The sequence below is a fragment of the Paraburkholderia sp. SIMBA_027 genome (assembly GCF_046535315.1).
Lineage (GTDB): Bacteria > Pseudomonadota > Gammaproteobacteria > Burkholderiales > Burkholderiaceae > Paraburkholderia > Paraburkholderia tropica.
On record NZ_JAWRWY010000019.1, the window covers coordinates 111,187 to 168,857 of the forward strand.

Annotated in this window: 51 protein-coding genes and 1 other RNA gene (2 of these 52 only partly in view); 27 read left to right on the top strand and 25 right to left on the bottom strand. The window is 65.5% G+C overall.

Translation table 11 applies throughout. The features are described from left to right. The 5 genes from rpsR to SB764_RS30735 all read left to right on the top strand — a co-directional run. Window positions 1-208, top strand: the 3' portion of a protein-coding gene (gene rpsR / locus SB764_RS30715) for a 30S ribosomal protein S18 (RefSeq protein WP_028216787.1). Its footprint begins 68 nt before the window's first position; the window shows 208 of its 276 coding nt (coding positions 69-276); its start codon lies beyond the left edge, outside the window; the stop codon is at window positions 206-208. A gap of 27 nt (window positions 209-235) precedes the next feature. Continuing rightward, window positions 236-688: a 50S ribosomal protein L9 gene (rplI, locus tag SB764_RS30720; protein WP_410865901.1), complete on the top strand. Its 453-nt coding sequence runs from the start codon at window positions 236-238 to the stop codon at window positions 686-688. Window positions 689-871: 183 nt separating this feature from the next. Next, the gene (locus SB764_RS30725) at window positions 872-2,257 is read left to right on the top strand and encodes a replicative DNA helicase (protein ID WP_065060082.1); all 1,386 of its coding nucleotides are present in this window, start codon (window positions 872-874) and stop codon (window positions 2,255-2,257) included. 179 nt (window positions 2,258-2,436) lie between these two features. Continuing rightward, window positions 2,437-3,063, top strand: a complete 627-nt coding sequence (locus tag SB764_RS30730) for a DUF47 domain-containing protein (RefSeq protein ID WP_065060081.1) — start codon at window positions 2,437-2,439, stop codon at window positions 3,061-3,063. Between the two features lie 10 nt (window positions 3,064-3,073). Then, window positions 3,074-4,084 carry an inorganic phosphate transporter gene (locus SB764_RS30735; RefSeq protein WP_065060080.1) on the top strand — a complete coding sequence of 337 codons (1,011 nt, stop codon included), beginning with the start codon at window positions 3,074-3,076 and terminating at the stop codon, window positions 4,082-4,084. A 77-nt stretch (window positions 4,085-4,161) separates the two neighbouring features. Here the strand turns inward: SB764_RS30735 and SB764_RS30740 are convergent, their stop codons facing one another. The 12 genes from SB764_RS30740 to SB764_RS30795 form a co-directional block, all read right to left on the bottom strand. Further along, window positions 4,162-4,968, bottom strand: coding sequence for an SDR family oxidoreductase (locus SB764_RS30740; RefSeq protein ID WP_410865902.1), 807 nt, complete (start codon window positions 4,966-4,968; stop codon window positions 4,162-4,164). Between the two features lie 166 nt (window positions 4,969-5,134). Beyond that, a complete protein-coding gene (locus SB764_RS30745) occupies window positions 5,135-6,214 on the bottom strand; it encodes a C40 family peptidase (protein ID WP_410865903.1) in 1,080 nt (359 codons plus the stop codon). Window positions 6,215-6,493: 279 nt separating this feature from the next. Beyond that, on the bottom strand, window positions 6,494-8,338 hold the full coding sequence (locus SB764_RS30750) for a PhoH family protein (RefSeq protein WP_074984247.1): 1,845 nt from the start codon (window positions 8,336-8,338) through the stop codon (window positions 6,494-6,496). Between the two features lie 396 nt (window positions 8,339-8,734). Further along, entirely contained in the window at window positions 8,735-9,196 is a 462-nt protein-coding gene (locus tag SB764_RS30755; protein WP_065060077.1) for a peroxiredoxin, read from the bottom strand. Between the two features lie 149 nt (window positions 9,197-9,345). Then, the gene (locus SB764_RS30760) at window positions 9,346-10,242 is read right to left on the bottom strand and encodes a polysaccharide deacetylase family protein (RefSeq protein ID WP_336752738.1); all 897 of its coding nucleotides are present in this window, start codon (window positions 10,240-10,242) and stop codon (window positions 9,346-9,348) included. Window positions 10,243-10,260: 18 nt separating this feature from the next. Continuing rightward, window positions 10,261-11,313 carry a bifunctional UDP-4-keto-pentose/UDP-xylose synthase gene (locus SB764_RS30765; RefSeq protein WP_074984245.1) on the bottom strand — a complete coding sequence of 351 codons (1,053 nt, stop codon included), beginning with the start codon at window positions 11,311-11,313 and terminating at the stop codon, window positions 10,261-10,263. Further along, window positions 11,310-12,278 carry a formyltransferase gene (locus SB764_RS30770; protein WP_321905769.1) on the bottom strand — a complete coding sequence of 323 codons (969 nt, stop codon included), beginning with the start codon at window positions 12,276-12,278 and terminating at the stop codon, window positions 11,310-11,312. The genes SB764_RS30765 and SB764_RS30770 overlap by 4 nt, the downstream gene beginning before the upstream one ends. Beyond that, window positions 12,275-13,399, bottom strand: coding sequence for a glycosyltransferase (locus tag SB764_RS30775; protein WP_124261027.1), 1,125 nt, complete (start codon window positions 13,397-13,399; stop codon window positions 12,275-12,277). Before SB764_RS30775 ends, SB764_RS30770 begins: the two co-directional genes overlap by 4 nt. 112 nt (window positions 13,400-13,511) lie before the next feature. Then, window positions 13,512-14,675 (bottom strand): DegT/DnrJ/EryC1/StrS family aminotransferase, encoded by a 1,164-nt coding sequence (locus tag SB764_RS30780; protein WP_074984241.1) that lies wholly within the window; start codon window positions 14,673-14,675, stop codon window positions 13,512-13,514. A gap of 156 nt (window positions 14,676-14,831) precedes the next feature. Next, window positions 14,832-15,203, bottom strand: coding sequence for an SMR family transporter (locus SB764_RS30785; RefSeq protein ID WP_065060114.1), 372 nt, complete (start codon window positions 15,201-15,203; stop codon window positions 14,832-14,834). A gap of 180 nt (window positions 15,204-15,383) precedes the next feature. Further along, on the bottom strand, window positions 15,384-17,075 hold the full coding sequence (locus SB764_RS30790; RefSeq protein ID WP_110328105.1) for a glycosyltransferase family 39 protein: 1,692 nt from the start codon (window positions 17,073-17,075) through the stop codon (window positions 15,384-15,386). Window positions 17,076-17,286: 211 nt separating this feature from the next. After that, window positions 17,287-17,661, bottom strand: a complete 375-nt coding sequence (locus tag SB764_RS30795) for an Mth938-like domain-containing protein (protein ID WP_065060070.1) — start codon at window positions 17,659-17,661, stop codon at window positions 17,287-17,289. 536 nt (window positions 17,662-18,197) lie between these two features. Between SB764_RS30795 and SB764_RS30800 the strand changes: the two genes are divergently transcribed. The 8 genes from SB764_RS30800 (at window position 18,198) to SB764_RS30835 (ending at window position 26,513) form a co-directional block, all read left to right on the top strand. Next, window positions 18,198-19,436 carry a pyridoxal phosphate-dependent aminotransferase gene (locus SB764_RS30800; RefSeq protein WP_065060069.1) on the top strand — a complete coding sequence of 413 codons (1,239 nt, stop codon included), beginning with the start codon at window positions 18,198-18,200 and terminating at the stop codon, window positions 19,434-19,436. A gap of 84 nt (window positions 19,437-19,520) precedes the next feature. Continuing rightward, window positions 19,521-20,852, top strand: coding sequence for a homoserine dehydrogenase (locus tag SB764_RS30805; protein ID WP_110328106.1), 1,332 nt, complete (start codon window positions 19,521-19,523; stop codon window positions 20,850-20,852). Between the two features lie 19 nt (window positions 20,853-20,871). Continuing rightward, on the top strand, window positions 20,872-22,323 hold the full coding sequence (thrC, locus tag SB764_RS30810; RefSeq protein WP_065060067.1) for a threonine synthase: 1,452 nt from the start codon (window positions 20,872-20,874) through the stop codon (window positions 22,321-22,323). Between the two features lie 286 nt (window positions 22,324-22,609). Next, window positions 22,610-23,824 (top strand): gephyrin-like molybdotransferase Glp, encoded by a 1,215-nt coding sequence (gene glp, locus SB764_RS30815; RefSeq protein WP_410865904.1) that lies wholly within the window; start codon window positions 22,610-22,612, stop codon window positions 23,822-23,824. A gap of 10 nt (window positions 23,825-23,834) precedes the next feature. Next, entirely contained in the window at window positions 23,835-24,092 is a 258-nt protein-coding gene (gene moaD / locus SB764_RS30820) for a molybdopterin converting factor subunit 1 (protein ID WP_074984234.1), read from the top strand. Window positions 24,093-24,121: 29 nt separating this feature from the next. Then, complete coding sequence (locus tag SB764_RS30825) at window positions 24,122-24,604, top strand: molybdenum cofactor biosynthesis protein MoaE (RefSeq protein WP_065060064.1); 483 nt, start codon at window positions 24,122-24,124, stop codon at window positions 24,602-24,604. A 251-nt stretch (window positions 24,605-24,855) separates the two neighbouring features. Further along, window positions 24,856-25,158 carry a helix-turn-helix domain-containing protein gene (locus SB764_RS30830; protein WP_065060063.1) on the top strand — a complete coding sequence of 101 codons (303 nt, stop codon included), beginning with the start codon at window positions 24,856-24,858 and terminating at the stop codon, window positions 25,156-25,158. Further along, complete coding sequence (locus tag SB764_RS30835) at window positions 25,158-26,513, top strand: HipA domain-containing protein (protein ID WP_322007855.1); 1,356 nt, start codon at window positions 25,158-25,160, stop codon at window positions 26,511-26,513. The genes SB764_RS30830 and SB764_RS30835 overlap by 1 nt, the downstream gene beginning before the upstream one ends. Window positions 26,514-26,633: 120 nt before the next feature. Here the strand turns inward: SB764_RS30835 and SB764_RS30840 are convergent, their stop codons facing one another. Then, on the bottom strand, window positions 26,634-27,188 hold the full coding sequence (locus SB764_RS30840; protein WP_410865905.1) for a group III truncated hemoglobin: 555 nt from the start codon (window positions 27,186-27,188) through the stop codon (window positions 26,634-26,636). Window positions 27,189-27,370: 182 nt separating this feature from the next. On the opposite strand from SB764_RS30840, the gene SB764_RS30845 reads away from it, so the two are divergent. Both SB764_RS30845 and clpB read left to right on the top strand, forming a co-directional pair. After that, window positions 27,371-27,859: an Rrf2 family transcriptional regulator gene (locus SB764_RS30845; RefSeq protein WP_124261025.1), complete on the top strand. Its 489-nt coding sequence runs from the start codon at window positions 27,371-27,373 to the stop codon at window positions 27,857-27,859. A 208-nt stretch (window positions 27,860-28,067) separates the two neighbouring features. Further along, window positions 28,068-30,665, top strand: coding sequence for an ATP-dependent chaperone ClpB (gene clpB, locus SB764_RS30850; RefSeq protein WP_065060060.1), 2,598 nt, complete (start codon window positions 28,068-28,070; stop codon window positions 30,663-30,665). 148 nt (window positions 30,666-30,813) lie between these two features. Here clpB and SB764_RS30855 read toward each other — a convergent pair whose 3' ends face one another. From SB764_RS30855 to SB764_RS30865, 3 genes are all read right to left on the bottom strand, one after another. Continuing rightward, window positions 30,814-31,338, bottom strand: a complete 525-nt coding sequence (locus SB764_RS30855) for a YidB family protein (protein ID WP_373681641.1) — start codon at window positions 31,336-31,338, stop codon at window positions 30,814-30,816. Window positions 31,339-31,365: 27 nt separating this feature from the next. Further along, window positions 31,366-31,986, bottom strand: coding sequence for a ComEA family DNA-binding protein (locus SB764_RS30860; protein ID WP_065060058.1), 621 nt, complete (start codon window positions 31,984-31,986; stop codon window positions 31,366-31,368). A 294-nt stretch (window positions 31,987-32,280) separates the two neighbouring features. Then, window positions 32,281-34,287 (bottom strand): sigma-54-dependent Fis family transcriptional regulator, encoded by a 2,007-nt coding sequence (locus tag SB764_RS30865; RefSeq protein WP_074984229.1) that lies wholly within the window; start codon window positions 34,285-34,287, stop codon window positions 32,281-32,283. A gap of 467 nt (window positions 34,288-34,754) precedes the next feature. On the opposite strand from SB764_RS30865, the gene SB764_RS30870 reads away from it, so the two are divergent. From SB764_RS30870 to lipA, 6 genes are all read left to right on the top strand, one after another. Then, window positions 34,755-35,813: an ATP-NAD kinase family protein gene (locus SB764_RS30870; RefSeq protein WP_183038137.1), complete on the top strand. Its 1,059-nt coding sequence runs from the start codon at window positions 34,755-34,757 to the stop codon at window positions 35,811-35,813. 93 nt (window positions 35,814-35,906) lie between these two features. After that, window positions 35,907-36,683 carry an SDR family NAD(P)-dependent oxidoreductase gene (locus SB764_RS30875; RefSeq protein WP_065060054.1) on the top strand — a complete coding sequence of 259 codons (777 nt, stop codon included), beginning with the start codon at window positions 35,907-35,909 and terminating at the stop codon, window positions 36,681-36,683. A 55-nt stretch (window positions 36,684-36,738) separates the two neighbouring features. After that, entirely contained in the window at window positions 36,739-37,716 is a 978-nt protein-coding gene (locus SB764_RS30880; RefSeq protein ID WP_065060053.1) for a thiamine pyrophosphate-dependent dehydrogenase E1 component subunit alpha, read from the top strand. 56 nt (window positions 37,717-37,772) lie between these two features. Continuing rightward, on the top strand, window positions 37,773-38,777 hold the full coding sequence (locus SB764_RS30885; protein ID WP_065060052.1) for an alpha-ketoacid dehydrogenase subunit beta: 1,005 nt from the start codon (window positions 37,773-37,775) through the stop codon (window positions 38,775-38,777). Between the two features lie 4 nt (window positions 38,778-38,781). After that, the gene (locus SB764_RS30890) at window positions 38,782-39,903 is read left to right on the top strand and encodes an acetoin dehydrogenase dihydrolipoyllysine-residue acetyltransferase subunit (protein ID WP_110328112.1); all 1,122 of its coding nucleotides are present in this window, start codon (window positions 38,782-38,784) and stop codon (window positions 39,901-39,903) included. Window position 39,904: 1 nt separating this feature from the next. Next, on the top strand, window positions 39,905-40,903 hold the full coding sequence (gene lipA / locus SB764_RS30895) for a lipoyl synthase (protein WP_410865906.1): 999 nt from the start codon (window positions 39,905-39,907) through the stop codon (window positions 40,901-40,903). Between the two features lie 141 nt (window positions 40,904-41,044). Here the strand turns inward: lipA and SB764_RS30900 are convergent, their stop codons facing one another. The 8 genes from SB764_RS30900 to trxA form a co-directional block, all read right to left on the bottom strand. After that, complete coding sequence (locus SB764_RS30900) at window positions 41,045-42,409, bottom strand: MATE family efflux transporter (protein ID WP_410865907.1); 1,365 nt, start codon at window positions 42,407-42,409, stop codon at window positions 41,045-41,047. Between the two features lie 7 nt (window positions 42,410-42,416). Next, window positions 42,417-44,171 carry an ArnT family glycosyltransferase gene (locus tag SB764_RS30905; RefSeq protein ID WP_110328114.1) on the bottom strand — a complete coding sequence of 585 codons (1,755 nt, stop codon included), beginning with the start codon at window positions 44,169-44,171 and terminating at the stop codon, window positions 42,417-42,419. Between the two features lie 325 nt (window positions 44,172-44,496). Beyond that, window positions 44,497-44,760 (bottom strand): type B 50S ribosomal protein L31, encoded by a 264-nt coding sequence (locus SB764_RS30910; protein WP_065060047.1) that lies wholly within the window; start codon window positions 44,758-44,760, stop codon window positions 44,497-44,499. Window positions 44,761-44,916: 156 nt separating this feature from the next. Next, window positions 44,917-45,753 (bottom strand): zinc-dependent peptidase, encoded by an 837-nt coding sequence (locus SB764_RS30915; RefSeq protein ID WP_065060046.1) that lies wholly within the window; start codon window positions 45,751-45,753, stop codon window positions 44,917-44,919. 14 nt (window positions 45,754-45,767) lie between these two features. Continuing rightward, window positions 45,768-47,324: an MFS transporter gene (locus tag SB764_RS30920; RefSeq protein WP_074984219.1), complete on the bottom strand. Its 1,557-nt coding sequence runs from the start codon at window positions 47,322-47,324 to the stop codon at window positions 45,768-45,770. Then, window positions 47,321-47,986, bottom strand: a complete 666-nt coding sequence (locus SB764_RS30925; protein WP_110328116.1) for a MerR family transcriptional regulator — start codon at window positions 47,984-47,986, stop codon at window positions 47,321-47,323. The genes SB764_RS30920 and SB764_RS30925 overlap by 4 nt, the downstream gene beginning before the upstream one ends. A gap of 204 nt (window positions 47,987-48,190) precedes the next feature. Then, the gene (rho, locus tag SB764_RS30930; RefSeq protein ID WP_027818379.1) at window positions 48,191-49,453 is read right to left on the bottom strand and encodes a transcription termination factor Rho; all 1,263 of its coding nucleotides are present in this window, start codon (window positions 49,451-49,453) and stop codon (window positions 48,191-48,193) included. 275 nt (window positions 49,454-49,728) lie between these two features. Next, window positions 49,729-50,055, bottom strand: coding sequence for a thioredoxin TrxA (trxA, locus tag SB764_RS30935; protein WP_065060043.1), 327 nt, complete (start codon window positions 50,053-50,055; stop codon window positions 49,729-49,731). A gap of 541 nt (window positions 50,056-50,596) precedes the next feature. Between trxA and ffs the strand changes: the two genes are divergently transcribed. From ffs to SB764_RS30960, 5 genes are all read left to right on the top strand, one after another. Continuing rightward, window positions 50,597-50,695, top strand: an RNA gene (ffs, locus tag SB764_RS30940) — signal recognition particle sRNA small type. A gap of 288 nt (window positions 50,696-50,983) precedes the next feature. Then, window positions 50,984-53,530, top strand: coding sequence for a DNA polymerase III subunit gamma/tau (locus SB764_RS30945; RefSeq protein WP_410865908.1), 2,547 nt, complete (start codon window positions 50,984-50,986; stop codon window positions 53,528-53,530). A 76-nt stretch (window positions 53,531-53,606) separates the two neighbouring features. After that, window positions 53,607-53,933 carry a YbaB/EbfC family nucleoid-associated protein gene (locus tag SB764_RS30950; RefSeq protein WP_027818382.1) on the top strand — a complete coding sequence of 109 codons (327 nt, stop codon included), beginning with the start codon at window positions 53,607-53,609 and terminating at the stop codon, window positions 53,931-53,933. A gap of 235 nt (window positions 53,934-54,168) precedes the next feature. Next, the gene (recR, locus tag SB764_RS30955; protein ID WP_065060041.1) at window positions 54,169-54,765 is read left to right on the top strand and encodes a recombination mediator RecR; all 597 of its coding nucleotides are present in this window, start codon (window positions 54,169-54,171) and stop codon (window positions 54,763-54,765) included. Between the two features lie 52 nt (window positions 54,766-54,817). Continuing rightward, window positions 54,818-56,122, top strand: a complete 1,305-nt coding sequence (locus tag SB764_RS30960) for a CaiB/BaiF CoA transferase family protein (protein ID WP_065060040.1) — start codon at window positions 54,818-54,820, stop codon at window positions 56,120-56,122. A gap of 107 nt (window positions 56,123-56,229) precedes the next feature. Here SB764_RS30960 and SB764_RS30965 read toward each other — a convergent pair whose 3' ends face one another. Continuing rightward, window positions 56,230-57,201 carry an NADPH:quinone oxidoreductase family protein gene (locus tag SB764_RS30965; protein WP_074984216.1) on the bottom strand — a complete coding sequence of 324 codons (972 nt, stop codon included), beginning with the start codon at window positions 57,199-57,201 and terminating at the stop codon, window positions 56,230-56,232. Between the two features lie 246 nt (window positions 57,202-57,447). Between SB764_RS30965 and surE the strand changes: the two genes are divergently transcribed. After that, window positions 57,448-57,671: the start of a 5'/3'-nucleotidase SurE gene (gene surE, locus SB764_RS30970; protein ID WP_065060038.1), read on the top strand. It continues 538 nt past the right edge of the window; only the first 224 of its 762 coding nucleotides appear in the window; it begins with the start codon at window positions 57,448-57,450; the stop codon falls past the right edge of the window.

Here is a 57,671-nt window from a genome sequence, read left to right on the forward strand (position 1 = left end):
GAAGTTCTGCCGCTTCACGGCTGCAGGCGTCGATCAGATCGACTACAAGGACATCGAAACGCTGAAGGACTTCATCGGCGAAAACGGCAAGATCACGCCGGCTCGTCTGACGGGTACGAAGGCCCACTATCAGCGTCAGCTGGACACGGCTATCAAGCGCGCGCGTTTCCTCGCGCTGATGCCGTACACCGACCAGCACAAGGCCTAATAAGACGACGCTACAAGGAGCAATAGAATGCAGATCATTCTTCTGGAAAAAGTCGTCAACCTGGGCAACCTCGGCGACATCGTCAAGGTGAAGGACGGTTACGCACGTAACTTCCTGATCCCGAACAAGAAGGCTCGCCGCGCAACGAAGGACGCAATCGCTGAATTCGAAGTTCGCCGCGCTGAACTCGAAAAGGCCGCCGCTGAAAAGCTGGCAGTTGCCCAAGGCGAAGGCGAAAAGCTGAGCGGCCTGTCCGTTCAGATCGGTCAGAAGGCCGGCGTCGACGGCCGTCTGTTCGGTTCGGTCACGAACGCGGACATCGCCGAAGCGCTCACGAAGCAAGGCTTCGCAGTGGAAAAGGCGCAAGTGCGTCTGCCGGAAGGCCCGCTGAAGATCGTTGGCGATCACCCGGTGCAAGTTTCGCTGCACACGGACGTGCTCGTCGACATCACGGTGTCGGTGCTGGGCGAACACGCCTAAGCACGCATGCGGTCCTCACGGACCGCGTGTTCGCGCCGTTCTACGTCGCAAAGAACAAGAAAGGCAGGAGCCGCAGGGCTTCTGCCTTTTTTGTTGCGCGCTCATCGCACTCGCTTGCTTGCACGCGCTGTTGCACTTTTTGAAGCTTGTGAGCGCCCGTCCGCTGTCCGATAATTGCCCTCCATGAACGCTCCGAAAGATCCCCAACTCGAGTCGCTGAAAGTCCCGCCGCATTCGATCGAAGCCGAACAATCGGTGCTCGGCGGCCTGCTGCTGGATAACGGCGCCTGGGACCGGATTGCCGACTTCCTCTCGCAAAGCGACTTCTACCGCTACGATCACCGCCTGATCTTCGAGCATATTGGCCGCCTGATCTCGTCTGCGCGTCCCGCCGACGTGGTGACCGTGTTCGAATCGCTCGGCACCTCGGGCAAGGCCGAGGACGTGGGCGGTCTCGCGTACCTCAACGCGCTGGCGCAGAACACGCCGAGCGCCGCGAACATCCGCCGCTACGCGGAAATCGTGCGCGATCGCGCGGTGCTGCGCCGCCTCGTGTCGGTCGCCGACGAAATTTCCTCCGACGCCTTCAATCCGCAAGGCAAGGAAGTGCGTCAGCTGCTCGACGAGGCCGAGGCCAAGGTGTTCTCGATCGCCGAAGACGGCGCGCGCGGTACTCAGGGCTTCCTCGAAATCGGGCCGCTGCTCACACAGGTCGTGGAGCGCATCGACACGCTCTACCACACGGCCAATCCGAGCGACGTGACGGGCACGCCCACGGGCTTCATCGACCTCGACCGCATGACCTCGGGCATGCACGGCGGCGAACTGATTATCGTGGCGGGCCGTCCGTCGATGGGTAAGACCGCGTTTTCGATGAACGTCGGCGAATATGTGGCTGTGGAATACGGCCTGCCGGTCGCGGTGTTCTCGATGGAAATGCCGGGCACGCAGCTCATCATGCGTATGCTCGGTTCGGTGGGGCGCCTTGACCAGCACCGCATGCGCACGGGCCGCCTGACCGACGAGGATTGGCCGAAGCTCACGCACGCCGTGCAGAAAATGAGCGAGGCGCAGATCTTCATCGACGAAACCGGCGGTCTGAACCCGATGGAACTGCGCTCGCGCGCGCGGCGCCTGTCGCGCCAGTGCGGCAAGCTCGGCCTCATCATCATCGACTACCTGCAGCTGATGAGCGGTTCGGGCAGCGGCGAAAACCGCGCGACCGAAATTTCGGAAATCTCGCGTTCGCTCAAGAGTCTGGCCAAGGAACTCGATGTGCCCGTGATCGCGCTCTCGCAGCTGAACCGCGGCCTCGAACAGCGTCCGAACAAGCGTCCGGTGATGTCGGACCTGCGTGAATCGGGCGCAATCGAACAGGACGCGGACGTGATCCTGTTCATTTACCGCGACGAAGTGTACAACCCGGACAGCCCCGACAAGGGCACCGCCGAGATCATCATCGGCAAGCAGCGTAACGGTCCGATCGGTCCCGTTCGACTCACGTTCCATGGTCAATACACGAAGTTCGACAATTTTGCCGGCGCGCAAACCTTCTATGGGAGCGAGTAAGGGCGCCGTCTGAACTGTCAAGACGCGGCAGGCGGCTTATGCGCAATAGTGGCGCAAATGCCGCTGCCGTGTCCGTCGACAAGTGCGGCCCTTTCCTCCTGACGTTACAATATTGCCGTTTTATGACGGCTATCTTGCCGTTTTGTGACGGCAATCCGAGACCAATTACCGGGATCCCAATGTTCGGTCGATTCATGCCCACCGAGGGCAAGTTCTTCGAAATCTTCAACGCGCACGCGAAGTGCATCGTTTCCGCTGGCCGTGAGCTCGAGCTCCTGATCGACAATCTGGCTGACGCAGAAGTCCACAAACAGAACGTGCAGAGCGCCGAAAAGGCCGCCGACAAGCTGACGCACGAGTGCATCGACTTGCTGCACAAGACCTTCATCACGCCGCTCGACCGCGACGAGATCCACAAGCTCATCACGACGATGGACGACTGTCTCGACCTCATGGAAGACGTCGCCACCGCCATTTCGCTGTACGACGTGCAGGCCGTGACGGCCGAGGCGAGCGAACTCGCGCACGTGGTCACGGCGTCGGCCGAGCGTGTGCAGGCAGCAGTGGCGCTGCTCTCCGACATGAAGCAGGCGCGCGACATCCTGAAAGCGTGCGAAGACATCGACCGCCTCGAGTCCGACGCCGACCGCCTGCTGCGCGGCGCGATCTCGAAGCTTTTCCGCGAGGAAGACGACGTCAAGAATCTGATCAAGCTGAAGGCGATCTACGAATTGCTCGAAGCGATCACCGACAAGTGCGAGGATGTCGCGAACATCATCGAAGGCATCGTGCTAGAGAACGCCTGAGCCAACCACGATGCATTCGATACAACTCGCCCTCTGGGTGGTCGCGACACTCGTCGCCATCGCGCTCATCTTCGACTTCATGAACGGCTTTCACGATGCGGCGAATTCCATCGCCACCGTCGTGTCCACCGGCGTGCTCAAACCGCAGCAGGCGGTGGCGTTCGCAGCCATGTTCAACGTGATCGCCTATTTCGTCTTCCACCTGAAGGTGGCGCAGACGGTGGGCAAGGGCACCATCGACCCCGATATCGTCGATCACTACGTCGTGTTCGGCGCGCTGGTGGGCGCGATCGGCTGGAACGTGCTGACGTGGTACTACGGCATTCCGTCGAGCTCGTCGCACGCGCTGATCGGCGGTCTCGTGGGTGCGGCGCTCGCCAAGTCGGGCTGGCATTCGCTGAATTTCGACGGGCTCATGAAGACCGTGGCGTTCATCTTCATTTCGCCGCTGCTCGGTTTCATCCTCGGTTCGTTGTTCATGCTGCTGGTGTCGTGGCTGTATTTCCGCACACCACCAAGCAAGGTCGACCGGCGTTTCCGGCGCTTCCAGCTGGTTTCGGCGGGCCTCTATAGCCTCGGCCACGGTGGCAACGACGCGCAGAAGACCATCGGCATCATCTGGATGCTGCTGATCGCAACCGGTTACTCGGCGGTTGGCTCGGACGCGCCGCCTATCTGGGTGATCGGCGGCTGCTATCTGTCGATGGGTATCGGCACGCTGTTTGGCGGCTGGCGCATCGTGCGGACCATGGGCCAGAAGATCACCAAGCTCAAGCCAGTGGGCGGTTTCTGCGCCGAAGCGGGCGGGGCGCTGACGCTCTTCACGGCTTCGTGGCTCGGCATTCCCGTGTCGACCACCCACACGATTACCGGCGCGATCGTCGGCGTGGGCGCGACGCAAAAGCTCAGCGCCGTGCGCTGGGGCGTGGCGGGCAACATCGTCTGGGCCTGGGTGCTGACCATTCCGGCTTCGGCTACGCTCGCCGCGGCGGGCTGGTGGATCGGCCATCGGCTGATGTAAGCGGGCCTCCGCCACAGTGTTGCAAAACGGCGCCTTCGGGTGCCGTTTTTTTTGCCCGCCAGCGCTGCCGCGCCGGTTCAGATCATGGGCGTGCTGCAGCCGTCCATCGGCACGAGGGCGCCGGTTACGTAGCTTGCGCGGCGGCTGGCCAGGAACAGCGCGACGTCGGCGATCTCCTCGGGTCTGGCATAACGCCCGAGCGGCACCTTGGCCTCGCCGCGCGCGAGGGTTTCTTCGGCGCTGGTGCCTTCGCGGCCCGCTTCCAGTTTCACGGCTTCCTGCAGGCGCTCCGTGAGCGTGGCGCCAGGATTGATCGCGTTGATGCGGATGCCGTAGCGCGCGTGATAGTGCGCGAGACCCACGGTGGCGAGCATGAGCGCCGCGTTGGCCGCGCCGCCCGCGATATGGATGTCGCTCGCGTACTTGCCGCCCATGCCGATGATGTTGACGATCGCGCCCGGTTCCAGCGCCTTGCCGGCCTTGATCCGCTCGACCATGCGGCGCAGCACTTCTTGCTGCGGATAGATATACGGGAAGTATTTGGCTTCCATGGTGGCCTTGAAGGCCTCGGCGTCGAGCAGTTCCGGGTCGTAGCGGCGGGCCGCGCCTGCACTGTTGATCAGGATGTCGATGGGCCCGACGGCCGTGGAGACTTCTTCGACCACGTCGGCGGCGCTGTGCGCCTCGTGCAGGTCGGCGCGCGTGAGATGCACGTGCAGGCCTTCGCTGGCCAGTTGCTCGCGGGCGCGCGCGAGATTGGCCGGATCGCGCGACACGATCGCCACTTTCGCGCCTTCCTGCGCAAACGCGCGGGCGCAGGCGAGCCCGATGCCCTTGCTGCCGCCTGTGATCAGCACCACCTTGTTGCCATGTCCGAGATCCATCGCTGCCTCGCTGCGGAAAAAGTCTAAAAACAGTACCAAAACGATAGCAGACGCGGCGGATGCACGAAACCGCCGAAAGGCCGCGTTGGCCATCCGGCCAGGGCGAATCGGGCTGGATGCCGCGTCAGCCGGCGGCGTGTGCGCGGGTACGCGGCGGGGGCGTTGTTCAGTACGAGCCGTTCGCGAAGCGTGCGATCGGGTCGTCGCTCGATTGCGTGGGGGCGGGCGATGCGGCGCCGGCGGTCGAGGCGCGCATGATCTGGACCGGCGCCTGAGCGGGCTGGGTCGACTGGATGGCCGTTGAACCGGCCTGCGCGGCCTGACGTTCGGCGGCGGCCGCGCGGGGCGGTGGAGGCTCGAACGCGTCGGCGGCGGCATCGATGGCGTCGGGCGCGGCGGCGCTCGGTGCGGCGGCGATCGGCGCAACCGCTCCCGCGTCGCGGGCCTGCATCTGCGCAGCACCCATCGCGGCGGGCGGCGGCTCGAAGGCGTCGGCGGACGCGGCCTGCGGCGCGGGCGATGCAGGTATCGCGGCGGTGCTCGTCGCCGTACTCGTGTAGGTAGTTGGCGGCGTGCTCGTCAGGCGACGCTGATCCACCGCCGTAGCGCTGACGCGAGCCGCAGGCGCGGCAACCGCCACGTTTGCGGCCGGCGCGACCGGAGCAGGCGTCGCCGCCTCGTAAGTCGGCGTATCGAACGGCGTGCTCGGCGCGCGTTTGGGCGGCGCCATGCGGCGGATGCCGTCGAAATGCTTCGACCAGTACGGATTGGTCAGATAGTCGAGCCGCACGGTGCCGCCCGTCGACGGCGCATTCACGAAGCGCAGATTGCCCACGTAAATGCCCACGTGCGAGTGCGGCCGCCCGGTGGTGTTGAAGAACACGAGGTCGCCGGCCGCGATTTCGTCCGGCTCGATCGACTCGCCGCGCTGGCTCATGTCGGCCGTGGTGCGCGGCAGATCGACCGACGCGGCGCGCGCGAACACGTATTTGACGAGACCGCTGCAATCGAAGCCGCTATCGGGCGTATTGCCGCCCCAGCGGTAGGGAATGCCGACGAGACCCATCGCCTGGATCGAGATTTCCTCGCGGCCGATGCTGTGGTCGACGAAATTGGGGAAGCCGGGCGGCTTGGTGCGCCAGGCGTAGCCGCCGCTCGATCCGCCGCCGCGCGACACCTTCTGCGGCGCGCTCGAACACGCCGCAAGGAATATCACGATCAGCAACGGAAGCCAGAGTCGGCGCATGAAAAGCGGACGGCGAACGACGCGCGTCCGCCATTGGGGAAAACCGGTAATGAGCGGATGGTAGCCCGTGGGACACGGCTTCGGCAAGAATTCTTCAAGAATTACTTGAAGTTCGCGGGCGATCTGTTGCGGGGTCGGCACGCCCTGAAGGGCCGAAACTCCTGTGGGCGCGGGCGACGCACAAGAAAAAAAGGACCGCATCCGGCGATCCGGATGCGGTCCTTCCAGGTACGGCTCAACAGGCGTGGCGCGGCGAGAAACCCGCGCCGGCAGAGCGCTTTAGAGAATGTCCGAGGCGTAATCGGCCAGACGCGAACGCTCGCCGCGCGCCAGCGTCACGTGCCCGCTATGCGCCCAGCCCTTGAAACGGTCGACCACGTAAGTCAGACCCGAACTGCCTTCGGTCAGATACGGCGTGTCGATCTGCGCGATGTTGCCGAGGCACACGATCTTCGTGCCGGGGCCCGCGCGCGTCACGAGCGTCTTCATCTGCTTGGGCGTGAGGTTTTGCGCCTCGTCGATGATCAGATACTTGTCGACGAAGGTACGGCCGCGCATGAAGTTCATGCTCTTGACCTTCAGGCGCGAGCGGATCAGCTCCTGGGTCGCGGCGCGGCCCCATTCGCCGGCGGCGTCGTCGGTCTTCTGGAGCACTTCGAGGTTGTCGTCGAAGGCGCCCATCCACGGCTGCATCTTTTCCTCTTCCGTGCCCGGCAGGAAGCCGATGTCTTCGCCGACCGGCACCGTCGCGCGCGTCACGATGATCTCGTTGTAGCGCTTGTCGTCGAGCACCTGCGCGAGGCCCGCCGCGAGCGCGACAAGCGTCTTGCCCGTCCCGGCCTGGCCGAGCAGCGTGACGAAGTCGATCTCCGGATTCATCAGCAGGTTCAGCGCGAAATTCTGCTCGCGGTTGCGCGCCGTGATGCCCCACACGTTGTTCTTGTGGTGGCCGTAGTCACGCAGCGTCTGCAGCAGCGCCGTCTTGCCGTTGAGCTCGCGCACGATCGCGTGGAACGCGGGCTCGCCGTTCTGCGGCTCGAGATAGACGAACTCGTTGACGAGCATCGACGCGCACTCGGGCCCGGTCACGCGGTAATACGTGGTGCCGGTCTTGGTGTCCTGCCAGGACTCCATGCCCTTGGCGTGCTTCGCCCAGAAGTCCTGCGACAGCGCGCGGATGCCCGAGTAGAGCAGGTCCTTGTCTTCGAGAACCTGGTCGTTGAAGTAGTCTTCGGCGGGCAGGCCGAGCGCGTGCGCCTTGATACGCATGTTGATGTCTTTCGACACCAGCACGACGAGGCGGTCCGGCCGGTCGCGTTGCAACGCGCGCACCACGCCGAGAATCTGGTTGTCGGCCTTGCCTTCGGGCAGGCCGTCGACCGGATCGATGTGCGTGAGCGTGGTCTGGAAGTACAGGCGGCCGAGCGCTTCGCGGCTGCCGAGGCGCGCGAGCGAAATGCCTTCGGAGATCGTGCCCGCGTTCGCCACGAGCTGATCGAGCGTACGGCTGACCTGACGCGCGTTACGCGCGACTTCCGACATGCCTTTCTTGTGGTTGTCGAGTTCTTCCAACGTCATCATCGGCAGATAGACGTCGTGTTCCTCGAAACGGAACAGGCAGGTCGGGTCGTGCATCAGCACGTTGGTGTCGAGCACGAACAGCTTCTGGACTTCGACGGCTTCTTCCGGATGCACGCGTTTTTTCGTGCTGCCGCGCGTGGCCGGTGCGGCCGTACCGCCCGAGGTTTTCGCGGCGGGTTGCTTGCCGCTGCGCGCAACGGGCGCTTCGGCCGCGGGCGTCTGGAGCGGCTGCAGCAACGCGGCGGTCTGTTTGCGTTTTCGTGCGGGGGCCGGCGCGACGGGTTCGAGCGCGGCGAGTTCGGCGCTGGCGGAAGGCAGCGGCACGGTGCGCAGCGTGGTCGCGGCGTTCGCGGCCTCGGTCATCGGTTGGGCGACGCTTGCCGCGCCATAGGCGGTCGCGTCGTTGGCAAGTTCCGAGGCAACATCGGCGGCGTCGTTCTCACCCGCGGCTTTGCGGGTGCTGCGCGAGGGCTTCGCGCGCGCCTTGTATTCCTCGGGCGGCAGCAGGTTGCCGAGCTTGCTGGGGGGAGTAGGCAAAGGCATGGTGTCCCTCGAAAAAATCGGGTCGAGTGGTCGCGGGGTTACCCAGTAAGGTGCGCTTTCGGGCGGCGCGTGCGGACAGCCGGGTGGGCCGCCGCCGTGACCGCGCTGGGTGCGCGCTCAGGTCTGAAAATGCCGGTTCGCCTGTTTTTCGATCGGCTCCTTGACGTTGACGCGCACCGGGTCGCTACGCCGGCGCGGCGTGGAGGGAGTGACATTCAACAGAAAGGCCAACAAAAAAGCCGCCGCCCCGACTGACGAGGCAAGCGGCTTGACTGCTGTGCTGACACGCTGCCCCGGAAGCGCATTTCCGGCCACGACGTGACCGGTTGCGAGACCGCTGCAATGCATCAAAAAATGGGTTGGACAGGCACTCATTGCAGCCCAATATAACGCGCCTCAAAGCGCTTGTACAGCCTCCAGAACTTCCTCGACGTGGCCCGGAACCTTGAGGCCGCGCCACTCGCGGCGCAGCACGCCGTCGGCGTCGATGAGGAAGGTGGAGCGCTCGATTCCACGCACTTCTTTGCCATACATTTTCTTCATTTTGATGACGCCGAAGAGCGAGCAGAGCGCTTCGTCGCCATCCGATACCAAGGTAAACGGCAGTTCGAGCTTGGCCTTGAAGTTGTCGTGCGAGCGAACGCTGTCGCGCGAGACGCCCACGATCGTGGCGCCGGCCTTCTTGAACTTCGCGAACAGGTCGCGGAATTCCATGCCTTCGCGCGTGCAGCCCGGCGTGTTGTCTTTCGGATAGAAGTAGAGGACGACCTTCTTGCCCTTGAGGCTCGAGAGCGTGAAGTCGCCGCCCGTGGCGGGCGCGGTGAAGTCGGGAACGGGTTGGTCGACAGCGATGGTCACGTCAGGCACGTGGCTCTCCCTTTGTTATTGGCTGGCGCGGGGGCGGCGCGGGCGCCGGTCGGCCGGGACGGTGTGTGCCGCTCGCGGCGCCGTGCCGGCGGCATGGGCTGCGTGCGCGAAGACAGGCGCGGTGGCGCGGGCGGCGGGGTTCAGTCGGGCTGGACGATCAACTGGCCGGAACGGCCCGCGATCTCGCCCCAGGTGACAGGGTACGATGGCAGCGAATCCGGGTCCAGCGTCGCATGGTAATCGCCCATCGTGGCAAACGTGTGGCCCTGTGCGCGCCAGCCCGCGAGCAGCTGTTCGAACACGGGCGCGAGCTTCTGGCCTTCGAGTTCCGCGTGCAGCGTGAACACCTGATCGTGCGGATTGTTCTCGGTGAGCTTGAGCATCCACGCGGCGACGGTGTCCGTGTCCACGCCATCGACGCCCAGCACTTCGTCGAGCGTGGGCAGCGTGGTGGGCATCTGCACGTGGTTGAGCGTGCGGCCGTTCACGACCGGACGATAGGGCGAATGGCCGCGCCCGTCCGAGGCGTACTGCATGCCCCAGGCGTCGATCTGCTCGAACGCCGACTCGTTCATCTGCCAGCCTGCCGCGCCGTGCGTGACGGGCGGCGTGCCGAAGATGCGCGTGAAGCGGTCGAAGCTTTTCTGCATCTGACGCGCGGTCCATTGCGCGTCGCGCGTGCGCACGTTGTCCTGCCAGTAGACGTGGTCCCACGTGTGGATGCCGCACTCGAAACCGGCTTCGTGGATCGCGCGCATCTGCGCGGCCGCTTCCACGCCGATGTCGGGGCCGGGCAGCAACACGCCGTACATCAGCTGGCGGATGCCGTAATGCTCGACCACCGAGGTGCGCGAGACCTTCTTCAGAAAGCCCGGCCGGAACACGCGGCGCAGCGCCCAGCCCGTATGGTCCGGGCCGAGGCTGAACAGGAACGTCGCGCGCGCCTTGTAGCGGTCGAAGATGCGCGCGAGATTCGGCACGCCTTCACGCGTGCCGCGCAGCGTGTCGACGTCGATCTTGAGAACGATGCGGGCCAAGTGGCGTTGTCCCCGGCGTTACGCTTGCTGCTGTTCGACGAGCGCACGCGCTTCGCCGACATGGCCGCGGTACGCTTCGAAGATCTTGCGCAGCGCTTCGTCGAAGGTCGACTTCGGCGCCCAGCCGAGTTCCTGCATCGTGTTGTCGATCTTCGGCACGCGGTTCTGCACGTCCTGGTAGCCCGCGCCGTAGTACGCGCCCGACGACGTTTCGACCAGTTGGACCTTCTTCGCCGTTTCCGCGTACTCGGGGAATTCGGCGGCGAGCGCCAGCATCTTGTGCGCGAGTTCGCGCACCGAGAAGTTGTTGGTCGGGTTGCCGATGTTGAAGATCTTGCCCGAGGCGACGCCGTCCTTGTTGTCGATGATCTTCATCAGCGCTTCGATGCCGTCGTCGATGTCGGTGAACGCACGCTTTTGCGCGCCGCCGTCGACGAGGCTGATGTTCTCGCCGCGCACGATGTGGCCGAGGAACTGCGTCACGACGCGCGACGAACCTTCCTTCGGCGTGTAGATCGAGTCGAGGCCCGGGCCGATCCAGTTGAACGGACGGAACAGCGTGAAGTTCAGGCCTTCCATGCCGTAGCCCCAGATCACGCGGTCCATCAGCTGCTTCGAGCACGCGTAGATCCAGCGCGGCTTGTTGATCGGGCCGTAGGTGAGGGCCGACGCGTCCGGGTCGAACTGCTCGTCCGAGCACATGCCGTAGACCTCGGAGGTCGACGGGAAGACGAGGTGCTTGCGGTACTTGACCGCCGAACGCACGATCGGCAGGTTCGCCTCGAAGTCGAGTTCGAACACGCGCAGCGGTTGCTGCACGTAGGTGGCCGGCGTGGCGATGGCGACCAGCGGCAGGATCACGTCGCACTTCTTGACGTGATACTCGACCCACTCCTTGTTGATCGTGATGTCGCCTTCGAAGAAGTGCATGCGCTCATGCTTGACCAGATCGCCGAGGCGGTCCGTCTGCATGTCCATGCCGAACACTTCCCAGTCCGTGGTCTCGAGGATGCGCTTGGAGAGGTGATGGCCGATGAAGCCATTGACACCCAGGATCAGAACTTTTTTCATGGACGGGGGACAGATGAAATGAGGTCGGAGAACGCGGCGGGCGTGACGACGGTCTCTTGACCGCCGTGTTCCAGATTCGGTGCGTGCCGCAGTTCGTGAATCGCGATGGCGCGGCCGTCGCCGCAAAGGGCGAAAAGCGCATTATCGCTTACGTGGATGCCGGCGGGCAATCCGGCGAGGGCGCGCACGCGTTCGGCGTCTTGCGTGCCGGGGCGCACCAGCCGCGCGCGCGTGATCACGAAACGATGCTCGCCGATGTCCGTGAACGCACCCGGGTACGGCGGCGCGACTGCGCGGATCAGGTTGTAGACGTCCTGCGCGCTCTGCGAGAAGTCGAGCCGGCCGTCTTCGGGCTTGCGCCCGCCGTAGTAGCTGCCTTGCGACAGATCGTTCGGCAGGTGCGGCGCTTCACCTGCGACGAGGGAGGGCAGCACGCGCCAGAGCGTCTGCTCGGCGGCCACCGTCACCTTGTCGAAGACCATCGCCGCCGTGTCGTCGGGCAGGATCGGCACCGGCGTTTGCGCGATGATCGCGCCCGCGTCGGGCTTCGCGGCCATCTCGTGCAGCGTCGCGCCGGTTTCCGTTTCGCCCTTGATCACCGCCCAGTTGGTCGGCACGCGGCCGCGATACTTCGGCAGCAGCGAGCCGTGCATGTTGTAGGCGCCGCGCGCGGCGAGCGCGAGCAGATCCACCGGCAGCATGTGGCGGTAGTAAAACGAAAAGATGAAGTCGGGCTGCGCGGCGGCGATCGCGGCGCGCAGCTCGGGGCTTTTCGGATCGGCCGGCGTGATGACGTCGATGCCGTGTTCCTCGGCCACCGACTTCACGCTGCCGAACCAGATGTTTTCGGTCGGGCTGTCTTCGTGCGTGACGACGAGCGCCACGTCCACGCCGCGCGCGAGCAGCACCTGCAGGCAACGCACCCCGACGTTGTGATACGCGAAGACGACGGCGCGCGCTTTCATGACTGGGCTCCGTGGCGTGCGTCCTGACCGGCTTCCTGGTCGACGTTGGCGCCGACGTTCGGGTTGACGTTCTGGTTCGCGGCGCCGACAGGATTCAGCGCGGTCTGCACGGCCTGCACGACGTCCTGACGCGGCACGTCGACCACTTCGCGGCCGTTGCGCGCTTCGAGAATCGTCTGCACCAGATAGCGCGGACGCGCGCGCACCTGCTGATAAATACGGCCGATGTACTCGCCGAGCAGGCCGAGCGCGAAGATGATCACGCCGAGCAGGAAGAACGTGATGGCGAACAGCGTGAACACGCCTTGCACTTCCGCGCCGATGATGAAGCGGCGGATCAGCAGCAGCACGAACAGGCCCGCCGAGCCCAGCGAAAGAATCACGCCGATGAACGACAGCCACTGCAGCGGCACGACCGAGAAGCCGGTGACGAGGTCGAAGTTCAGGCGGATCAGGCTATAGAGCGAGTACTTCGACTCGCCCGCGAAGCGCTCTTCGTGCGCGACGTCGACTTCGACCGGGTTCTGCGCGAAGGTGTACGCGAGCGCCGGAATGAAGGTGTTGATTTCGCCGCAACGGTTGATCGTATCGACGATATGACGGTTGTAGGCGCGCAGCATGCAGCCCTGGTCCGTCATCTTGATGCGCGTGATGCGCTCGCGCAGCCGGTTCATGGCCTGCGAAGCCTTGCGTCGCCACAGACTGTCCTGGCGCTGCATGCGGATCGTGCCCACGTAGTCGTAGCCTTCGCGCATCTTCTCGACCAGCTTGCCGATTTCCTCGGGCGGATTCTGCAGGTCGGCGTCGAGCGTGATGACGATCTCGCCGCGCGACTGCTCGAAGCCCGCGAGGATCGCCATGTGCTGGCCGTAGTTGCCGTTGAGCAGGATCGCGCGCGTGGTGTCCGGGCGCGCGCGGAACTGCTCGGCGAGCATCGCGGCGGAGCGGTCGCGGCTGCCGTCGTTGATGAAGATGACTTCGTACGAGGTGCCGAGCTTGTCGAGCGCCGGGTACAGGCGCGCGAACAGCGCGGCCAGTCCGGCTTCCTCGTTGTAGACCGGAATGATGACCGAGACTTCCGGCGTTTCCGGGGTCAAGGTGCGTTGTTCCGTTTGACTCATGTGTGCGTCTTTTCCGTTGGGGTAATCCGTGTTGCACGACAGTGTACGGCGGGCGGGGCGGGCGCGATTGGCCGAACAGCGCCCACTCCGTGCAGGTACTTGCTGGCGATGCCTACTTCGCGAACTGCGTGCAGATGTCGTTGACGGCGTGGCATACGCGCGCGACGTCCGCTTCCGTCATCAGCGTGAAGAGCGGCAGCGTGACCGTGGTCGCGCCGAACCGCTCGGCGTGCGGGAACATGCCCGCACGGAAACCGCGCTCGCGATAGAGCGTGAACAGGTGGATGGCCGGGTAGTGCACGCCCGAACCGATCCCGCGTTCCTTGAGCTGTTCCATGAATTCCGCGCGCGTGAGCGTGAGCTTTTCGAGCGGCAGGGTGATCTGGAACATGTGCCAGTTGCTGTTCGCGAAGTCGGCGTGCGGCAGGCCCATGCCCAGCTTCACGGCCGCGCCGCCTTCGAAGCCCGCGAAATACGCCTTCGCGAGATTGCGGCGCTGCAGCGTGAAACGCTCGATGTGCTTGAGCTGGCCGAGGCCCACGCGCGCGGCCACGTCCGTGAGATTGTACTTGCCGCCGAGCACGTCGCAGTCCATGCCGTCGAGGCCCGTGCGCGTGATGCCCTGCAGCCGGTATTTGCGCGCGAGTTCGGCTTCGTCCTCGTTGTTGAGTACGAGCGCGCCGCCTTCGATCGCCGTGAGGTTCTTGTTCGCGTGGAAGCTGAACGAGACGATGTCGCCGAGTTCGCCGATGCGCTTGCCGTTCCAGCTCGCGCCGAACGCCTGGGCGGCGTCCTCGATCACGCGCAGCTTGTGCTGGCGGGCGATCGCGTAGAGGCGGTCCATGTCGACGGGCAGGCCCGAAAGGAACACCGGAATGATCGCCTTGGTGCGCGGCGTGATGGCGGCTTCGAGCTTGTCGAGGTCGATATTGCGCGTGAGCGGGTCGATGTCGGCGAACACGGGCGTCGCGCCCACTTCGTAGATCACGTTGCTCGTGGACACCCACGAGGCCGGCGTGGTGATGACCTCGTCGCCGGGACCGACGCCCGCGATGCGCAGACCGATTTCCAGCGTCGCCGTGCCCGAGTTGAAGGTGCGCACCGGACGGCCGCCGCAATACTCGGACAGCGCGGCTTCGAACGCCTGGTTCTGCGGGCCGGTCGTGATCCAGCCCGAGCGGAGCACGTCGACGACGCCCTGAATGGTTTCCTCGTCGATCTCGGGTTTGACGAACGGGAGGAACGGTACGGAGGATTGCGCGGATGACTGGGTCATGAGGGCTTGGCTCGTCAGAACGTCAGATAGTGAGTGAGGCTGTGGCGGCGCGAAGCATGCGCCGCCGACCTTACGATTTGCTTCGATGTCGCTTCGATGTCGCTTCGATGTCGCTTCGATGTCGCTTCGATGTGGCGGATGGCCCGGCTGCGCCGATCAGCTGCGCGCCAGCACGACCACGCCGATCAGAATGATGCCGATGCCGACGAGGCGCTGCACGCTCATCACTTCGCCGAACAGATACCAGGCCGCGAACGCGTTGACCACGTAGCCGAGCGAGAGCATCGGGTAGGCGATCGAGACGTCGACGCGCGAGAGGCCCACGATCCACACGACCACGCTGAACACGTAGCAGGTGAGTCCGCCGATGATCGGCAGCTGCGTGGCGAGCTTCCAGCCGATGGGCAGGATGTTCGCACGGCTGAATTCGAAGTGTCCAACGGCATTGACACCGGCTTTCAGCAACAGTTGCGCACAGGCATTCAGGCCGACGCCGGCCAGGATGCAGATAAGGGAAATCGGATTCATCATTCTGGTGATCAACTCGGTTATGGGGGCGGACCGGGCGCGGTCCGCGACGCCGCTGCGGCGGGCGGGCAGCCACAGGCGGGCGCGTGGAACGGCCCGCGCGCTGCGCGGCTGCCGGGCCGGCGCCGTCAGGGTCACAACCCGGCATTATCGCTCATGCGCGCCCGCGATCCGCCAGGCTCAGGGCTGCGGTTTTTCCACCACCACGCGGCGCGCGTCGCGGGCGATCACCTGCATCGGGAAGCCTTGCGCGGCCAGCTGGTCGTAGCGCTGCGCGGGCAGCAGCGCCAGCGCGTAGCGTTCGGCCTTCCAGCGCTGCTCCCATTCGGCGACGGTCGGCACCCATTTCTGCGGTTCCTCGGAGATGCCGAAGGCCAGTTCGTCGGTGACCTGGACCATCGTCATCGAGTGGCGCACGTAGAAGGGCAGCGTGTGATCGAGCACGCCGACCGAATAGAACGGCGTATCGGGCGGCATTTTGGCGATGGCCGCGCGCACGGCGGGCGCGAGCGGCGCGCCGGAACTCAGCGTGCCGAATACGTCGTGGCCCGTGCCGGCGATGGTCGCGAGCAGCAGCCACGCGGTGCCGAGCGCCACGGCGGGCGCGCGCGCGCCGGTTTCGGGCGTGTTCTTCGCGCGAGCGATGCGCAGGCCGATCATGGTCGCGACGAAGGCGGCGGCGGCGGCGGCGAACACCCAGACCTGGTACTCGCGGTAGAGCGCGTTGGGGTTGCGCGAGTCGCCGAGGCGCGTGAGTACGAACGAGCCCGCCATCAGCGCGACGGCCAGCAGCGCATAGCCGATCAGATGGCGATTCCACTGCTTTTTCGTCATCAGCGGCAGATAGAGGCCGATGACGAGCGCGAGCGGCGGAGCGATCGGCAGCGTGTACGAGATCAGCTTCGAATGCGACGCGCTGAAGAACAGGAAAATGAAGGCGCTCCAGACCAGCATCAGCGTGACCGGCGCGAAGCCGTTCGGCTGGCGCGGCGTGCGCAGCGCGTGGCGCACGCTCTGCACGCTCACGGAGAGCCACGGCAGGAAGCCGACCAGCATTACCGGCACGAAGTAATAGAACGGGCCGGGGCGGTTCTGCGCGGGCGTCAGATAGCGCTGGAACTGCTGGACGATGAAGAAGAAGTTGAAGAACTCGGGATTGCGTTCCTGCACCAGCACAAACCACGGCGATACGACCGCGAAGAACACGATCAGGCCGCTCACGAGGTAGAGGCGCTTCCAGAGCGCCCAGTCGCGCGAGATCAGCGTGTAGAGCACCAGCACGGCGCCCGGCAGGATCAGGCCGACGAGGCCCTTCGAGAGCACGGCGAGCGCCATCGCGCCCCAGCAGACCCACATCCACAGGCGCGCGGTGTTGCGCGGCAGATTGGGGCGCTGGGCGAGCAGCAGCGCGCAGAGCGTGAGTTCCATCCAGAACGACAGGGCCATGTCGAGCGTGTTGAAGTGGCCCATCAGGTTCCAGTACGGCGCGCAGGCGAGCACGACGGCGGCGAAGAAGCCGGTGGCGGCGTTGAACACGCGCGCGCCGGTGAAGCCGACCAGCAGCACGCCGGCGAAGCCGGTCAGCGCCGTGTAGAGGCGCGCCTGCCATTCGCCGATGCCGAACCACGCGAACGTCAGCGCGTTCATCCAGGTTTGCAGGGGCGGCTTCTCGAAATACTTGTAGCCGTTGTAGCGCGGCGTGATCCAGTCGCCGGTCGCGAGCATTTCGCGCGCCATTTCGGCATAGCGGCCTTCGTCGCTCGGCAGCAGATGGCGCCAGCCGAGCGGCAAGAACCAGATCACGGCGAGAGCGACGATCAGAAGCAGGATCGCGCTGCGGTTGAGCGGCAGCCGCGAGGGCGTATCGTTCATGGATTCCAGCCTGTTTTTGTCAACGTTGCAGTCGGTCGGGTGGCGGCGTGGATACGCGCCTCGCCCGCGCGGCGCGCAAGTGTACTACGGCACGGGGAGCGTACCTGAAGGCAAGCTTAAGGGGCGGGCACGAGGCCGCGCGATCGGGCGGCCGATCCGGGGCGCGATCGGACTTTAATCAGGTTGCGATCAGGCCCCGACCAGGCTTCAGTCAGGCTTCGATCAGCAGCGCGAGCGCCACGCGGCGGCCTTCGGCCATCAGGATGTTGTAGGTGCGGCAGGCGGCCTTGAAATCCATTGCCTCCACGCCGATGCGCTGGGCCGACAGCGGCGCGGTCAGGCGCGGATGCGGAAAGCGCAGGCGCTCGCCGCTGCCGAACACGACGACTTCGGGCTTGAGCGGCAGCAGCGCCGCAAAATGGTCGGGGGTGAGCGAGTCGAACGCATTCACCGGCCAGGGCTGGACCGGCGAGTCAGGCATGACGAGGATGCTGCCGTTATGACGCTCGAGATTGATCTCGACGTAATCGGCGCCATAACCGGTGACGGTGTTCAGGGCGCCGCTGGAGTCCTGGTGTAGTTTCAAAACGGAATTCCGGAAGGTCTCAGCGAAGGTCTTATTACGGACAGCGCGCGCCGGCGCAGGCACGGCGCGGACGAAGGACGCCGCGCGCTGCCGCTGCCCGTGGCCTGGCACGGCCCGTGACGGCGCTTTGCGCATTGCGGAAGTCGGTCAAAATCCGCTAAATTATAGCTTTTTAGCCGCCGCGGCGCGCCGTCGCCCCAGCGGGGTCCGGCCTGAACCGCTTCGAGCCCGTCAGTCCGAGCGCCACATCCGCGCCATTCGCCTGCGACATCCTGTCTGGATACACCCAGTGGACACACCCAGCCGGCGAACGCAGTCACAAGCTGCAACTGGCACGTTGCCCGAAGATGTCCGCAGTTTCCCGTGGTTAGCCGGAGTTGGCCCGTGCCGCAGCCACGCTCGCCCCTTGCCTCGACAGGCTCGCGGCCCGTGCGCCGTTCGGCCCGCTCTGTATAGTTCCCGGTATGCCGCGCCCGGCCAATGCCCGACTCGCCTATTTGGCCCCTTAAGACCGTTTCCCAGACCGAAAGCCCGCCGTGAAACCGATTCTCAAATCCAACAAGCTGCAGAACGTTTGCTACGACATCCGCGGGCCGGTGCTCGAGCATGCCAAGCGCCTCGAAGAAGAAGGCCATCGCATCATCAAGCTGAACATCGGCAATCTGGCGCCGTTCGGCTTCGACGCGCCGGACGAGGTCATTCAGGACATGATCCTGAACCTGCCGGGCTCCTCGGGCTATTCGGACTCGAAGGGCGTGTTCGCCGCGCGCAAGGCGATCATGCATTACGCGCAGCAAAAGGGCGTCAAGGGCGTCGAGCTCGACGACATCTACATCGGCAACGGCGCGTCCGAGCTGATCGTGATGGCCATGCAGGCGCTGCTGAACGACGGCGACGAAGTGCTGCTGCCCGCGCCCGACTATCCGCTCTGGACGGCGGCCGTGAGCCTGTCGGGCGGCACGCCCATTCACTACATCTGCGACGAATCGAACGCGTGGATGCCCGATCTCGACGACATCCGCGCGAAGATCACGCCGAACACGCGCGCGCTCGTCGTCATCAATCCGAACAACCCGACGGGCGCGCTGTATTCGGACGAGCTGCTGCAAGGCCTCGTGGCGATCGCGCGCGAGCACGGCCTGATCATCTTCGCCGACGAGGTCTACGACAAGATCATCTACGACGGCAAGACGCACACGGCGCTTGGCTCGCTCTCGGAAGACGTCATCACGGTCACGCTCAACAGCCTCTCGAAGAGCTACCGCGCGTGCGGCTACCGCGCGGGCTGGATGTTCCTCTCGGGCATGACGGGCGAAAACCGCCGCCGCTCGAAGGACTACACCGAAGGCCTCGGCATTCTCGCGTCGATGCGCCTGTGCGCGAACGTGCCGGGCCAGTACGCCATCCAGACGGCGCTCGGCGGCTACCAGAGCATCAACGAGCTGATCCAGCCGGGCGGCCGCCTGTATCGCCAGCGCGAACTCGCGTACAACATGCTCACGGCCATTCCGGGCGTGAGCTGCGTGAAGCCGGAAGCGGCGCTGTACATGTTCCCGCGTCTGGACCCGAAGCTTTATCCGATCCAGGACGACCAGCAGTTCATCCTCGATCTGCTGCTGCAGGAGCGCGTGCTGCTCGTGCAGGGGACGGGCTTCAACTGGAAGCAGCCGGATCACTTCCGCGTGGTGTTCCTGCCGAACGTCGACGACCTGACCGATTCGATCAACCGGATCGCGCGCTTCCTCGACGGCTATCGCCAGCGTCACGGCACCTGAGCGACGGCACCCGTCACGCAGACGCCACGAAAAACGCCACGCAAACGCATTTCCTTTTCACACACTTAGACGAACACACGCTGCATGGAACCGATCAAAGTAGGTCTCTTGGGCTTCGGCACGGTGGGCAGCGGCACCTTCACGGTACTGCGCCGCAACCAGGAAGAAATCAAACGCCGCGCGGGCCGCGGCATCGAGATCGCGCGCATTGCCGTGCGCAATCCGGCCAAGGCCACCGCGGCGCTCGGCAGCGAAGCCGGCAGCGTCGACCTGACGACCGACTTCAACGCCGTCGTCGACGATCCGTCGATTTCGATCATCGCCGAAATGATCGGTGGCACCGCGCTCGCCAAGGAGCTCGTGCTGCGCGCGATCGCCAACGGCAAGCACGTGGTCACGGCCAACAAGGCGCTGCTGGCGGTGCACGGCACGGAAATTTTCCAGGCAGCGCGCGCCAAGGGCGTGATGGTCGCGTTCGAAGCGGCGGTGGCGGGCGGCATCCCCATCATCAAGGCGCTGCGTGAAGGTCTGACGGCCAACCGCATCCAGTACATCGCGGGCATCATCAACGGCACGACGAACTACATCCTCTCGGAAATGCGCGAGCGCGGCCTCGACTTCGCGACCGCACTGAAGGGCGCGCAGGAACTGGGCTACGCGGAAGCCGACCCGACCTTCGACATCGAAGGCGTGGACGCCGCGCACAAGGCCACGATCATGAGCGCGATCGCGTTCGGCGTGCCAGTGCAGTTCGACAAGGCTTACGTGGAAGGCATCAGCAAGCTCGACGCCATCGACATCAAGTACGCGGAAGAACTCGGCTACCGCATCAAGCTGCTGGGCATCGCGCGCCGCACGGAGAAGGGCATCGAGCTGCGCACGCACCCGACGCTGATCCCGGCGAAGCGGCTGCTCGCGAACGTGGAAGGCCCGATGAACGCGGTGGTCGTGCACGGCGACGCGGTGGGCACCACGCTGTACTACGGCAAGGGCGCGGGCGCGGAGCCGACGGCTTCGGCGGTCGTGGCCGATCTCGTGGACGTGACGCGCCTGCATACGGCCGATCCCGAGCATCGCGTGCCGCATCTGGCGTTCCAGCCGGACAGCCTCTCGAACACGCCGATCCTGCCGATCGAGGAAGTCACGAGCGGTTACTACCTGCGCCTGCGCGTGGCCGACCAGACCGGCGTGATGGCCGACATCACGCGCATCCTGGCCGACAGCGGCATTTCGATCGACGCGCTGCTGCAGAAGGAGTCGGAAGAAGTGGACGCGCAGGGCAAGGCGGAGACCGACATCATCCTGATCACGCACGAGACGCTCGAAAAGAACGTCAACGCGGCGATCGCGCAGATCGAGAAGCTGGCGACCGTGAAGTCGTCGGTGACGAAGCTGCGCATGGAAGGACTGAACTAAGGTAAGGCAAGGACCAGCAATGAATTACGTATCCACGCGCGGCGCGGGCGCCGGCGAGCAGCATTCGTTCTCGGACATCCTGCTGGGCGGCCTCGCGCGCGACGGCGGCCTGTATCTGCCGGCGCAGTATCCGCAGATCGGCAAGGAAGAACTCGCGCGCTGGCGCGGTCTCTCGTACGCGGACCTCGCGTTCGAGATCCTCTCGAAGTTCAGCGACGACATTCCCGCCGACGATCTGCGCGACCTCACGCGCCGCACCTACACCGCGGCCACGTACTGCAACGTGCGCCACGGCGAGGACGCGAGCAAGATCACGCCGCTCACCACGCTCGGCGAGGAAAACGGCACGACGCTCTCGCTGCTCGAACTCTCGAACGGTCCGACGCTCGCGTTCAAGGACATGGCGATGCAGCTGCTCGGCAATCTGTTCGAGTACACGCTCGCCAAAGCCGGCCAGCAGCTGAACATTCTGGGCGCCACGTCGGGCGACACCGGCAGCGCCGCCGAATACGCGATGCGCGGCAAGAAGGGCGTGCGCGTGTTCATGCTCTCGCCGCACAAGAAGATGAGCGCGTTCCAGACCGCGCAGATGTTCAGCCTCCAGGATCCGAACATCTTCAACCTCGCGGTGGAAGGCGTGTTCGACGACTGCCAGGACATCGTCAAGGCGGTCTCGAACGATCACGCGTACAAGGCCGCGCACAAGATCGGCACGGTCAATTCGATCAACTGGGCGCGCGTCGTGGCGCAGGTCGTCTACTACTTCGCGGGCTATTTCGCCGCCACGAAGAGCAACGACGAGCGCGTGTCGTTCACGGTCCCTTCGGGCAACTTCGGCAACGTCTGCGCGGGTCACATCGCGCGCATGATGGGCCTGCCGATCGAAAAGCTCGTGGTCGCGACCAACGAGAACGACGTGCTCGACGAGTTCTTCCGCACCGGCGTCTATCGCGTGCGCGCGTCGGCCGAGACGTATCACACGACCAGCCCGAGCATGGACATCTCGAAGGCCTCGAACTTCGAGCGCTTCGTCTATGACCTGCTGGGCCGCGATCCGGCGCGCGTCGCGCAGCTGTTCCGCGACGTCGAGGAGAAGGGCGGTTTCGATCTCGCGGCGAGCGGCGACTTCGTGCGCGTGCAGCAGTTCGGCTTCGTGTCGGGCCGCAGCGGCCACGACGACCGTATCGCGACGATCCGCGACGTCTTCACGCGCTACAAGACGATGATCGACACGCACACGGCCGACGGCGTGAAGGTCGCGCGCGAGCACCTGCAACCGGGCGTGCCGATGATCGTGCTGGAAACGGCGCAGCCGGTGAAGTTCGGCGAGACGATCCGCGAAGCGCTCGATCGCGAAGCCGAGCGTCCGGCGGCGTTCGAAGGCCTGGAGGCGCTGCCGCAGCGTTTCGAAGTGGTGGCCGCCGACGCGAAGCAGGTGAAGGACTACATCACCGCGCACACGCAGGACTGATCGGTTCTGCCGCCGTACCCGCCGCGGGCGCGAGCCGCCCGCGGCGCGCAGTCCTCGACGCACACGGCGAATTCACGGCATAAGGGCACGCGGCGCAATGCCGCCTGCCCGCCGCTACAATAACGGCAGACCCACTGCCGAAGGCGTCGCGCGGAGCGCTCTGCAAGCACCGCGGATCGCGCCTCGTCCCGTACGCCCCAACATCCCGCCCATGTCCACGCCCCAAGCCCCGAATTCAGGCACCCGCGCCGCCACGAACGCCGCTACAGGCGCCCCGCGCCCGCCGATGATCTCGACCGCCGACGCGCTCGCGACCTTGCTCGCCGCCGCGCAGCCGCTCGCGCAAAGCGAAACGCTCTCGACCTTCGACGCGCTCAACCGCGTGCTGGCGGTCGAGGTGGTGTCGCCGCTCGACGTGCCGCCGATGAACACGAGCGCGATGGACGGCTACGCCGTGCGCGCGGCCGACCTGCATCAAGGCAGCCGCCGCTTGCCGGTCTCGCAGCGCATTCCGGCCGGTCACGCACCGCAGCCGCTCGCGGCGGGCACGGCGGCGCGCATCTTCACGGGCGCGACCGTGCCGCCGGGCGCGGACGCCGTGGTGATGCAGGAGCAGGCCGAAGCCGGCGACGGCGAAGTGACGATCCTGCACACGCCCAAGGCCGGCGAGTGGATCACGGCCCAGGGCGCGGACATCAAGAAGGATTCGGTGATCCTGCCCGTGGGCACGCGCCTGTCGCCCGCGGCGCTCGGGCTGGCGGCCTCGGTCGGCTGCTCGACGCTCACGGTCACGCGCCGCGTGAAGGTGGCGGTGTTCTTCACCGGCGACGAACTGACGATGCCCGGCGAGCCGCTCAAACCGGGTTCGATCTACAACTCGAACCGTTTCACGCTCACGGGCCTGCTGCGCAATCTGGGCTGCGACGTGACCGATTACGGCATCGTTCCCGATCAGCTCGACGCCACGCGCGCGACCTTGCGCGAAGCCGCCGCGCAGCACGATCTGATTCTGACCTCGGGTGGTGTGTCGGTGGGCGAGGAAGATCATGTGCGTCCGGCCGTAGAGGCGGAAGGCCATATCGGCATGTGGCAGATCGCCATGAAGCCGGGCAAGCCGCTCGCGTTCGGCGCGGTGCGGCGTGGCGCGAACGAAGCGGGGCAGGCGTTTTTCATCGGGCTGCCGGGCAATCCGGTGTCGAGCTTCGTGACCTTCCTGCTGTTCGTGCGCCCGTTCCTGCTGCGTCTCGCGGGTGTCGCGCACGTCAGCCCGCGCGCGTTGTCGCTGCGCGCCGATTTCACGCAGACCAAATCGGATCGCCGCAACGAGTTCCTGCGCGCGCGCGTGAATCCGGCGGGCGGCCTCGACCTGTTCTCGAATCAGAGTTCGGCGGTGCTGACTTCGACGGTCTGGGGCGACGGCATCATCGACAATCCGCCGAATCATGCGATCAGCGCCGGTGAAACCGTGCGCTTCATCCCCTTTACCGAATTGCTGTACTGAGCCTGAACCGATGAAAATCCAGCTGAAATTTTTTGCGAGCGTGCGTGAAGCACTGGGCGTCGCCGATGAAACGGTCACGCTGCCCGACAGCATCGTCACGGTCGGCGATGTGCGCGGCTGGCTGCGCGCACGCGGCGGCGTCTGGGCGGAAACGCTGGCGGAAGGCCGTTCGCTGCGTATGGCGTGCAACCACGTCATGACCGACCCGCGCACGCGCATTACCGAAGGCTGCGAAGTCGCGTTTTTCCCGCCCGTCACCGGCGGCTGAATCCCTCACGACGATCAAGGAGAGCAGTCATGCCCGTGCGGGTTCAGACCGGGGATTTCGACCTGACGACGGAAGTCGCGCAACTGCGCGCCAACAATCCGTCGATTGGCGCGGTGGCGTGCTTTGTCGGCACCGTGCGCGACCTGAACGACGGCAGCGCGGTCGCGGGGATGGAGCTCGAGCACTATCCGGGGATGACGGAGAAGGCGCTGGAGAACATCGTCGAGGCGGCGCGCACGCGTTGGCCGGGCATCGAGGTGCTGATCGTGCATCGGGTCGGCCAGCTCGCGCCGCTCGACCAGATCGTGCTGGTCGCGACGACGTCGAAGCATCGCGGCGATGCGTTCGCGTCTTGCGAGTTCGTGATGGATTACCTGAAAAGCGAAGCGCCGTTCTGGAAGAAGGAAGCGACCGAGCACGGCGCGCGCTGGGTCGATGCGCGCGAAAGCGACGACGCGGCGCTGGCGCGTTGGGGGATCGAGTCGGGGAATGCGGCGGTCAAGCCGGATTAAACACGCATGCGTGCGTATTCTATCGATTGTTCCTAGAATATCAGAATAACAAGCGCAACCGTGGATCGTACGGAATAATTCCTGAAATATGAGAATAATCGGCTCGCCGTGTGGGCTGAGTCGATTTATTCCTTAAATGCGAGAACTATTCGCCAAAACTGGCGTCCAACGGAATAATTCTGATATTCTCGGAATTATGGCCGCATCAAGCGGCTGATTCCGAGAATCTGGACATTCTGGACGCGCCCGCCATGCCCCGCACCTTGCCTCGACCGATTGAACGCCCGGACCCGCTGGCGCAGGACATGGCCGCGCTCGGCCTGCTCGTGCGCAATCGCCGCGCACAAAGCGAACTGCGTATCGACGATGCCGCGCAAATGCTCGGCGTCTCCAAGGACGTGCTGTCGCGGCTCGAAAACGGTCGCTCGGTCAGTCTCGACAAGGTGTTTCTGATTCTCAACGGGCTCGGGCTCAGCCTGCTGGTCCTGCCGCGCAGCGAAGCCAGCATGGCAGTGCGCAAGCTGATGCCGCCCGGCGCGCAGGAGACGCCCTGATGGCCGCCCATACGCTGCGCGTCACAACCGGCGATGCGCCGGTCGGCACGTTGAGCTTCGAATCGCGCGAGGAGCGCTACGGTTTCGACTACGACGCGGCCTGGCGCCAGCGCGACGACGCCTTTCCGCTCTCGCCGCACATCCCGCTCTCGGGCGCGGTCGCGGCGCCGGGCGCGGTCCAGCGTTTCCTGCAAAACCTGCTGCCGGAAGGCCGCGCGCTCGACGTCGCATCGATCGTCAATCAGATCTCGAAGGAGAACGTTTTCGGGCTCGTGCGCGTGCTCGGCAAGGAACCCGTCGGCGCGCTGAGCTTCGCGCCGCCCTCGGACCTGCCCGGCGCTCCGGTCGAGCCCGCGCCGCCGCTGCGCAGACCGATTTCGACGGAAGAACTGAGTCAGCGGATTCGCGAACGCGATCTCGTCGATTTCCCGGTCTGGGACGGCAAGGTGCGGCTCTCGGTCGCCGGCTATCAGGACAAGCTGCAGGTGCTGGCAGAAGGCGCGCGCCTCGCGCTCGCGGACGGCGCGCTCAGTTCGACGCATATCCTCAAGCCCGAGTCGCGCAATGCCGTGACGCCGCACATGGTCGCCAACGAGCACTTCTGCATGACGCTGGCGGCGCGTCTGGGGCTCAAGGTTGCGCCGGTCGAGATTCGCCGTATCCCCGAGCCGATTCTGCTGATCGAGCGTTTCGATCGCGCTGTAAGCATCGATCCCGCCGATGGCGAGACTGTGACCGCGGTGCGCCGGCGGCATGTGATCGACGGCTGTCAGGCGCTGGATCTGCCCGTGTCGTTCAAATACGAGCGCAATTTCGGCAATGTCGCCGACGTGCGCAATATCCGCGAAGGCGTGAGTTTCGAGAAGCTGTTCGCGCTGGAGCCGTATTTCGACAATCCGCTGTCGACGCGCACGTTTCTCGTGCGCTGGGCGCTGCTGCACGTGCTGATCGGCAATAGCGACGCGCATGGCAAGAACATCTCGTTTTTCATGCGCGCGTCGAATCTGGAGCCCGCGCCGCTGTACGACCTCGTTTCGGTGAACGCCTACGGCGAGCACGTCGAGCAGGACATGGCGATGGCCTATGGCGACGTATTCCGGCTACAGGAGCTCACGCCGTACGCGCTAGCGGATTTCGCCCAGCGCACGCGCACGCAGCCGCGTTTTCTGGAGCGCGAGATCGTGCGGATGGCGCGGCAGGCGAGTGCGCTTGCGCCGGAACTGGCGCGCGCCGAGGTTTATGTGGGCGAGGAACGGGCGCTGGTGGACGCGGTGGCGCGCTTTGTCGTCGCGCAGAGCGAGAGGCTGTTGAAGCTGGCGCCCGAAGTGCCGAAAGTCGATCGCAGCCTGTTTTGAAGCTGGGATGCGATGCCTGGCCGCCGTTATGCGCATAAAACGGGGCAGATCGCGCTGACTTGCGTGATGAATCGCAACTAACAGCCAGAATCAGCCGACGACGCCAGACGCAGGCGTCGCTCAGTTCGCGCGATCGGCTTCGTCCGCGTCCATCGAACGGCCGACGATGCGCGTCGGAAACGGCTCGCCAGGCGGGCGCGTGGGCAGGTCGTGATCGTGTCCGTGGCCTGCGGGACGGCGGCGCGGCGCGACCGCATCGAGCAAGGCTTGCTGTTCGGGCGGAATCTGGTAGTCCCAGCCGAACTTGCTCAATTGCAGGCTCTGCGCGATTCGCAGCGCGGGCTCCATGAACTGGAGCGCGGCGGCAGGCTCGTAGCGCGCCTGCACGGTATCGAGAAACAGATGGAGCCAGCGGCTGAAATGACGCGGCTCGACGCCTTCCACGGGACTGTGGGCCTGCTGCACGTTGCCGCGGTAGGTTTTCGTGCCGAGCACAAGGCTCGACCAGAAGCGCACCATCTTCGGCAGATGGTCGTCCCAGCGCCCGGCCAGCATGCCGTCGAAGACCGGACCGAGCAGCGCGTCCGCGCGCACGCGGTCATAGAACGCGTAGACGAGTTCGCGGATGTTGTCTTCGGTCGGCTCGGCGTAGGGGGCGGGGCGTGCGTCGGTCATGATGGGCTTGTTGCGGATGTACAAATGCCACGGCACGTTCCGATGTGGCTGGAAATGCCGGAAAATGCCTGGAAATACGAAGCGTCATGATACCCAGACAGCGCAAAACCTGCATGGGCGCTGCATGTTATCTTAGACGCATTAGCGTCACGATTGACCTGACTCATTTTTTAACGATCGCCATGAGACTGACCGATTACACCGACTACTCGCTGCGCGTGATGCTGTATCTCGCGCTGCGCCGCGACGGCCTGGCGACGATCCAGGAAATCTCCGACGCCTATGGCATCTCGAAGAACCATCTGATGAAGGTCGTGCAGCGGCTGGGCGAACTCGGCTGGGTCGACACCCTGCGCGGCCGTAACGGCGGCCTGCGGCTCGCGGCGGATTCGCTGTCGCTGAGCGTCGGCACCGTGGTGCGCCACACCGAGAGCGATTTCGCGCTGGTCGGCTGTTTTCCCGACGAACACGGCGAGCGCCGCGGCTGCGTCATCGAACCGCAGTGCCGCCTCAAGCATGCGCTGGCGGCCGCGCGCGACGCCTTCCTCGCCGAACTCGATCGCCACACCATCGGCGAACTGGCGCAACCGGAGCATGAACTGAGCGGCGCGCTCGGCCTCGCGCCCGTCAACTTCATCCCGCGCGCAAAGGCGACGAGCGCCACGCGCTGACTTCGCCCGATCTCGCGACGCTCCTCACGGCGCGCTTCGATCCGACGAATCCACCGGCTTCACCGTCATCCGCCCTGCGGACGGCGATCTGCGCATCCAGCGCACCCTCATATTAAAAATCGGAAAAAATGACGGCCTGTGCGCTTGAAACCGGCTCAATGACCCTTAAATCTGGTGACAGTCAAGATTACTGGAGGTCTCGTTTCAAATGAGAATCGACAAGCTCACCACCAAGTTTCAGGAAGCACTCGCCGACGCACAAAGCCTGGCCGTCGGCCGCGACAATCAATACATCGAACCGGTCCATCTGCTGGCGGCGCTCGTCGCGCAACAGGACGGTTCCGCGCGCTCGCTGATGTCGCGGGCCGGCGTGCAGGTTCAGGCGCTGCAAAACGCGCTCAACGACGCCATCAACCGCTTGCCGCAGGTGCAGGGCACCGACGGCAACGTGCAGGTCGGGCGCGAGCTCACGGGTCTGCTCAATCAGGCCGACAAGGAAGCGCAGAAGCTCAACGACACTTATATCGCGAGCGAAATGTTCCTGCTCGCCGTCGCCGACGACAAGGGCGACGCGGGCCAGATCGCGCGCAAGAACGGCCTCTCGCGCAAGGCGCTCGAAGCCGCGATCGTCGCGGTGCGCGGCGGCGCGCAGGTGCATAGCCAGGACGCCGAAAGCCAGCGCGAGGCGCTCAAGAAGTACACGGTCGACCTGACCGAGCGCGCGCGCGCCGGCAAGCTCGATCCCGTGATCGGCCGCGACGACGAAATCCGCCGCTCGATCCAGATCCTGCAACGCCGCACCAAGAACAATCCGGTGCTGATTGGCGAGCCCGGCGTGGGCAAGACGGCCATCGTCGAAGGTCTCGCGCAGCGCATCGTCAACGGCGAAGTGCCGGAAACGCTCAAGGGCAAGCGCGTGCTCTCGCTCGACATGGCCGCGCTGCTGGCGGGCGCGAAGTATCGCGGCGAGTTCGAGGAACGCCTGAAGTCGGTGCTCAACGACATCGCCAAGGACGAAGGCCAGACCATCGTCTTCATCGACGAAATTCACACGATGGTCGGCGCGGGCAAGGCCGAAGGCGCGATGGACGCGGGCAACATGCTCAAGCCGGCGCTCTCGCGCGGCGAGCTGCATTGCATCGGCGCGACCACGCTCGACGAATATCGCAAGTACATCGAGAAGGACGCCGCGCTCGAACGCCGCTTCCAGAAGGTGCTCGTCGACGAACCGTCGGTGGAAGCGACCATCGCGATTCTGCGCGGTCTGCAGGAGAAATATGAACTGCACCACGGCGTGGAAATCACCGACCCGGCGATCGTCGCGGCGGCGGAACTGTCGCATCGCTACATCACCGACCGTTTCCTGCCGGACAAGGCGATCGACCTGATCGACGAAGCGGCGTCGAAGATCAAGATGGAAATCGATTCGAAGCCCGAAGAGATGGACAAGCTCGATCGTCGTCTGATCCAGCTGAAGATCGAGCGCGAAGCCGTCAAGAAGGAAAAGGACGAAGCGTCGCAGAAGCGTCTGCAGCTGATCGAAGAGGAAATCGATCGCCTGAGCCTCGAATATAAGGACCTCGAAGAGATCTGGACCGCCGAGAAGGCCGCGGTGCAGGGCAGCGCGCAGATCAAGGAAGACATCGACAAGGTGCGTGCCGAGATCACGAAGTTCCAGCGCGAAGGCAAGCTCGAGAAGGTCGCGGAATTGCAGTACGGCAAGCTGCCGCAACTCGAAGCGCAGCTCAAGCAGGTCGCGCAGGCCGAGGCCACCGAGCAGAACAGCCCGAAGCGTCATCGTCTGCTGCGCACGCAGGTGGGCGCCGAGGAAATCGCGGAAGTCGTGTCGCGTTCGACCGGCATTCCGGTCTCGCGCATGATGCAGGGCGAGCGCGAAAAGCTGCTCTTGATCGAAGACAAGCTGCATGAGCGCGTGGTTGGCCAGGACGAGGCGATCAACGCGGTGTCGGATGCGATCCGCCGTTCGCGTGCCGGTCTCGCGGACCCGAACAAGCCGTACGGCTCGTTCCTGTTCCTCGGGCCGACGGGCGTGGGCAAGACCGAGCTGTGCAAGGCGCTCGCGGGTTTCCTGTTCGATTCGGAGGATCACCTCATCCGCATCGACATGAGCGAGTTCATGGAGAAGCACAGCGTCGCGCGTCTGATCGGCGCGCCGCCGGGCTACGTCGGTTACGAGGAAGGCGGTTATCTGACCGAGGCCGTGCGCCGCAAGCCGTATAGCGTGATCCTGCTCGACGAAGTCGAGAAGGCGCATCCGGACGTGTTCAACGTGCTGTTGCAGGTGCTCGACGACGGCCGCATGACCGATGGCCAGGGCCGCACCGTCGACTTCAAGAACACGGTGATCGTGATGACCTCGAACCTCGGTTCGCACCTCATCCAGTCGATGCACGGCGAGCCGCAGGAAGCGGTCAAGGAAGCGGTCTGGAACGAAGTGAAGCTGCAGTTCCGCCCCGAGTTCCTGAACCGGATCGACGAAGTCGTCGTGTTCCATGCGCTCGGCAAGGACAACATCGAGTCGATCGCGAAGATCCAGTTGCAGCGCCTGCGCGAGCGTCTGGAAAAGCTCGACATGGAACTCGTCGTGTCGGACGAAGCGCTCGGCAAGATCGCGGATGTCGGCTACGACCCGCTGTTCGGTGCGCGGCCGCTCAAGCGCGCGATCCAGCAGGAGATCGAAAACCCGGTCGCCAAGCTGATCCTCGCGGGCAAGTTCGGACCGAAGGACGTGATTCCGGTCGACGTCCAGGACGGCAAGCTGGTGTTCGAGCGCGTCGTTCATTAAGCGCTCTCAGTTCGCTGATGCACCGCTGGCGCGACGGTAATCTGTCGCGCTTCAAACAAAAAGGGCTCCCCGATTCGGGGAGCCCTTTTTTCATGGGCGTCGCAAAAGTACGCACCGGCGCGCGCGAGGCGCGCCTCGCGTCAGCGTATCAAGCCTGCTTGTTGCCGCCGCCGAACAGCGAGGCGAGGCCGCCGAGCGTGCCGAGCACGCTTTCGGTGTTGATCTGGCCGCCCTGCGGCACTTCGCCGTTCGGCGTGCCCGCGTTCACGACGTGCGGCAGCACCTGGGCGAGCAGGCCGCTGACCTGTTCGGGCTGCATGCCGACCTTCTGCGCGAGACCCGAGACGACGTCCGAGCCGAGCACGTTGTGCAGCTGATCGGGCGAAACGGACTGGTTCTCGCCGTTGCTGACCCACGACTGCACGACGTCGCCGAGACCGCCTTGCTGGAACTTCTGGATGAGGCCGTTCAGGCCGCCCGGCTGATTGTTGACGAATTCCATCGCGAGCGCGAGGAGTTGAGTTTGGCCGCCGCCTTGTTGCTGTTGCGACGAACCGAGCAGGGAACCGAGGGTATCGAGCAGGCTCATGACGATCTCACTAATGATGGCCGCGACGGGGGACGCGGCCGGAAAATCGGACGGCGCGCACGAGGCGCGCCGCGGGGATGGCAGAAAGTGCCGGAAAGCGGGCGCGCGACCTCAAGCGCCCGAGGCGGCCGCGTCGGACGCGGCCTTGCTCTTCTTCGACTTCTTGCTCTTCTTTGCTTTGGTATCCGAAGCGGCGGCCGGCGCGGTGGCGGCGGGCGCGGCGGAACCCGCCTGCGCGGCGCTCGCGGCGGCGGCTTCCTTGTCCTTCTTGCTCTTGCGTTTGGACTTGCCGGCCTTGGCGTCCGAGGCGGCCGGCGCGGTCGTGGCCGTGGTGGCGGGCGCCGCTGACGTCGGGGCCGTGGTCATCGGATTCGGCGCGGTGCCGGCCGTGGCGGCGGGCGCCGCCGTGGTCGCCGCCTTGCTGCTCTTCGACGACGCTGCCGGCTTGCCCGCCGGCGGCGCCGACGAACCGTTGATCGTCAGACCGGCGGCTTCGAGATTCTGCACCGACTTCGGACCGATGCCCTTCACGCGCGTGGCGAGGTCGTCCGCATCCTTGAACGGGCCGTTTTTGCTACGTTCGTCGAGGATCGCCTTGGCGTGGACGGGGCCGATGCCCTTGACCGATTCGAGCGCCGCCTGATCGGCGGTATTGACTTCGACAGCCGCGGCCAACGCGGCGGACAGCGACAGACCGAGTGCGAGGAACAGCATCAGCAGCTTCTTCAGCATGGCAATCACTCCATTGAGGGCAATTCGAATTCGGTTAGCCGGGAACGGACGACGCATCCAGTCGGTGGGCGCTGCGCTATCAGGATAGGACAGTTCGCGCCTGCGTGGACGGGAAGCGGACGATTTATACCGAGCGTTGCGTGGCAAGACAATCGCGCCGCACAATATTTAATACTTCTGTGCATTGCGCGCACAGGCCGATCGCGGCGGGCGCAACGAGCACGCGTGCGCCATGACGGTGCGCGCGCGCGAAAACTGCCGCTGGAACGGCGGAACAGCCGCACGCGCCGACGCTCAAGCGCGATGCGGCCCGACGATGCCGTGCTTCGCGATCCGTCGATAGAGCGTCGCGCGCGAGATGCCGAGCGCGGCGGCGGCGGCGTCGGGACGCCAGCGGTGGGCGGTGAGGGCGGCGAGGATGCGGGCGCGTTCGGCGCTGTCGTGATGGCCCGTCGCGCGTTCGGCGCGCGTCGACGCGCGGTCGCCCTCGCGCGAGGCCATGGCGCCCCCACGCGCTGAATCAGGCAATTGCGCGGCGAGATCGGCGCTCAAATGCCGCGCCTCCACTCGCACGGTGTCGCAGACGGCGCATGCGTAGCGCATGGCGTTGCGCAACTGGCGCAGATTGCCGGGCCACGCATAGGCGGCGAGTTGCGCGGCCAGCGCGGCGTCGAGGCCGAGCGGGCGGCCCGCGGCCTGCGCTTCTTCGGCGAACACCGTGTCGATCAGCATGCCGATGTCGCGCCGTTCGCGCAGCGGCGGCAGCGTGAGCACCGCGCCGCTCAGGCGGTAGTAGAGATCGTCGCGAAACGCGCCCGCCGCGGCCATCTGCGTGAGATCGCGGTGCGTCGCGCAGATCACGTCGAGATCGACGCGCACCGGCGTCTCGCCGCCGAGCGGCAGCACTTCGCCTTCGGCGAGCACGCGCAGCAGGCGCGTCTGCAGCGCGAGCGGCATATCGCCGATTTCGTCGAGAAAGAGCGTGCCGCCGTCGGCGAGCGCGATCTTGCCGCGCGCGCCGTGACGCCGCGCGCCCGTGAACGCGCCGGGCGCGTAACCGAACAGCTCGCTCTCGATCAGCGACTCGGGCAGCGCGCCGCAATTCACCGCGACGAACGGCCGGTTGCGGCGCGGCCCGGCATCGTGGATCGCGCGCGCGAATACTTCCTTGCCCGCGCCGGTTTCGCCGAGCAGCAGAATCGGCAGCCGCTTGCCGACGACGCGCTGTGCGATGCGCGCGTTGTCGGCCACGCGCGCGTCGGCGCTGCGCAGGAACGGGCCGAGCGCGCTGCGGTCGTGCGCCTCCTCGGCGCGGGTTTGGGGCGCATCGCGCACGTCGCGCAGCGGCACCGCGCCATGCACGCCCGGCGACGGCACCCGTCCGAGCGGCGCGCGAATCCGCGCGTAAAGCATCGCGCCGCTCGCCCGCAGGCGCAGCGCCGCGATGGCCTCGATGCGGCCGATATCGCGCAACTGCACGTGCGACGAATCGAAAATCTCGTCGATATGGCGCGGACCTTCGAGGCCCGGAATGATTTCGCGCGCGCGCCGGTTCGCGGCGACCACGTTGCCGTTTTCGTCGAAGGCGATCAGTAGTTCGGGCTGCGCCTCGACGTAATTGCGGCTCTGGTGGCCGAACAGAATCCAGCACGACGCGGTGCGATGCAGGAAATAGCCGTCCTCGATGAGCGTCGCGCTCTGGCGCACGAGCTGATTGACGATGCGCTGGCTCTCGCGGCCATCGGGCGACTGCACGGCGGAAGCGTCGAGCACGCCGATCAGCTCGCCGCCGGGCGCAAAGATCGGCGCGGCGCTGCAGGTGAGCGTGGTGAACGCGGCGCGGAAATGATCGGTCTTGTGCACGGTGATCGGCGCGAGATCGGCCAGCACGCTCGCGATGCCGCACGTGCCTTCCTCGCTCTCCGACCAGCACGAACCGATATGCAGGCCCGCGTGCTTGAAGTCGTTGCGGCGCTCGCGGTCGATGCGGTAGTCGATCGTCACGCCATGCGCGTCGGTGAGCATCACGCAATAGTCAGCGTCGCGCACGACGTCGTGCAGGCGCGTGAGGCACTGGCCCGAGGCGCGCAGAAAAGACTCCTCGCGATCGCGGATTTCGCGCAGTTCGGCGGCGCTCAGCACGCGCGGGCCGATCACCGAGCCGGGATCGAGCTGATAGCGCTCGAACGAGCGCTGCCACGACGACGCGAGCCGCGCCGAGCCCGAAGGCGCGGGCAGGCGTCCTTCGACGGCGTCGCGCACGCGCGCGGCGTGGCGGGTGGGAGCGAGGGCGTAGGGCATGGCGGTTCCAGTCGAATCCAGACCACTCCAGGCGGGAACCTTTTGTAGCACATCCCGCGCGCGCAATCACACCGCAGCGCAGCAAGCGAGATGGCTGAGACGATCGTCTCAGTGTGTCGCGAGACGCGCATGCGGGCCTGCACAACGGCGGGTCGGGTGCGTCGTGCGGGGCGCGGCGCGATTGCGTCCGCGCGTTTCGCTGCAGTGCACTTCGCCCCCGCGCTCAACGCAGGCCGTGTTGAGACGCCGTCGCGCCACGCGACGCTGATCGCGGCGCGCTTGCGAATCGGCCGCAAAGCCCTGTCGCAGCGGCATTCCGTCTGCGTGAACGCGCGGCGCGCACGCATTGGCACAACGCTTGCAGAGTCTGCGGACAAACATGACGCACAAACGCGACGCGCAAACGCAATCGGCAAGCGTCGCCGACACAATCGGTCCGCCCTTGCGCGGATCAGGAGACAAAGCCCGTGACGACGCCCGTGACCGTAGGCGTGATCGCGAACCCGGCTTCGGGACGCGACATCCGCCGCCTCACCACGCATGCTTCCGTATTTCCGACGGCCGAGAAAGCCAACATGGTCGTGCGACTGCTCGCGGGACTGGGCGCATTCGGCGTCGATCGCGTGATCACCTTGCGCGACAAGACCGGCGTCGCCGCGCTGGTGCTGCGCGCGCTCGAAACGCATGCGGCGGTGGCGCGGCACGAGCGCTGGCCGACCGTCGATTTCATCGATCTGCCGATCAGCGACAGCGCCGCCGACACGCACGCGGGCGTCGCTCACATGGTGCGCGAACGGGTCGCGCTGATCGCCGTGCTGGGCGGCGATGGCACGCATCGCGCGGTCGCGGCGCATAGCGGCGACACGCCCTTGCTCGCGCTCTCCACCGGCACCAATAACGCGTTCCCCGAACTGCGCGAGGCCACCGTCGCGGGCCTTGCCGGCGCGCTCGTGGCCACCGGCGCGGTGCCCGCCGAGGCCGCGCTCGCGCGCAACAAGCGGCTGGTCGCGCGCTGCGTCGAAGGACCGGCGCTGGGCCGCGAGGAAATCGCACTGGTCGATGTTTGCGTATCGCGGCAACCGTTCGTTGGCGCGCGGGCGATTTCGGATAGTTCGGATATCGAATCATTATTTCTGGCCTTCGCGCCGCCCGACGGCATCGGGCTCGCGTCGATCGGCGGCGCGTGGGCGCCGGTCGGACGAGACGCGGCGCACGGTCTGCACATGACGTTCGGCGATGCCGACGCCGGCGGCGAAGGCGTGCCGATACTCGCGCCGATCGCGCCGGGCCGCATCGAACGGCTCAACATGCGCACGTGCCAGCGGCTCGAAGTCGGCATGCCGATGCCGCTCGATGCGGGCCACGGCACGCTCGCCTTCGACGGCGAGCGCGAGATCGAACCGTCGCGCGGCGACCGCTACGAAGTGGCGCTCGATTGGGGCGGCCCTTTGACCGTCGATGTCGCGCGCACCTTGCGTTACGCGGCCTCGCATCAGTTGCTGCGCGCGGCGGCCACGCGTGCATGAGGACGCAGGTCCGCGCTTGTGTGCGCAGGTGTACGCATGCCGGCGCGTTTGAAGGTTTTTCTCGCCAACCCCTTAAAAACAGGAGACATCAGCATGGACGAACCCCTCAAAGGCCAGGTCGCGGTCGTCACTGGCGGCGCGCGCGGTATCGGACGCGGCATAGCGCTCACGCTCGCGCGTGCGGGCGCCGATGTCTTGCTCGCCGATCTGCTCGACGAAGCGCTCGCACAGACCGCGAAGGAGGTGCAGGAACTCGGCCGCCGCGTGCTTACCTGCAAGGTCGACGTCACGCAGGCCGCGCAGATCGACGGGATGATCGCGCGGGCGATTTCGGAACTCGGCGGCCTCGACATTCTCGTGAACTGCGCGGGCGTGATTTCGATTCATCCGGTCGCCGAGCTATCGGAGCGCGACTGGGACTTCGTCATGGACGTGAACGCAAAGGGCACGTTTCTCGGCTGCAAGGCGGCGCTGCCGCATTTTCTGATGCAAAAGCGCGGTCGCATCATCAACGTCGCGTCGATCGCGGGCAAGGAAGGCTTTCCGAATCTCGCGCACTACAGCGCCTCGAAGTTCGCGGTGGTCGGCTTCACGAACGCGCTCGCGAAGGAAGTCGCGCGCGAGGGCATCACGGTCAACGCGATCTGTCCGGGCATCGTGCGCACCTACATGTGGGACCGGCTCTCCGACGAATGGAAGAACGAAGGCGAGAGCGTCGAGCAATCGTGGCAGCGCCATCAGCTTGCGCTGATTCCGCAAGGCCGCGCGCAAACGCCGGAGGACATGGGGCGGCTCGCCCTGTTCTTCGCGACGATGGACAACGTCACCGGCCAGTCGGTGAACGTCGATGGAGGCTTCACGTTTCATTGAAGGCAACGCAGAAACGACTCAGGCACGACTCATTGTGTTTCATCAGGAGACAACCATGTCGAATCAGTTGAACAAGGAGCAGTTGCTCACGGCGTATCGCTCGATGCGCACGATCCGTGAATTCGAGGAGCGTCTGCACGTCGAGTTCGCGACCGGCGAGATTCCGGGCTTCGTGCATCTCTATGCGGGCGAGGAGGCGTCGGCGGTCGGCGTCATGAGCCACCTGAACGACGCCGATTACGTGGCCACCACGCACCGCGGTCACGGCCATTGCATCGCCAAGGGCGTGGACGTGCGCGAGATGATGGCCGAGATCTACGGGCGCGAAACCGGTTCGTGTCGCGGCAAGGGCGGCTCGATGCATATCGCCGATCTTTCAAAGGGCATGCTGGGCGCGAACGGCATCGTCGGGGCGGGCGGGCCGCTTACATGCGGCGCGGCGCTCGCGGCGAAGCAGAAGAAAACCGGCGGCGTGGGCGTGTGCTTTTTCGGCGATGGCGCGTCGAATCAAGGCGTGATCTTCGAGTCGATGAATCTCGCTTCGGTGTGGCGTCTGCCGGTGATTTTCGTCGCCGAAAACAACGGTTACGCGGAAGCGACGTCATCGACATGGTCGGTGGCCGCGGACAATATCGCCGATCGCGCCAACGGCTTCGGCATGCCTGGTGTGATCGTCGACGGATTCGACTTCTTCGCCGTTTATGAAGCGCTCGGCGAAGCCATCGCGCGGGCGCGCAACGGCGGCGGCCCGACGCTCGTCGAAATGAAACTGTCGCGCTATTTCGGCCATTTCGAAGGCGATGCGCAGACCTATCGCGCGCCCGGCGAAGTGCAGAAGCTGCGCGAGGAAAAGGATTGCCTCAAGCGTTTCGAGGAGCGCGTGGTGCGCGCGGAACTCGCCAGCACCGACGACCTGCGCAAAGTCGATACGGAAGTGAAGGCGCTGATCGACGACGCGGTGGCCAAGGCGAAGGCCGCGCCGCTGCCTGCGCCCGAAGCGCTGCTGACCGATGTGTACGTGTCCTATCCCTGAGCGCCTGCTGCGCCGGGAACGATGATTAGTCAGGATTCCAGATCAAGGAGACAAAAATGGCACGGAAAATCACCTACTCGCAGGCGATCAACGAAGCGCTTGCACAAGAAATGACACGCGACGAAAGCGTGATCGTGATGGGCGAGGACAACGCGGGCGGCGCGGGTGCGCCCGGCGAGCAGGACGCATGGGGCGGCGTGCTCGGCGTGACGAAAGGGCTGTACGGCAAGTTTCCGGGCCGCGTGCTCGATACGCCGCTGTCGGAAGGCGGGTTTATCGGCACGGCGGTGGGCGCGGCCGCGTGCGGCTTGCGGCCGGTGGCGGAGCTGATGTTCATCGACTTCATGGGCGTGTGCTTCGACCAGATTTTCAATCAGGCGGCCAAGTTCCGCTATATGTTCGGCGGCAAGGCGGTCACGCCCGTCGTGATTCGCACAATGTGCGGCGCGGGTCTGCGCGCGGCCGCGCAGCACTCGCAGATGCTCACGTCGCTGTTCACGCATATTCCGGGGCTCAAGGTCGTGTGCCCGGCCACGCCGTATGACGCGAAGGGGCTCATGATCGCCGCGATCCGCGACAACGATCCGGTGATTTTCTGCGAGCACAAGCTGCTCTACACGATGGAAGGCGACGTGCCCGAGGAGTCGTATTCGATTCCGTTCGGCGAGGCCAATATCGTGCGCGATGGCGACGACGTGACGATCGTCACTTACGGGCGCATGGTGCATTACGCGCTCGACGCGGCGCAGAAGCTCGCGAAAGACGGCATCGAAGCCGACGTGATCGATCTGCGCACGACCTCGCCGCTCGACGAGGACACGATCCTCGAAAGCGTGAGCCGCACGGGTCGCGTGGTGGTGGTGGACGAAGCGAATCCGCGCTGCTCGATGGCCACGGACATCGCCGCGCTGGTCGCGCAGAAAGCGTTTCACGACCTGAAAGCGCCGGTCGGCATGGTCACCGCGCCGCATACGCCGGTGCCGTTCGCGGCCTCGCTCGAAGACATTTACATCCCCTCGGCGGATCAGATCGCCGCCGCCGCGCGTGCCGCAAGGAGCTGAAGTCATGCCGATTCACATGATCACGATGCCCAAATGGGGCTTGTCGATGGAGCAGGGCCAGGTGAACGGCTGGCTCAAATCGCCCGGCGACAAAGTCTCGAAGGGCGACGAACTGCTCGACGTCGAATCCGACAAGATCGCCTCGGGCGTCGAGTGCGCGTTCGACGGCATCTTGCGACGACAGATTGCGCAGGAGGGCGATACGCTGCCGGTGGGCGCGTTGCTCGGCGTCGTTGCCGATCAGGAAACATCGGACGCCGAAATCGATGCGGCCGTCGCCGAATTTCAGCGCGACTTCGTGCCTGCCAAAGCGGGCGACGCCGACGCGGGCCCCCAGCCGGAGAAGGCGCAGATCGGTGGTCGCACGGTGCGCTGGCTGAAGCTGGGCGAGGGCGACGGCACACCCGTGGTGCTGATCCACGGTTTCGGCGGCGATCTCAACAACTGGCTGTTCAATCACGCCGATCTCGCGACGGGACGCACCGTGTGGGCGCTCGATCTGCCGGGGCATGGCGAGTCGGGCAAGGCGGTCGAAAGCGGCGCGCTCGACGAACTCGCGCAGAGCGTGATCGATTTTCTCGACACGCAGAAGATCGAGCGCGCGCATCTGGTCGGGCATTCGCTGGGCGGCGCGGTGGCGATGGCCGTGGCCGAGCGCGCGCCCACGCGCGTCGCGTCGCTCTCGCTGATCGCGAGCGCGGGTCTCGGCGACGAAATCGATGGTGCGTATATCGAGGGCTTCGCGAGCGCAACGAACCGCAACGCGCTCAAGCCGCACGTGACGAAGCTGTTCGCCGATCCGGCGCTCGTCACGCGTCAGCTCGTCGAGGACCTTGTGAAGTACAAGCGGCTCGAAGGCGTGCAGGACGCGCTCGCGAAGATCGCGTCGCAGAGTTTTGCGGGCGGCGCGCAGCGGCGTGTGTTCCGCGACCGGCTCTCGACGCTCGCGCCCAAAGTGCTGGTGATCTGGGGCGACGCCGATCAGATCATTCCGGCGCGCCACGCGCAGGGACTCGCGCCCACGGTGCAGGTCGAGGTGATCGCGGGCAAGGGGCATATGGTGCAGATGGAAGCCGCCGCCGAGATCAACCGGCTGCTCAAGGCTTTTTTCGACGCGGGAGGCTGAGATGGAGCCCGTCGCGTCCGACACGCCGCGCGCCGGCGACACCGCGCTCGGCCAGCACGGCTTGCGCAGCCGCGAGAAGCTCGCGCGCATTCCCGTCAAGATCGTGCCGATGGGCGAGGGCGCGGCGTTGCCCAAGCCGCCCTGGCTGCGCGCGCGCCCGATGATGAGCACGACGGTCGCCGACGTGGCGGCCGTGCTGCGCGAGCATCGGCTGCATTCGGTGTGCGAGGAGGCGATGTGCCCGAACATCGGCGAGTGCTTCGCGCAGCGCACGGCCACGTTCATGATCATGGGCGGGCTGTGCACGCGGCGCTGTCCATTCTGCGACGTCGCGCACGGGCGGCCGGCGCCGCTCGATGAGGATGAACCCGCGCATCTCGCGTCGGCGGTCGCGGCGCTCGGCTTGCGGCATGTGGTGATCACGTCGGTCGATCGCGACGATCTGCGCGACGGCGGCGCGGCGCATTTCGCGCGCTGCGTCGCGCGGGTGCGCGAGCGCGTGCCGGGCATTGGCGTCGAGGTGCTGACGCCGGATTTTCGCGGACGCATCGAGCGCGCGCTCGATGCGCTTTCGGCGGCGTGGCCCGATGTGTTCAATCACAACATCGAGACGGTGCCGTCGCTGTATCGCGCGGCGCGTCCGGGCGCGGATTATCGCGGCTCGCTGCGACTGCTGGCGCGCGCGAAGGCCGCGAGTGGCGCGGGTGGGGCGCTCGTCACGAAGTCGGGGCTGATGGTCGGGCTCGGCGAAACCGATGCGCAATTGCTCGAAACCATGCGCGATCTGCGCGAGCACGACGTGGAGGTGCTGACGATCGGGCAGTATCTGGCGCCGTCGCGGTTTCATTTGCCGGTGCGGCGTTACGTGCATCCGGACGAATTCGCGGCGCTGCGCGAGGCGGGCCTGGCGATGGGCTTTCGCGAGGTGGTGGCGGGGCCACTGGTGCGGTCGTCGTATCACGCCGCGCAGACGGTGGAGGCGGCGCGCGGGGTGGCGTGATGTCGACGAGTTACGCAACTAACTGACAAGTGTGCGCGATTCTGCAACTCGGGGCGGTGGCGGTTCGACCACGGCGAGTGCTAAATGAAAACGCCGGTCTTTAACGCGATGACGTCGGCCTCGCCGCCATCATCGCTTCGACTACGCCGCCTTTAAATGCCGCGTGCTCACACGCTGCAAATACACCGCGAGCCCTGCGCCCGCGATCACCAGACTGGCCGCATTGGCGAGCCAGAAACCGCGCGCGCCGGTCGACCAGACGGGCAGGTTGCCGAACACATCGAAGCCGAGCGCGTAGCCACCGCCCAGTCCCACGCCCCAGAGCGCGATCGCGTAGATCACGGTCGGCACCACGGCGACCTTGTAGGCGCGCAGCGCGAAAGCGGTGGTGATCTGCAGCGCGTCGAACACGTGATACACGGTGACGATCGCAACCAGCGGCATCGCCGCGATCGCCACGGCCGGATCGGGCGTATACGCGCCGATGATCAGCGGCCGCAGCACGAACACGATTGCACCGAACACGCAGGCAATCGCAACCGCCGTCATCACGCCATGACGCGCGAGCGTGCGCGCCTCCGCGTGGCGTTCGGCGCCCAGCGCCTGCGCAACCAGCGTCGAAGTCGCCACGCCGATCGAGAGCGGCGTCATGTACAGCACCGCGCCCATGTTCCCGGCGATCTGATGACCGGCGAGCGTCGTCGTGCCCAGGCGCGCGATGAAAATCGCCATGAAGGTGTAGGACGTCACCTCGATCAGATACGAGAGTCCCATCGGAATGCCGAGCTTGAGCAGTTCCGCCTGCCGTTTCCATTCGGGCCAGCAGAAGTGCTTGAAAATCTCGAACGGCTCGAAGACATCCACGCGCGTGATCGCGATCGCCGCGCACAACGCGAGCGCCCAGTTGATCGACGTGCTCGCGAGCGCGCAGCCCGGACCGCCGAGCGCGGGCACGCCGAGTCCGCCGAAAATCAGCCAGGTATTGAGCGGAATCTTGACGATCAGCGCGCCCACTTGCAGGAACATCACGAGACGCGGCCGTCCCACGGCGTTGGCGAGCGAGCTGTAGATGCGAAACGCGAGCGCGGCGGGCAGGCCGAACGACAGCAGCCGCAGATAACCGATGGTGCGTTCGCGCAGCGCTTCGGGCGCGCGCGCGAGGTCGAGCAGCGGGCCCGGAAAATAGAGAATCGTGAAGCCGATCACCATCAGCACGATTGCGAGCCAGAACGCCTGGCGCACTTCCAGACCGATCTCGATGTCCTTGCGCGCGCCGTAGAGCTGCGCGGTCACGGGCTGAAGCGCTGTGAGAATGCCCGTGAGACCGATGTACACCGAGACGTAGATCGACGATCCGAGGCCGAGCGCGGCGAGATCGAGCGCCGAGTAGCGGCCGACCATCGCCGTGTCGATCACGCCGAACGCGATGATCGCGAGCTGGCCGATCAGCACCGGCCAGGCGAGCCCGGCGATGCGCCGTATGTCGGCGAGGAACGTCGTCGTCACCGCGGCCTCAGTCGGGGCGCTTGCGCCAGACGTGTTTTTTGACGGGCGGCTGCGGGCGGTCGATGCGCACGTAGAGACGGAAGCGCTCGTCGCGGTCGGCGACGCGGCGGCCTTCCCAGACCAGCTTCCAGACGAAGTTCGACATCGAACTCGGCTCGCCGAAGTCCTGGGTGTCTTGTCGCAGGATCACGTCGCAATCCTCGTCGAACGAGAAGTGCATTTTGCCGAAGTAGGCGAAGGTGGCGATCTGCGCGTCGCCGAGGCGCACGGGCGAGATGCACTGGTAGTCGGCGGGCAGGTGCGCGGCGATCTGCTGCGCGACATCCTTATAGGTCCGGCTGTAGTTCACGACCGGCAGCCAGAGCGTCATCAGCAGCACCCACATCAGCGTGGTGCCGCCGCTCGACAGCACGACGCTGCGCCACAACACTTTCGGATGACGCGCCACGCGCCATTGCACGAGTGCGATCCAGCACAGCGTCACGGCCACGGCGCAGACGAACGAGAGAATCTTGAATTGCGGCGCGAAACCCGGTGCGAGGCGCGCGAGATTGCGCGCGAGCGGCGCCGGGAAACCCGTCATGCCCGCCAGCCACACCAGCCACACGAAGGTGCTGAGGATCGTGAAGCTGAGCACCGCGAACCAGTCGATCGCATTGATCGCGCCGCGCTTGAGCGTGGGCAAAGCGAAAGCCGCGAGCACGCAGACCGCGGGCAGCACCAGCATGAAGAGGCGATTGGTTTCGTGGCTCTGCACGACCACGAGGATCAGCAGCGGCACGATCACCGAAAGCGGAATCGCGATGTGCGGCGCGCGGCGCAGGCCCGCCCAGCTGACCCACGCCCAGATCGCGAGCGGCCAGGCCGGCCAGGTGAACAGCGGCAGGTTCTTGGCCGCGTAGCGCAGCACCGTGCCCGGCGGCCCGGCGAACGCGTTGACGTTGGTGCGCGCCCACTGGTTGAGGAACCAGACGCCGTCGTCGGGATAGATGTGCAGCGTGAGCAGCGGCCACGACAGCCCCACCACGAGCGCGACCGGCAAGCCGGCCACGAGCAGCCAGCGCGAACGCGTTTCGGGTGCGACGGCGAGCATCGCAAGCGTGCCGATCAGCAGGGCGCCAACCAGCACGGGGCCGGCCGCGAGCATCACGATGCCGAGCGCGAGGCCCCACCAGAGCGCGCCCTGGATGGGTTTGTCGATGGCGCGCACGAGGCCGTAGACGAGCATCGCGATGCCGACGAATTGCATCAGCTGCGGCGTGGTTTCGTGGCCGCGCTCGGCGAGACCGAAGCAGGCGAGCAGAATCAGCACGGCGCCGTCGGCGAGCGTGCGGCCGTAGTCGCGCGGCTCGGGCTCGCCGCCGAACGCGTATTTGAACGGCTGCACTTCGGCGCGGCGGCCGAGCAGATAGGCGCTGTACCAGACGAACGCGCAGGCGAGGCAGAACAGCACGCCGGTGGCGATGCGCGAGGCGTTGCTCGCGTCCACCCACGGCGCGAACACGCGGATGCACAGCGCGCCGAGCCAGTAGCCGAGCGGACCGTTCTCGGTCACGTACTTGCCGACGAGGTTGGGCAGCAGCCAGTCGTGCGAGGTGCCGCCGGCCATGGTCCACATCACGCCGAAGCCGGCCGCATCCTCGTTCTTCCACGGATCGCGGCCGAACAGGCCGAACGACGCGAAGATGATACAGATGGTCAGCAGCAGCCAGCGCGGCAGGGCGCTGGTGGCGGAGGCGGTCAGGCGAATGGCTGGCTTCATGCAGTGCGAGGGAATTCGAGTAAGCGCAACGGTCGCAGGCGGCCGTTGCGGAGCATCCGGCATTCTAGCCGGGCAGGCTCGCGCGCGTCACGGCAAGCGACGCTTGTCAGCTGTTGCCAACGCTTGCCGGCGCAATGAAACGGTCGATGGTCGAAACCGGACCGTCACGGCGGGTCGGCGGCAGTGTGTCAGCGTAAGCTGCAACAAGCGTCGGAAAGCGTCGGAAAAATCCGGTAAGACGGCGCGGGCAACAAAAAAGGGCAGCCTGGGCTGCCCTTTTTGTACACGTCTGTGCGGGTCCGGCACGATGACCGGAGAGCGAAGCTTACTTCGCTGCCTTGCCCGTAGCGCGTGCGCCGAACTTCTTGTTGAACTTCTCGACGCGGCCGGCCGTGTCCATGATCTTCTGCGTACCCGTGTAGAACGGATGCGATTCCGACGAGACTTCGATCTTCGCGAGCGGGTAGGTCTTGCCGTTGAATTCGGCGGTTTCGCGCGTCTGGATGGTCGAGCGCGTCACGAAACGGAAATCGTTCGACACGTCGATGAACAGAACTTCGCGGTAATCCGGGTGAATGCCTTCTTTCATGGTCTTTCCTAAAATCTGGCGGTAGCCAACCCACGTTGCCCGCAACACCCATGTCGCGGCGCTCTTCGCGCGAGCCACTTGCCCAAGGTCGAAAAAACGCGATTATGCCAGAAAATCAGCTGGTTGGCGAATTTTTGCGGGCCCGCGACAGCTTTTTCAGGCCGGTTGGCCGTCGAGCGCGCCCACCCGTGCCGGATCCTGACGGTAATAGCGCGCGAGCAGCCGGTAAAGCTCCGGATATTCGGCCTCGAAGGCCTTCGGCGTGACGAACAGCGCCTCGCTGCACACGGCGAAGAACTCCGACGGGTGATCGGCCGCATAGGGATCGATCAGCGAGTCACGTTCGAAGCGCTTCCAGCGGCGTTCCGGCACCGCATCGACCTTGTCGCAGAACTGGTCGTAGGCGTTGTCGAACACATCGGCCCACGCCTGCGCGTCGAGCGGGGCGTGCCAGCGCCGATAAAGGGGCGGATGACCGTCGGTTTCGCCGTTGAGCATGTCGATCTTGTGCGCGAACTCGTGGATGACGACGTTGTAGGCGTCGCTGCCGTCGGTCATCTGCGCATCTTCCCACGAGAGGATCACCGGGCCGCCTTCCCACGCCTCGCCGCTCGCGTCGTGCTCGACTTCATGCACCACGCCGTCCTCGTCCTCCACGGTCTTGCGGATCACGAACTCGCCCGGATAGACGATCACGCCCACCCAGCCCTTGTACAGATCGAGCGAGAGATTCAGCACGGGCAGCGAGGCCTGGGCGGCGATCGCCACGGTCATGGCGTCGGTAAGTTCGAGATCGTGCGCGGTCGAGAATTCCTTCTGCGCGAGGAACAGGCTCGTGAGTTCGCGCAGGCGTATGAGATCGGCGGCGTCGAGGTGGCCGAGAAAGGGCAGTCCCTCGAGCGTCGCCTGCCAGAGCACGTCGTCGATCGCATAGGTGCGCAGCGCCTTTTCGCGGCGGCGCGCGCCGAACCAGCTGGAGAGTTTCGAAAGCATCGCGTCAGTTGTGTTCAGTCGATCTGCTTTTGCCACGCGGCGAATACCGCGCCGACGATCGCCGCGCCCATCAGATAGTAGAAGCCGTCGAGCGAACTCAGGAAGCTCGCCTGCTGCGCCACCATCCGGCTGACCTGCGCGAGCGCGAGGCCGTGCGCTTCGCCCGGCGAGCGGCCGAGCGCCTCGAAGGTGTGCGTCAGCTTCGCGAACGTGTCCTGAAAGATCGGGTTGAGCGGATTCACGAATTCCACGAGCCGCGTCTGGTGCAGCGCCAGCCGATGCTGCTCGACGATGATGACCGTGGCGGTCGCGAACGATATCGTCAACTGACGGACGATGTTTTTCAAGCGGTAACCGTGTGTGAACTCGTCGATATCGAAGATGCGAAAGGTGAGATTGGCCACCGGCAGCACGATGAACAGCAGCAACAGGCCGCGCAGCAGCAGCGGCGGAATCAGCCACGTCTCGCTGACGTCGGGCGTCATCTTCGTCATCCAGAACGCCACGAAAAACGCCAGCAGGAAGCCCGGCACGATGATCCACTTCTTGTGCGTGACGAACTTCGCATAGCGGAAGTAAAGAAACAGCGCGGTGGCGGAAATCAGCGAGGTGATGCCGGTGAGGCGGCCGGCGTTTTCGACCGGATAGTCGAGACCGCTTTCGAGAAAGCGCGAGACCAGATAGCTGAGCACCGTGGTCATGTAGTAGTAGAACATGTACAGCAGCAGCCCGACCTGGAACGGCCGCTCGCGCAGCGCGTGCAGCCGCACGAGCGGCTTCGGATGATGCCATTGATGCCACACGAACCACGCGAGCGAGCCGATGCCCGCGAGCGTCAGCAGCGGAATTTGCGGCGACGTGGTGAAGAGTTCGAAGCGCACCTGCTGCATGGCGATCTGCAGCGCGCCTTGCGCGAAGGCGAAGATAATGTACGGCCAGAAGTGCGACGCGCCGCGCTCCTCGGGCAGCACGTGGCCGGAATCGGGCAGCGCGAGCAGCGCCAGCACGGCGTAGAGCACGCCCGCCGGCGCGGAAAAGGCGAACAGCGCGCGCCAGTCGAAATACGACACCAGATAGCCGCCGACGAGCGGCGCGAGCGCGCTCGACAGCACGATCAGGATCAGGAACGCGCGCGTGGCGACGGGGCGTTGCTGCGGCGTGAAGCTGATCTGAATGAGGATGCGGCAGGTGCCCATCATCGGGCCGATGAAATAGCCCTGGAAGCCGCGCGCGAAAGCCAGTTCGATCGACGATTCGCACAGCGCCGCCGCCACCGACCCCGCGGCATAGAGCAGCAGGCAGCCGCCCACGTAGCGCCGGTAACCCACGCGTTCGACCCACCATTGCTGCTGCAGGATGCCGAGCACCGCGCACACGGCATAACTGCTCGACGACCAGACGAGTTCGTCGGGCGAGGCGTTGATGCCGCCCGCGATGTAGCTCGTGAAGAACGAAAAGATCGCGTTGTCGTAGTAGTCGAGTCCGGTCGCGATGGCGAGGACCCAGGGGAGGAAGTCGCCGCGCAGGCGGGCGGCGCTGAAGAGCGGTTCGCGGGTGGAGGTGGCGCTCATGCGCGTTCGCCTCCGTCTTCGTCGTCGGACTGCTTTTGCGTGCGCTTTGCGCCGCGCTTTTCTGCGCCCTTGCTCGCGCGCGCATGGCCTGGCTTGTTCGCGGATTTGAGTGCGGTGGACGAGGGCGCCTGGGTGAGCGGTGGTGCGCCGCGTTCGGCATCTTGGCGTCGGCGCGAGGCGGCCAGACGTTCGCCGATCAGCGCTTCGGACGGTTCGCCCGCGAGGCGACGCTTCAGGTAGTCGAGATCGTCGGCGAGTTCGGCACGCACGCTTTGCGCTTCCTTCAACTCGCGCCGCACGGCGCCGATGCGCGCATCGAGCGTGTCGATCTGCTGCGCGAGCGCGTCGGCGATCTGTTGCAGCGATTCGTGCGAGTAGCGCCGCCGGCCGTCGCCGACCGATTCCAGCGGACGCTTGAGCATTTCGGTGATGCCGTGCAGCGAAAAGCCGAGCGCACGCAAGCGCAGAATGCGCGCGAATTGCTCGAGATCGTGTTCGTCGTAGAGGCGGTAGCGGCCTTCGCTACGCGTCGGGGTCACGAGTCCGCGTTCCTCGTAGTATTTGAGCGTGCGTGGCGTGACGTTCAGCCGCAAGGCGGCGTCGCGCACGGTGAGGAGCGGGTTGGCGTCCGGAGCGGGGTCCGGTCTGGCGTGTCTGGACATCGGTGGCCGGCCGGGCAGGCGGCAGTGAATACAGACCCGGATTATAGTTCAACGTGAACGTTCACGTACAGGTTGTGCCGCCCCGTATCCGCAACGGTTTATTGTGTGAAATCAGCGCACTAACGCGTCCTAACGCATCCGGAAATGAAAAACGCCCGCTGGGAGCGGGCGTTTCAGATGCTGCATCGAGCGGGGTGCGAGGCCTTAGCCGCCGCGGCGCATCATGTCGAAGAACTCGGAGTTGTTCTTCGTCTGGCGAATCTTGTCGAGCAGGAATTCCATTGCTTCGACTTCGTCCATGTCGTGGATGAACTTGCGCAGCACCCAGATCTTCTGGAGGATGTCCGGCTTGATCAGCAACTCTTCGCGACGCGTGCCCGACTTGTTCAGGTTGATCGACGGATAGACGCGCTTTTCCGCGAGACGGCGCTCGAGGTGCACTTCCATGTTGCCCGTGCCCTTGAACTCTTCGTAGATCACGTCGTCCATGCGGCTGCCGGTTTCGATCAGCGCGGTGCCGATGATCGTGAGCGAACCGCCTTCTTCGATGTTACGCGCCGCGCCGAAGAAACGCTTCGGACGTTGCAGCGCGTTAGCGTCCACACCACCCGTCAGCACCTTGCCCGAAGCCGGCACGACCGTGTTGTAGGCGCGCGCGAGACGCGTGATGGAGTCGAGCAGAATCACAACGTCGTGCTTCATTTCAACGAGGCGCTTGGCCTTTTCGATCACCATTTCGGCGACCTGCACGTGACGCGCAGCCGGTTCGTCGAACGTCGAGGCGATCACTTCGCCCGCGACCGAACGCTGCATTTCCGTCACTTCTTCCGGACGCTCGTCGATCAGCAGCACGAACAGGACCACGTCGGGGTGGTTCTGCTTGATGGCGTGCGCGATGTGCTGAAGCATCACGGTCTTGCCGGACTTGGGCGATGCGACCAGCAGGCCGCGTTGACCCTTGCCGATGGGCGCGATCATGTCGATGATGCGGCCCGTCACGTTCTCCTCACCGCGCATTTCGCGCTCGAGCAGCAGCACCTTGTTCGGGTGCAGCGGCGTGAGGTTCTCGAACATGATCTTGTGCTTCGAGGCTTCCGGCGGCTGGCCGTTGACCTTGTCCACCTTCACGAGCGCGAAATAGCGTTCGCCGTCCTTCGGCGTACGCACTTCACCTTCGATCGTGTCGCCGGTGTGCAGATTGAAGCGGCGGATCTGCGACGGGCTGATATAGATATCGTCCGTGCTGGCGAGATACGAGGTTTCCGGCGAGCGCAGGAAGCCGAATCCGTCCGGCAGCACTTCAAGCGTGCCGTCACCGAAGATCGTTTCGCCCGTCTTGGCGCGCTTTTTGAGAATCGCGAACATCAGTTCCTGCTTGCGCAGGCGGTTCGCATTTTCGATCTCGAGGCCATTGGCCATCTCGATCAATTCGGACACGTGCAGAGACTTGAGCTCGGAAAGATGCATACGGAGAACCCGTCGGGGAGGATGCGACGAAAAGAAGTCAGGGGGAAAAGAACGAGCGGAACCGCTCAAGGACTTATATAAGGGCGCCGGATACGACGCTTTATGAATTCTAGCATAGCACACGCCAGAAACCGCCAGTGAAGCCCTGCGGCATGTTTCAGCATGTTTTTAACGGGCATGTTGTCGGCTGACAACATGCCCGTGACCGACCTGATGCGCCTTTCAGCACTGCCGCGGCTGCCGTGAGGGCAGCGGGCGCGGCGGCCGGAACGCTTTTACAGGTGGCTGTCCAGGAACGCGGTGAGCTGCGACTTCGACAGGGCGCCGACCTTCTGCGCCGCGACGGCGCCGTTCTTGAAGAGGATCAGCGTGGGGATGCCGCGCACGCCGAACTTCACCGGCGTCGACTGATGTTCGTCGACGTTGATCTTCGCGACTTGCAGACGGTCGCTGTAGTCCTTCGCGACTTCGTCGAGAATCGGCGCGATCATCTTGCAGGGGCCGCACCATTCGGCCCAGAAGTCCAGCAAGACGGGCTTATCGGATTTAACGACGTCCTGTTCGAACGATGCGTCGCTGATGTGCTTGATTTGTTCGCTCATTGTATGAATACCTCTTTCGGATCGAGGCTGATTGAATTGCTCGCCACGATACACCAAAAACCAGAATATATCCGGCGATGCCCAAGCCTTGCCGGGCGGGACCGGATCGAGTCGCCAAGGCTGTCCTGACGACGATCGACGCCAGTGTAGCCTAAATCCCTATGCGTTGCCGACGGTGATAGTACGCAGGTCGGCAGCAGGGTTTCCCACATTTTTCCCTTCATTTCGTGCGTCGCGTGCACGGATTGCATGCAACAGGGCGCACAGGCGTATGCCGATTCTCCGTGTGCCGCACAGCCTGACTGCGTGCTGCCGCACTGTAATGCAATGCCAGCGTGGGGAACCCGACATATCGCACAATCTCGATATGGTGTCGCGGCGCGGCTTTGCAAGGACTTTGCCGAGAGACCGCGCGAAGTCCGTGGAAGGGCCGCTGGAAGGGCATTGCAGCAGCCGTCCCGCGGATGTTCGGCGGCCCCGCGCAAAGAGTTTTGCAGTGCGGCATTCTCAATTCGGGTCCAGCGATGTTAGAATGCTTCGTGACGGGCCTCCTCGCATGGTGGGGCGGTCAACCTGGTCAGGTCGGGAACGAAGCAGCCACAGCCGTTTTCCGCCAGTGCCGAGGGTCAGGCTCGTCACCTTCGCTTTTTCTTCTTGCGCCTCGGGCGCGTCTTGCAGCATCCCCTCGCAGTTTTCCGTCGATCGTCTCCGGTTTTTCTATTGCGCCAGCTTGCTCGCATAGCATCCGGCTTCCGCACGTTTATCGTTTCGCGTCATGCCCGTTTGCACCAGCGTCGAGCGGTTTTTGCGCGCGCTTTCGCACCGGTTTCGCCGAGCATGGGCGACCCCGTTCCGCGCGCCTGCACACAAGGCGTTCGGCGCCTTCCGATTCATCGGAGCGCGCGGGCGTTGCTGATACAATTTCCGGATGACCTATCAAGTTCTCGCACGCAAGTGGCGACCGAAGGATTTCGCTTCGCTCGTCGGACAGGAGCACGTGGTGCGCGCGCTCACGCATGCGCTCGACGGCGGGCGTCTCCATCACGCGTACCTCTTCACGGGCACGCGCGGCGTGGGCAAGACGACGCTCTCGCGCATCTTCGCCAAGGCGCTCAATTGCGAGACCGGCGTGACGTCCAAGCCGTGCGGCGTGTGTCGCGCGTGCCGGGAAATCGACGAAGGGCGCTTTGTCGATTACGTGGAAATGGATGCGGCGAGTAATCGCGGCGTCGACGAAATGGCCGCGCTGCTCGAGCGCGCCGTCTACGCGCCGGTCGATGCGCGCTTCAAGGTCTATATGATCGACGAAGTGCACATGCTCACGAACCACGCCTTCAACGCGATGCTGAAGACGCTGGAAGAGCCGCCGCCGCACGTGAAGTTCATTCTCGCGACGACCGATCCGCAAAAGATTCCGGTCACCGTGCTTTCGCGCTGTCTGCAATTCAATTTGAAGCAGATGCCCGCCGGCAATATCGTCGAGCATCTGACGCATATTCTCGGCGAAGAAAAAGTCGAGTTCGAGCCGCAGGCGCTGCGTCTGCTCGCGCGCGCCGCCGACGGTTCGATGCGCGACGCGCTCTCGCTGACTGATCAGGCGATCGCGTATTCGGCCAATCAGGTGACGGAAGAGGCCGTGCGCGGCATGCTCGGCGCACTCGACCAGAGCTATCTGATTCGCCTGATCGACGCGCTGGTGGCCGGCGACGGCCCCAACGTGCTGTCGATCGCGGACGAAATGGCGCTGCGCAGCCTGTCGTTCTCGACGGCGCTGCAGGATCTCGCGAGTCTGTTCCATCGCATCGGCTGGGCGCAATTTGCGCCGGCTTCGGTGCTCGACGAATGGCCCGAGGCCGACGATGTGCGCCGCTTCGCGCAGGCGCTGAATCCGGAACAGGTCCAGCTTTATTATCAGATCGCCACGCTGGGTCGTAGCGAACTGGGTCTCGCGCCCGACGAGTATGCGGGTTTCACGATGGCGCTGCTGCGCATGCTGGCGTTCGCGCCTTCTGTGAGCGCGGGGAGCGTCGGTAGCGCGCCGGCGTCGAAGCCGGCTGCGGCGGGTGTCGCGAGCAGCGCAGCGAGTGCGCGTGCGTCGGCGCCGGCTGTGAGCGCCGCGCCGGTATCGCGTGCCGATGCGCAGCCGCAGGTTGCCGCGCCCGTTGCTGCGCCGCGTGTGACTGTGCCGGTTGCTCCGGTCACGTCGGTCGCGCCGGTTACGCCGAGCGTCGTTACGCCGGGCGTCGTTACGCCGGAGCCCGCGCCTGTTGCGGCCGCGAAGCCGGTGGAAGCCGCGCCTGCTGAACCCGCGAAGGTTGAAACGAGCGCCGCGCAGCCGCGCGTCGTGCCGCCGTGGGAAGACGAAGCGACCGCAGCTCCGGTTCAGGCCGAAGCCGCTGCCGCGCCGGTCGAGGCTGTCAGCGCGGAAGCCGTGGCGGAGTCGCCGCTTGCATCGCCGGAACCGGCTTCGATCGAAGCCGCGAGCGCGAAACCGGCGGATGAAGCCGTCGCAGCGGCTGAGCCTGTTGCCGCCGAACCCGCGCCCGCGCCTGTGCCTGCCCAAACGCAGCAAGCGTCCGACGACCCGTTCGAATCGCCCGCTGCATCGGCGGGCGGACGCAGCGGCGCGAGCGCCGCGCTCGATCTGCTGCGCAACAAGGGCCTGCGCGTCTCGACGGATCGTTCCGCCGCGCGCACGCCGGCCGGCGCCTCCGCGCCTGCTGCGCCCGCGCCGAAACTCGACAAGCCGCGCATGGAAGTGAAGGTGCCGACGCCCGATCCCGCGCGTCGCGCCGCCGCCGCGCAGGAAGCGCAGGGACGTCAGCCGCGCGCCGCTGCCGCGCGTCAGGATGCGTCCGACGCGCCGCCGTGGGGCAGTCAGTTCGACGACATGCCGCCCGACGATTACATGCCGATCGGTGCCGACGATGCGTATTTCTCGTCGTCCGATGACGGCTTCGCGCCGTCGTTCGACAACGGAAACGCCGCGCCGCGCGCGAGTTCAGCCGCTTCCGCTGCTGTCGTCGACGTGAGCAAGCTGCCGCCGGGCATCGCGCTCGACGCGATCGGCTTCAACGGCGACTGGCCCGCGCTGGCCGCGACGCTGCCGCTCAAGGGCATTTCGTATCAGCTCGCGTTCAACAGCGAACTGACCGCGCTCGATGGCGGCGTGCTCAAGCTCAGCGTGCCGGTGCCGCAGTACGCGGAAAGCTCGCAGGTCGCCAAGCTCAAGACGGCGCTCGCGGAAGCGCTCGGCAAGCCCGTCGAGGTCGACGTGACGGTCGGTCCGGCGCGCCGCACGGCCGCCGCGCTCGACGCCGCCGCGCGCGCCGAGCGTCAGCGCGACGCCGAACGCGTGATCGGTGCCGATCCGTTCGTGCAGCAACTGATTCGCGACTTCGGCGCGAGCATCGTGCCCGGTTCGATCCGGCCGATCGCGCCCGAAGCCGCGCAGGGCGGCCAGGCCGCCCATTGAATTGCGCCGCGCGGCGCGGAGCGTGCTCCGTCGCCGCGCGCGTGACGCATCACCATGATCCACAAGGAGCAATGAAATGTTGAAAGGCCAACTCGCCGGGCTCATGAAGCAAGCCCAGCAGATGCAGGAAAACATGAAGAAGGCGCAGGAGCAGCTGGCCCAGATCGAAGTCGAGGGGCAGGCGGGCGCCGGTCTCGTCAAGGTGACGATGACCTGCCGCAACGACGTGCGCCGCGTGTCGATCGATCCGAGCCTGCTCGCCGACGACAAGGACATGCTCGAAGACCTCGTCGCCGCTGCGTTCAACGACGCCGTGCGCAAGGCCGAAGCCACGTCGCAGGAAAAGATGAGCGGCATGACGGCCGGTCTGCCGATTCCGCCGGGCTTCAAGATGCCGTTCTAAGGCAGGTTGCCGCGTGCCGCGGGTCCGCATGGACCGGCGTGCGCGCGCACCGCTGATGTACCGATGTACCCGCGCCGGGCCGCGCATGCGCGTGGCCCTGTGCGCGGTTTGCCGCGCGAGCAGAACGGCTCGCTGAGCGGCTTTGCTGGTTGACTTGAGCGCGCGTCGATGGCGGGATCATCGATCGCTCTTGTCCGTTTATCGTCCGCTTACCGCTTTGCCGCGCTGAATCCGCATGAAACAACCTTCCGCCCTGTCGGCGCTCGTCGAAGCGCTGCGCGTGTTGCCCGGCGTCGGGCCGAAGTCGGCGCAGCGCATGGCCTATCACCTGATGCAGCACGACCGCGAAGGCGCTGAAAAGCTCGGCCGTGCGCTCACGTTCGCCACCGAGAACCTCAAGCACTGCGAGAAGTGCAACACGTTTACCGAAGCTCAGGTGTGCGAAACCTGTCTCGACGATGAGCGCGATCCCACGCTGCTCTGCGTGGTCGAAACGCCCGCCGACCAGATCATGCTCGAACAGACCCTTACGTATCGCGGGCTGTATTTCGTGCTGATGGGGCATCTGAGCCCGCTCGACGGCATCGGTCCCAAGGAAATTCATTTCGACCGCCTCGTGAAGCGCGCCTCCGACGGCGTCGTCAAGGAAGTCGTGCTCGCAACCAACTTCACGAACGAAGGCGAGGCGACCGCGCACTATCTCGGCCAGACGCTCAAGGCGCGCGGCCTCGCGGTCACGCGACTCGCGCGCGGCGTGCCGGTGGGCGGCGAACTCGAATACGTCGACGCGGGCACGATCGCGCGCGCGATGCTCGACCGCCGCTCGATGTAAGCGGCTCGATGCAAGCGACCCGAGCCGCAGCGAAGAACACGCAAGGAGACACATGAGCGCAGCCGCATCCAACGAATCCGGCGCCCAGACGGGAGCCAACACCGGCGCGAACGCCGATGCAAAAAGCGCGGGCCCGCTCGCGGGCGTGAAGGTGCTCGAACTCGGCACGCTGATCGCGGGCCCGTTCGCCGCGCGTTTTCTGGGCGAGTTCGGCGCCGAAGTCATCAAGATCGAGGACCCGAAGGGCGGCGACCCGCTGCGCAAGTGGCGCAAGCTCTGGCCCGAGGCCGGCGGCACATCGCTCTGGTGGGCCGTGCAGGCGCGCAACAAGAAGTCGGTGACGGTCAATCTCAAGGCCGAAGAGGGCAAGGAGATCGTGCGTCGTCTGGCGGCGGAGGCGGACATCGTCGTCGAGAACTTCCGGCCCGGGCTGCTCGAAAAACTCGGGCTCGGTTACGACGTGCTCTCGAAGCACAACCCCGGTCTCGTGATGGTGCGGCTGTCGGGCTATGGCCAGACCGGGCCGTATCGCGATCGTCCGGGCTTCGGCGCGATTGCCGAGTCGATGGGCGGTCTGCGTCACATCACCGGCTATCCCGAACTGCCGCCGCCGCGCATCGGCATTTCGATCGGCGATTCGATCGCGGCGCTGCATGGCGTGATCGGCGCGATGATGGCGCTGCATCATCGCAACATGAACGGCGGCAGCGGCCAGATTGTCGACGTGGCGCTCTACGAAGCCGTCTTCAACATGATGGAAAGCGTGGTGCCCGAATATGGCGTGTACGGCATGGTGCGCGAGCGCACGGGTGCGTCGCTGCCGGGCATCGTGCCGTCGAATACGTATCCGTGCCGCGACGGCAGCATCGTGATCGGCGGCAATAGCGATCCGATTTTCAAACGGCTGATGACGGCGATCGAGCGCGAGGATCTCGCCAGCGATCCCGCGCTCGCGCACAACGACGGTCGCGTGCCGCGCACCGCCGAGATCGATGGCGCGATTGCCGCGTGGCTGTCGTCGCGCACCATCGACGAGGCGCTCGACGTGCTCAATGCCGCCGACGTGCCCGCGGGCCGCATCTACAGCGCCGCAGACATGTTCACCGATCCGCAGTTTGCCGCGCGCCAGATGATCCAGCAGTTCCGCTGGCAGACGAAGGGCGCGAATGGTGAAGCTGGCGAGCCGGGCGAGGGCGTCGATATCGCGCTGCCCGGCGTCACGCCCAAGCTCTCGGCGACGCCCGGCGACACGCGCTGGCTCGGTCCGGCGCTCGGCGAGCACACCGACGAAGTGCTGCGCTCGCTCGGCTACGACGCCGATCAGATCGCGCGGCTGCACGAGCAGCAGGTCGTGTAGCGCGCGGCGGCCTGCGTGGCCGTTGCAACAACAAAAAGGCTCGCATTCAGCGAGCCTTTTTTCATTGTGCGCGAACCGGATGCCGGTTCCGGACGCCGATTCGCGACTCAGGGTTCGATGACGATCTTGCCAGTGACCTTGCGCGAGGCCATGTCCTTGAGCGCCTGCGCGGTTTCGTCGAGCGTGTAGCGCTTCGAGACATACGGCTTGAGCTTGCCTTCGCCGATCCAGCCGACCATCTCCGCGAACGCGGCCGCATTGTTCTTCGGTTCGCGGCGCGCGTAATCGCCCCAGAACACGCCGACGAGACTCGCGCCCTTGAGCAGCGCGAGATTGAGCGGCAGCTTCGGAATCTCGCCGTTGGCGAAGCCGACCACCAGATAGCGCCCGCGCCAGCCGATGCTGCGGAACGCCGGTTCCGCATACTCGCCGCCGACCGGATCGTAGATCACGTCCGGGCCCTTGCCGTCGGTGAGCGCCTTGATGCGCTCGCGCAGATCCTCGGTCGTGTAGTTGATGGTCGCGTCGGCGCCGAAGCGGCGGCAGACTTCGAGCTTTTCTTCGCTCGATGCCGCCGCGATCACGCGCGCGCCCAGCGCCTTGCCGATCTCCACCGCCGCGAGGCCCACGCCGCCCGCCGCGCCGAGCACGAGCATCGTTTCGCCCGCACGCAGCGCCGCGCGGTCGACCACCGCGTGATGCGAGGTGCCGTAGGCGAGCGTGAAGGCCGCGGCCGTCGCGAAGTCGGCGCCTTCGGGCAGCGGCACGCAGGCGGCCGCTTCGGCGATGGCCTGCTGTGCGAAGCCGCCGTTGCCCACGTAGGCGACCACGCGCGTGCCGGGCGCGAACTTCACGCCTTCGCCCGCTGCGCGCACGATGCCCGCGACTTCCGCGCCCGGCGTGAACGGCAACTGCGGCTTGACCTGATATTTGTTCTCGATGATCAGCACGTCGGGGAAGTTGACGGCCGCGGCTTTCACGTCGATGACGACCTGGCCCGCGCCCGGCACGAGGTCGGGCAGTTCCTCGATCGAGAGCGTGTCGGGCGGGCCGTACTGGTTGCAGCGGATTGCGCGCATCGTGTCTCCTGTCTTGTCACTTCGGTCATGGATACTGCACAGCAGCACAGTGTACGGCAATCCGACGGATTGCGAACGGTCGTGCAGTTTTCTTTCGAAGAAGCATACAAGAGGAACATCGGAAAATGGCCCTGCGATCTCATGAAAGCGATCGTAGGAATGCGCCGCGCGTGGAGTCGTAAGCGGCGACGCAGCGGGCCTCCGCCTGTCGTTCGCCTGCCTTCTTTCCTCGGTTACAATCGGCTGATGCGAATCCTGATCAGCAACGACGACGGTTACCTCGCCCCCGGCCTTGCCGCGCTTTACGAAGCGATCAAGCCGCTCGGCGAAGTCACGGTGATGGCGCCCGAGCAGAACTGCAGCGCCGCTTCCAACTCGCTCACGCTGTGGCGCCCGCTTTCGGTGTTGCGCTCGGCCTCGACGGGCTTTTATTACGTCAACGGCACGCCCACCGACTCCGTGCATATCGC

Coding starts and splice junctions, on each gene's coding strand:
- SB764_RS30915 (WP_065060046.1), bottom strand. CDS start 45,753: ATGCTTTCGAAACTCTCCAGCTGGTTCGGCGCGCGCCGCCGCGAAAAG.
- SB764_RS30825 (WP_065060064.1), top strand. CDS start 24,122: ATGCCCGTGCGGGTTCAGACCGGGGATTTCGACCTGACGACGGAAGTC.
- clpB (WP_065060060.1), top strand. CDS start 28,068: ATGAGAATCGACAAGCTCACCACCAAGTTTCAGGAAGCACTCGCCGAC.
- lipA (WP_410865906.1), top strand. CDS start 39,905: ATGGAGCCCGTCGCGTCCGACACGCCGCGCGCCGGCGACACCGCGCTC.
- SB764_RS30780 (WP_074984241.1), bottom strand. CDS start 14,675: ATGACCCAGTCATCCGCGCAATCCTCCGTACCGTTCCTCCCGTTCGTC.
- moaD (WP_074984234.1), top strand. CDS start 23,835: ATGAAAATCCAGCTGAAATTTTTTGCGAGCGTGCGTGAAGCACTGGGC.
- SB764_RS30885 (WP_065060052.1), top strand. CDS start 37,773: ATGGCACGGAAAATCACCTACTCGCAGGCGATCAACGAAGCGCTTGCA.
- SB764_RS30805 (WP_110328106.1), top strand. CDS start 19,521: ATGGAACCGATCAAAGTAGGTCTCTTGGGCTTCGGCACGGTGGGCAGC.
- rplI (WP_410865901.1), top strand. CDS start 236: ATGCAGATCATTCTTCTGGAAAAAGTCGTCAACCTGGGCAACCTCGGC.
- SB764_RS30785 (WP_065060114.1), bottom strand. CDS start 15,203: ATGAATCCGATTTCCCTTATCTGCATCCTGGCCGGCGTCGGCCTGAAT.
- SB764_RS30905 (WP_110328114.1), bottom strand. CDS start 44,171: ATGAAGCCAGCCATTCGCCTGACCGCCTCCGCCACCAGCGCCCTGCCG.
- SB764_RS30845 (WP_124261025.1), top strand. CDS start 27,371: ATGAGACTGACCGATTACACCGACTACTCGCTGCGCGTGATGCTGTAT.
- SB764_RS30880 (WP_065060053.1), top strand. CDS start 36,739: ATGTCGAATCAGTTGAACAAGGAGCAGTTGCTCACGGCGTATCGCTCG.
- SB764_RS30725 (WP_065060082.1), top strand. CDS start 872: ATGAACGCTCCGAAAGATCCCCAACTCGAGTCGCTGAAAGTCCCGCCG.
- SB764_RS30770 (WP_321905769.1), bottom strand. CDS start 12,278: ATGAAAGCGCGCGCCGTCGTCTTCGCGTATCACAACGTCGGGGTGCGT.
- SB764_RS30890 (WP_110328112.1), top strand. CDS start 38,782: ATGCCGATTCACATGATCACGATGCCCAAATGGGGCTTGTCGATGGAG.
- SB764_RS30960 (WP_065060040.1), top strand. CDS start 54,818: ATGAGCGCAGCCGCATCCAACGAATCCGGCGCCCAGACGGGAGCCAAC.
- SB764_RS30775 (WP_124261027.1), bottom strand. CDS start 13,399: ATGAGTCAAACGGAACAACGCACCTTGACCCCGGAAACGCCGGAAGTC.
- SB764_RS30920 (WP_074984219.1), bottom strand. CDS start 47,324: ATGAGCGCCACCTCCACCCGCGAACCGCTCTTCAGCGCCGCCCGCCTG.
- recR (WP_065060041.1), top strand. CDS start 54,169: ATGAAACAACCTTCCGCCCTGTCGGCGCTCGTCGAAGCGCTGCGCGTG.
- SB764_RS30865 (WP_074984229.1), bottom strand. CDS start 34,287: ATGCCCTACGCCCTCGCTCCCACCCGCCACGCCGCGCGCGTGCGCGAC.
- thrC (WP_065060067.1), top strand. CDS start 20,872: ATGAATTACGTATCCACGCGCGGCGCGGGCGCCGGCGAGCAGCATTCG.
- SB764_RS30965 (WP_074984216.1), bottom strand. CDS start 57,201: ATGCGCGCAATCCGCTGCAACCAGTACGGCCCGCCCGACACGCTCTCG.
- rho (WP_027818379.1), bottom strand. CDS start 49,453: ATGCATCTTTCCGAGCTCAAGTCTCTGCACGTGTCCGAATTGATCGAG.
- SB764_RS30835 (WP_322007855.1), top strand. CDS start 25,158: ATGGCCGCCCATACGCTGCGCGTCACAACCGGCGATGCGCCGGTCGGC.
- SB764_RS30765 (WP_074984245.1), bottom strand. CDS start 11,313: ATGAAAAAAGTTCTGATCCTGGGTGTCAATGGCTTCATCGGCCATCAC.
- SB764_RS30750 (WP_074984247.1), bottom strand. CDS start 8,338: ATGCCTTTGCCTACTCCCCCCAGCAAGCTCGGCAACCTGCTGCCGCCC.
- SB764_RS30925 (WP_110328116.1), bottom strand. CDS start 47,986: ATGTCCAGACACGCCAGACCGGACCCCGCTCCGGACGCCAACCCGCTC.
- trxA (WP_065060043.1), bottom strand. CDS start 50,055: ATGAGCGAACAAATCAAGCACATCAGCGACGCATCGTTCGAACAGGAC.
- SB764_RS30840 (WP_410865905.1), bottom strand. CDS start 27,188: ATGACCGACGCACGCCCCGCCCCCTACGCCGAGCCGACCGAAGACAAC.
- SB764_RS30950 (WP_027818382.1), top strand. CDS start 53,607: ATGTTGAAAGGCCAACTCGCCGGGCTCATGAAGCAAGCCCAGCAGATG.
- SB764_RS30860 (WP_065060058.1), bottom strand. CDS start 31,986: ATGCTGAAGAAGCTGCTGATGCTGTTCCTCGCACTCGGTCTGTCGCTG.
- glp (WP_410865904.1), top strand. CDS start 22,610: ATGATCTCGACCGCCGACGCGCTCGCGACCTTGCTCGCCGCCGCGCAG.
- SB764_RS30735 (WP_065060080.1), top strand. CDS start 3,074: ATGCATTCGATACAACTCGCCCTCTGGGTGGTCGCGACACTCGTCGCC.
- SB764_RS30875 (WP_065060054.1), top strand. CDS start 35,907: ATGGACGAACCCCTCAAAGGCCAGGTCGCGGTCGTCACTGGCGGCGCG.
- SB764_RS30730 (WP_065060081.1), top strand. CDS start 2,437: ATGTTCGGTCGATTCATGCCCACCGAGGGCAAGTTCTTCGAAATCTTC.
- SB764_RS30910 (WP_065060047.1), bottom strand. CDS start 44,760: ATGAAAGAAGGCATTCACCCGGATTACCGCGAAGTTCTGTTCATCGAC.
- SB764_RS30740 (WP_410865902.1), bottom strand. CDS start 4,968: ATGGATCTCGGACATGGCAACAAGGTGGTGCTGATCACAGGCGGCAGC.
- SB764_RS30830 (WP_065060063.1), top strand. CDS start 24,856: ATGCCCCGCACCTTGCCTCGACCGATTGAACGCCCGGACCCGCTGGCG.
- SB764_RS30745 (WP_410865903.1), bottom strand. CDS start 6,214: ATGCGCCGACTCTGGCTTCCGTTGCTGATCGTGATATTCCTTGCGGCG.
- SB764_RS30945 (WP_410865908.1), top strand. CDS start 50,984: ATGACCTATCAAGTTCTCGCACGCAAGTGGCGACCGAAGGATTTCGCT.
- SB764_RS30790 (WP_110328105.1), bottom strand. CDS start 17,075: ATGAACGATACGCCCTCGCGGCTGCCGCTCAACCGCAGCGCGATCCTG.